This window comes from Achromobacter xylosoxidans (genome assembly GCF_014490035.1).
Taxonomy (GTDB): domain Bacteria; phylum Pseudomonadota; class Gammaproteobacteria; order Burkholderiales; family Burkholderiaceae_B; genus Achromobacter; species Achromobacter bronchisepticus_A.
In genome coordinates this window covers 3,719,607-3,775,761 of sequence record NZ_CP061008.1, presented here as the reverse complement: position 1 = coordinate 3,775,761, position 56,155 = coordinate 3,719,607, and the positions used below count along the sequence as shown (strand labels likewise).

At 67.3% G+C, this 56,155-nt stretch carries 49 protein-coding genes and 2 pseudogenes (2 of these 51 only partly in view); 16 read left to right on the top strand and 35 right to left on the bottom strand.

Annotated elements, in window-relative coordinates:
* On the bottom strand, window positions 1-262 hold the beginning of the coding sequence (locus IAG39_RS17545; RefSeq protein ID WP_118935062.1) for a response regulator. Its footprint begins 395 nt before the window's first position; the window shows 262 of its 657 coding nt (coding positions 1-262); its start codon is at window positions 260-262; its stop codon lies off the left edge, out of view.
* A complete protein-coding gene (locus IAG39_RS17540) occupies window positions 259-1,677 on the bottom strand; it encodes a cache domain-containing protein (protein ID WP_059379615.1) in 1,419 nt (472 codons plus the stop codon). The genes IAG39_RS17545 and IAG39_RS17540 overlap by 4 nt, the downstream gene beginning before the upstream one ends.
* A gap of 315 nt (window positions 1,678-1,992) precedes the next feature.
* Between IAG39_RS17540 and IAG39_RS17535 the strand changes: the two genes are divergently transcribed.
* Window positions 1,993-4,074, top strand: coding sequence for a carbon starvation CstA family protein (locus IAG39_RS17535; protein WP_118935064.1), 2,082 nt, complete (start codon window positions 1,993-1,995; stop codon window positions 4,072-4,074).
* A 20-nt stretch (window positions 4,075-4,094) separates the two neighbouring features.
* Window positions 4,095-4,307, top strand: a complete 213-nt coding sequence (locus tag IAG39_RS17530; RefSeq protein ID WP_118935066.1) for a YbdD/YjiX family protein — start codon at window positions 4,095-4,097, stop codon at window positions 4,305-4,307.
* A gap of 43 nt (window positions 4,308-4,350) precedes the next feature.
* Here IAG39_RS17530 and IAG39_RS17525 read toward each other — a convergent pair whose 3' ends face one another.
* Entirely contained in the window at window positions 4,351-5,526 is a 1,176-nt protein-coding gene (locus tag IAG39_RS17525; protein WP_059379617.1) for an MFS transporter, read from the bottom strand.
* 193 nt (window positions 5,527-5,719) lie between these two features.
* Here IAG39_RS17525 and IAG39_RS17520 point away from each other — a divergent pair, with 193 nt between their 5' ends.
* A complete protein-coding gene (locus tag IAG39_RS17520; RefSeq protein ID WP_013393536.1) occupies window positions 5,720-6,271 on the top strand; it encodes a Dps family protein in 552 nt (183 codons plus the stop codon).
* 116 nt (window positions 6,272-6,387) lie between these two features.
* Here IAG39_RS17520 and IAG39_RS17515 read toward each other — a convergent pair whose 3' ends face one another.
* Window positions 6,388-6,888, bottom strand: coding sequence for a hypothetical protein (locus IAG39_RS17515; RefSeq protein WP_059379620.1), 501 nt, complete (start codon window positions 6,886-6,888; stop codon window positions 6,388-6,390).
* A gap of 261 nt (window positions 6,889-7,149) precedes the next feature.
* Between IAG39_RS17515 and IAG39_RS17510 the strand changes: the two genes are divergently transcribed.
* A complete protein-coding gene (locus tag IAG39_RS17510) occupies window positions 7,150-7,884 on the top strand; it encodes an SDR family oxidoreductase (RefSeq protein WP_118935068.1) in 735 nt (244 codons plus the stop codon).
* Here the strand turns inward: IAG39_RS17510 and IAG39_RS17505 are convergent.
* The 3 genes from IAG39_RS17505 to msrB form a co-directional block, all read right to left on the bottom strand.
* The gene (locus IAG39_RS17505; protein WP_223283504.1) at window positions 7,765-8,916 is read right to left on the bottom strand and encodes a LysR family transcriptional regulator; all 1,152 of its coding nucleotides are present in this window, start codon (window positions 8,914-8,916) and stop codon (window positions 7,765-7,767) included. The two genes, IAG39_RS17510 and IAG39_RS17505, sit on opposite strands and share 120 nt — an antisense overlap.
* A gap of 319 nt (window positions 8,917-9,235) precedes the next feature.
* On the bottom strand, window positions 9,236-9,928 hold the full coding sequence (gene msrA / locus IAG39_RS17500) for a peptide-methionine (S)-S-oxide reductase MsrA (RefSeq protein WP_118935070.1): 693 nt from the start codon (window positions 9,926-9,928) through the stop codon (window positions 9,236-9,238).
* A gap of 31 nt (window positions 9,929-9,959) precedes the next feature.
* Window positions 9,960-10,460 (bottom strand): peptide-methionine (R)-S-oxide reductase MsrB, encoded by a 501-nt coding sequence (gene msrB, locus IAG39_RS17495; protein WP_059379625.1) that lies wholly within the window; start codon window positions 10,458-10,460, stop codon window positions 9,960-9,962.
* Between msrB and IAG39_RS31775 the strand changes: the two are divergent.
* Window positions 10,411-10,611 (top strand): annotated as a pseudogene (locus tag IAG39_RS31775) (hypothetical protein); the annotation flags it as partial. The gene msrB and the pseudogene IAG39_RS31775 overlap by 50 nt on opposite strands.
* Here IAG39_RS31775 and IAG39_RS17490 read toward each other — a convergent pair.
* From IAG39_RS17490 to IAG39_RS17480, 3 genes and pseudogenes are all read right to left on the bottom strand, one after another.
* Window positions 10,513-10,854 (bottom strand): annotated as a pseudogene (locus IAG39_RS17490) (pentapeptide MXKDX repeat protein); the annotation flags it as partial. The pseudogenes IAG39_RS31775 and IAG39_RS17490 sit on opposite strands and share 99 nt — an antisense overlap.
* A gap of 42 nt (window positions 10,855-10,896) precedes the next feature.
* Window positions 10,897-11,688, bottom strand: a complete 792-nt coding sequence (locus tag IAG39_RS17485) for a molybdopterin-dependent oxidoreductase (protein ID WP_118935141.1) — start codon at window positions 11,686-11,688, stop codon at window positions 10,897-10,899.
* Between the two features lie 10 nt (window positions 11,689-11,698).
* Complete coding sequence (locus IAG39_RS17480; protein ID WP_118935139.1) at window positions 11,699-12,331, bottom strand: cytochrome b/b6 domain-containing protein; 633 nt, start codon at window positions 12,329-12,331, stop codon at window positions 11,699-11,701.
* A gap of 147 nt (window positions 12,332-12,478) precedes the next feature.
* Here IAG39_RS17480 and IAG39_RS17475 point away from each other — a divergent pair, with 147 nt between their 5' ends.
* Together IAG39_RS17475 and IAG39_RS17470 are read left to right on the top strand one after the other, a co-directional pair.
* Window positions 12,479-13,207 (top strand): response regulator transcription factor, encoded by a 729-nt coding sequence (locus IAG39_RS17475; RefSeq protein WP_059379629.1) that lies wholly within the window; start codon window positions 12,479-12,481, stop codon window positions 13,205-13,207.
* The gene (locus tag IAG39_RS17470; protein ID WP_118935137.1) at window positions 13,204-14,676 is read left to right on the top strand and encodes a sensor histidine kinase; all 1,473 of its coding nucleotides are present in this window, start codon (window positions 13,204-13,206) and stop codon (window positions 14,674-14,676) included. The genes IAG39_RS17475 and IAG39_RS17470 overlap by 4 nt, the downstream gene beginning before the upstream one ends.
* A 7-nt stretch (window positions 14,677-14,683) precedes the next feature.
* Here the strand turns inward: IAG39_RS17470 and IAG39_RS17465 are convergent, their stop codons facing one another.
* The 8 genes from IAG39_RS17465 to IAG39_RS17430 form a co-directional block, all read right to left on the bottom strand.
* Window positions 14,684-17,257 (bottom strand): PEP/pyruvate-binding domain-containing protein, encoded by a 2,574-nt coding sequence (locus tag IAG39_RS17465; RefSeq protein WP_118935135.1) that lies wholly within the window; start codon window positions 17,255-17,257, stop codon window positions 14,684-14,686.
* On the bottom strand, window positions 17,254-17,904 hold the full coding sequence (locus tag IAG39_RS17460; RefSeq protein ID WP_118935133.1) for a TetR/AcrR family transcriptional regulator: 651 nt from the start codon (window positions 17,902-17,904) through the stop codon (window positions 17,254-17,256). Before IAG39_RS17460 ends, IAG39_RS17465 begins: the two co-directional genes overlap by 4 nt.
* An 83-nt stretch (window positions 17,905-17,987) precedes the next feature.
* The gene (locus tag IAG39_RS17455; RefSeq protein ID WP_059379633.1) at window positions 17,988-19,145 is read right to left on the bottom strand and encodes an NAD(P)H-dependent flavin oxidoreductase; all 1,158 of its coding nucleotides are present in this window, start codon (window positions 19,143-19,145) and stop codon (window positions 17,988-17,990) included.
* Window positions 19,146-19,234: 89 nt separating this feature from the next.
* The gene (locus tag IAG39_RS17450) at window positions 19,235-20,047 is read right to left on the bottom strand and encodes an anaerobic ribonucleoside-triphosphate reductase activating protein (RefSeq protein WP_187774043.1); all 813 of its coding nucleotides are present in this window, start codon (window positions 20,045-20,047) and stop codon (window positions 19,235-19,237) included.
* Entirely contained in the window at window positions 20,013-20,195 is a 183-nt protein-coding gene (gene nrdD, locus IAG39_RS17445) for an anaerobic ribonucleoside-triphosphate reductase (RefSeq protein WP_059379637.1), read from the bottom strand. The genes IAG39_RS17450 and nrdD overlap by 35 nt, the downstream gene beginning before the upstream one ends.
* Window positions 20,196-20,266: 71 nt before the next feature.
* Window positions 20,267-22,261 (bottom strand): ribonucleoside triphosphate reductase, encoded by a 1,995-nt coding sequence (locus IAG39_RS17440; protein WP_059379788.1) that lies wholly within the window; start codon window positions 22,259-22,261, stop codon window positions 20,267-20,269.
* Window positions 22,262-22,372: 111 nt separating this feature from the next.
* The gene (locus tag IAG39_RS17435) at window positions 22,373-22,723 is read right to left on the bottom strand and encodes a DUF3325 domain-containing protein (protein ID WP_042793406.1); all 351 of its coding nucleotides are present in this window, start codon (window positions 22,721-22,723) and stop codon (window positions 22,373-22,375) included.
* Window positions 22,720-24,327: a PepSY-associated TM helix domain-containing protein gene (locus tag IAG39_RS17430; RefSeq protein WP_118931908.1), complete on the bottom strand. Its 1,608-nt coding sequence runs from the start codon at window positions 24,325-24,327 to the stop codon at window positions 22,720-22,722. The genes IAG39_RS17435 and IAG39_RS17430 overlap by 4 nt, the downstream gene beginning before the upstream one ends.
* Before the next feature lie 284 nt (window positions 24,328-24,611).
* Between IAG39_RS17430 and IAG39_RS17425 the strand changes: the two genes are divergently transcribed.
* The 3 genes from IAG39_RS17425 (at window position 24,612) to IAG39_RS17415 (ending at window position 28,335) form a co-directional block, all read left to right on the top strand.
* Complete coding sequence (locus IAG39_RS17425; protein WP_059379639.1) at window positions 24,612-25,226, top strand: ferritin-like domain-containing protein; 615 nt, start codon at window positions 24,612-24,614, stop codon at window positions 25,224-25,226.
* A gap of 9 nt (window positions 25,227-25,235) precedes the next feature.
* Window positions 25,236-27,629, top strand: coding sequence for a catalase (locus tag IAG39_RS17420; protein ID WP_118931909.1), 2,394 nt, complete (start codon window positions 25,236-25,238; stop codon window positions 27,627-27,629).
* A 187-nt stretch (window positions 27,630-27,816) separates the two neighbouring features.
* Entirely contained in the window at window positions 27,817-28,335 is a 519-nt protein-coding gene (locus IAG39_RS17415; RefSeq protein WP_276310539.1) for a YSC84-related protein, read from the top strand.
* Window positions 28,336-28,358: 23 nt separating this feature from the next.
* Here IAG39_RS17415 and IAG39_RS17410 read toward each other — a convergent pair whose 3' ends face one another.
* Both IAG39_RS17410 and IAG39_RS17405 read right to left on the bottom strand, forming a co-directional pair.
* On the bottom strand, window positions 28,359-29,339 hold the full coding sequence (locus IAG39_RS17410) for a Bug family tripartite tricarboxylate transporter substrate binding protein (RefSeq protein WP_118932015.1): 981 nt from the start codon (window positions 29,337-29,339) through the stop codon (window positions 28,359-28,361).
* Window positions 29,340-29,353: 14 nt separating this feature from the next.
* Window positions 29,354-30,775: a M20 family metallopeptidase gene (locus tag IAG39_RS17405; protein ID WP_118931911.1), complete on the bottom strand. Its 1,422-nt coding sequence runs from the start codon at window positions 30,773-30,775 to the stop codon at window positions 29,354-29,356.
* 113 nt (window positions 30,776-30,888) lie between these two features.
* On the opposite strand from IAG39_RS17405, the gene IAG39_RS17400 reads away from it, so the two are divergent.
* On the top strand, window positions 30,889-31,800 hold the full coding sequence (locus IAG39_RS17400; protein ID WP_059379643.1) for a LysR family transcriptional regulator: 912 nt from the start codon (window positions 30,889-30,891) through the stop codon (window positions 31,798-31,800).
* A 33-nt stretch (window positions 31,801-31,833) separates the two neighbouring features.
* Here IAG39_RS17400 and IAG39_RS17395 read toward each other — a convergent pair whose 3' ends face one another.
* The 6 genes from IAG39_RS17395 to IAG39_RS17370 all read right to left on the bottom strand — a co-directional run bounded on the left by IAG39_RS17395 (window position 31,834) and on the right by IAG39_RS17370 (window position 38,426).
* Entirely contained in the window at window positions 31,834-32,808 is a 975-nt protein-coding gene (locus IAG39_RS17395) for a Bug family tripartite tricarboxylate transporter substrate binding protein (protein ID WP_059379644.1), read from the bottom strand.
* Window positions 32,809-32,922: 114 nt separating this feature from the next.
* A complete protein-coding gene (locus IAG39_RS17390) occupies window positions 32,923-34,071 on the bottom strand; it encodes an FAD-dependent monooxygenase (protein ID WP_118931912.1) in 1,149 nt (382 codons plus the stop codon).
* On the bottom strand, window positions 34,068-34,544 hold the full coding sequence (locus IAG39_RS17385) for an acyl-CoA thioesterase (RefSeq protein ID WP_059379646.1): 477 nt from the start codon (window positions 34,542-34,544) through the stop codon (window positions 34,068-34,070). Before IAG39_RS17385 ends, IAG39_RS17390 begins: the two co-directional genes overlap by 4 nt.
* Complete coding sequence (locus IAG39_RS17380) at window positions 34,531-36,219, bottom strand: AMP-binding protein (protein WP_118931913.1); 1,689 nt, start codon at window positions 36,217-36,219, stop codon at window positions 34,531-34,533. The genes IAG39_RS17385 and IAG39_RS17380 overlap by 14 nt, the downstream gene beginning before the upstream one ends.
* 24 nt (window positions 36,220-36,243) lie before the next feature.
* Window positions 36,244-37,143 (bottom strand): VOC family protein, encoded by a 900-nt coding sequence (locus tag IAG39_RS17375; protein WP_118931914.1) that lies wholly within the window; start codon window positions 37,141-37,143, stop codon window positions 36,244-36,246.
* Window positions 37,144-37,166: 23 nt separating this feature from the next.
* Entirely contained in the window at window positions 37,167-38,426 is a 1,260-nt protein-coding gene (locus IAG39_RS17370; RefSeq protein ID WP_118931915.1) for an alpha/beta hydrolase, read from the bottom strand.
* 219 nt (window positions 38,427-38,645) lie between these two features.
* Here IAG39_RS17370 and IAG39_RS17365 point away from each other — a divergent pair, with 219 nt between their 5' ends.
* On the top strand, window positions 38,646-39,356 hold the full coding sequence (locus IAG39_RS17365) for a TetR/AcrR family transcriptional regulator (protein ID WP_059379650.1): 711 nt from the start codon (window positions 38,646-38,648) through the stop codon (window positions 39,354-39,356).
* Window positions 39,357-39,375: 19 nt separating this feature from the next.
* On the opposite strand, the gene IAG39_RS17360 is transcribed toward IAG39_RS17365, so the two are convergent.
* The 3 genes from IAG39_RS17360 to IAG39_RS17350 form a co-directional block, all read right to left on the bottom strand.
* On the bottom strand, window positions 39,376-41,142 hold the full coding sequence (locus IAG39_RS17360) for a hypothetical protein (protein ID WP_118931916.1): 1,767 nt from the start codon (window positions 41,140-41,142) through the stop codon (window positions 39,376-39,378).
* Window positions 41,143-41,532 carry a hypothetical protein gene (locus IAG39_RS17355; protein ID WP_118931917.1) on the bottom strand — a complete coding sequence of 130 codons (390 nt, stop codon included), beginning with the start codon at window positions 41,530-41,532 and terminating at the stop codon, window positions 41,143-41,145.
* A gap of 118 nt (window positions 41,533-41,650) precedes the next feature.
* On the bottom strand, window positions 41,651-42,379 hold the full coding sequence (locus IAG39_RS17350) for an IclR family transcriptional regulator (RefSeq protein WP_118931918.1): 729 nt from the start codon (window positions 42,377-42,379) through the stop codon (window positions 41,651-41,653).
* A 200-nt stretch (window positions 42,380-42,579) separates the two neighbouring features.
* Between IAG39_RS17350 and IAG39_RS31610 the strand changes: the two genes are divergently transcribed.
* The 4 genes from IAG39_RS31610 (at window position 42,580) to IAG39_RS17335 (ending at window position 46,787) form a co-directional block, all read left to right on the top strand.
* Window positions 42,580-43,515, top strand: coding sequence for a hydroxymethylglutaryl-CoA lyase (locus IAG39_RS31610; RefSeq protein WP_118931919.1), 936 nt, complete (start codon window positions 42,580-42,582; stop codon window positions 43,513-43,515).
* Between the two features lie 81 nt (window positions 43,516-43,596).
* Window positions 43,597-44,784: a CaiB/BaiF CoA transferase family protein gene (locus IAG39_RS31605; RefSeq protein WP_118931920.1), complete on the top strand. Its 1,188-nt coding sequence runs from the start codon at window positions 43,597-43,599 to the stop codon at window positions 44,782-44,784.
* Between the two features lie 2 nt (window positions 44,785-44,786).
* Complete coding sequence (locus IAG39_RS17340) at window positions 44,787-45,773, top strand: Bug family tripartite tricarboxylate transporter substrate binding protein (RefSeq protein ID WP_118931921.1); 987 nt, start codon at window positions 44,787-44,789, stop codon at window positions 45,771-45,773.
* A gap of 33 nt (window positions 45,774-45,806) precedes the next feature.
* The gene (locus IAG39_RS17335) at window positions 45,807-46,787 is read left to right on the top strand and encodes a Bug family tripartite tricarboxylate transporter substrate binding protein (protein WP_165867792.1); all 981 of its coding nucleotides are present in this window, start codon (window positions 45,807-45,809) and stop codon (window positions 46,785-46,787) included.
* A 21-nt stretch (window positions 46,788-46,808) separates the two neighbouring features.
* On the opposite strand, the gene IAG39_RS17330 is transcribed toward IAG39_RS17335, so the two are convergent.
* From IAG39_RS17330 to IAG39_RS17305, 6 genes are all read right to left on the bottom strand, one after another.
* Window positions 46,809-49,898 carry an efflux RND transporter permease subunit gene (locus IAG39_RS17330; protein WP_118931923.1) on the bottom strand — a complete coding sequence of 1,030 codons (3,090 nt, stop codon included), beginning with the start codon at window positions 49,896-49,898 and terminating at the stop codon, window positions 46,809-46,811.
* Window positions 49,895-52,975 carry a multidrug efflux RND transporter permease subunit gene (locus tag IAG39_RS17325; protein WP_118931924.1) on the bottom strand — a complete coding sequence of 1,027 codons (3,081 nt, stop codon included), beginning with the start codon at window positions 52,973-52,975 and terminating at the stop codon, window positions 49,895-49,897. Before IAG39_RS17325 ends, IAG39_RS17330 begins: the two co-directional genes overlap by 4 nt.
* Window positions 52,972-54,141, bottom strand: coding sequence for an efflux RND transporter periplasmic adaptor subunit (locus tag IAG39_RS17320; RefSeq protein WP_118931925.1), 1,170 nt, complete (start codon window positions 54,139-54,141; stop codon window positions 52,972-52,974). The genes IAG39_RS17325 and IAG39_RS17320 overlap by 4 nt, the downstream gene beginning before the upstream one ends.
* A gap of 105 nt (window positions 54,142-54,246) precedes the next feature.
* On the bottom strand, window positions 54,247-54,924 hold the full coding sequence (locus IAG39_RS17315; protein ID WP_118931926.1) for an N-acetylmuramoyl-L-alanine amidase: 678 nt from the start codon (window positions 54,922-54,924) through the stop codon (window positions 54,247-54,249).
* A 225-nt stretch (window positions 54,925-55,149) separates the two neighbouring features.
* The gene (locus tag IAG39_RS17310; protein ID WP_118931927.1) at window positions 55,150-55,923 is read right to left on the bottom strand and encodes a hypothetical protein; all 774 of its coding nucleotides are present in this window, start codon (window positions 55,921-55,923) and stop codon (window positions 55,150-55,152) included.
* A gap of 14 nt (window positions 55,924-55,937) precedes the next feature.
* A protein-coding gene (locus tag IAG39_RS17305) for a hypothetical protein (RefSeq protein ID WP_118931928.1) crosses the window boundary here: on the bottom strand, window positions 55,938-56,155 show its final stretch. 346 nt of this gene lie beyond the right edge of the window; only the last 218 of its 564 coding nucleotides appear in the window; its start codon lies beyond the right edge, outside the window; it ends in the stop codon at window positions 55,938-55,940.

Here is a 56,155-nt window from a genome sequence, read left to right as displayed (position 1 = left end):
AGCGCTCGTGCAGCAGGGCGGTCAGCTCCAGCCCGCCCACGCCCGGCATGTTGAGGTCCATCAGCGCCAGGTGCGGCAAAGTGCCGCCCTGCGGATCCTCGGCCAGGCAGGCGGCCAGAAAGGCCTGGGCGGCGGCGGCGTTGCCGGCCTCGCCCACTACCTGCAACTGCGGCACGGTTTCCAGGCGCAGCCGCAGCCCGTCCCGCACCAGCGGGTGGTCGTCGATCAGCAGCAGCCGGATGGGGTCGGGCTTGTGGGTCATGCGTCGGAGCTCGCGGGTAGAGGGGCGGCGGGCAGCGGCAGCCAGGCCTGCAGGACCGTGCCGTGGGAGGTGGAGCGGAATGTCAGCGTGCCGGACAGCGCGTTCATGCGTTCGCGCATATTGCGCAGGCCGATGCCGCGGCGCGGATCCTGCTGCACCTCGGCATAGTCGAAGCCGCGGCCGTCGTCGGCGATGGTCAGGCGCAGGTCGCGCTGGGAATAAGCCAGCGTCATGTCGGCGCGGGTGGCGCCGGCATGGCGGATGACGTTGGTCAGGGCTTCCTGGGTGACGCGGAACAGGGCGGTGGCATAGGCTTCGGGCAGCTTCACCGGCTGCCCGGCGGTGTGCAGGCGCACGGCCAGCGGCGGGGCGCCATCCTGGCTGGGGATGGCGAACTCGCGGCCCAGATGTTCGAGTGCGGCCGGCAGGCCCAGGTCGTCCAGCAGCGTCGGCCGCAGGTTGTGCGAAATACGCCGGACCTCGCCCACGGCGGTATTCAACCGGTCCAGTGCGCCGCCCAGGGGGGTGTCGATATGAGCGAGGGCGCGCGGCTCGGCCGGCAAGGTCTGCCGCAGCCGCTCCCGCGCCGCTTCCAGGGACAGCTTGATCGACACCAGCACCTGGCTGATGCCGTCGTGCAGCTCGCGCGAGAGCCGCGCGCGCTCGTCCTCCTGCGAACGCACCAGCTGCCGCGCCATCAGCCGCAGCTTGGCGTCGGACTGGCGATGGTCGCTGATGTTCAGGGCCAGGCCGCAGGCCGCCACGCCCAGGATGGACACGGCGGCGATGCCGGCCACCCAGGCAAACATATCGCGGATATTGGCTTGCGCGGCGGCGTCGATGCGCTCCAGCGCCTGCTGCACGTCGTCCAGGTAGATGCCGGTGCCCAGCATCCAGCCCCAGCGCTCCAGCACCACCACGTAGCCCAGCTTTTCCTCGGTCTGGTGGGTGGAGGGCTTTTCCCATAGATAGTGAACCGCTTCACCGTCCTGGCCGCCGCGCCGGGCGGCGGTCAGCAGGTTCTGGATCACGGGCTGGCCCTTGGTGTCGCGCAGCTCCCAGAGGTCCTGGCCGACCAGCTCCGGCTGGCGCGGGTGCATCAGGTTCCGGCCCTTCAGGTCATAGACGAAAAAATAGCCGTCGTGGCCGAATTCCATCTGCGCCAGCAGGTCGAGCGCGCGCTGGCGGGTGGCGTCGTCGTCGGCCGCCGCCTGCAGGGGCGCGATGGCGCTGTAGGCCAGGTTGACGTAGTGGCGCAGTTCGCCTTCCTTGCTGGCCAGCCAGGCGTTTTCCACGACCTGCTTTTCGCGCTGCGCCAGCTGCAGGCCCTGCACGTAGACGGCCACCGTGATGGCGGCGACGGCCACCAGCAGGGGGACCGCGGCGAGCAGCAGGATTTTCAGGCGCAGCTTCATGAAGGATTTGTATCAGCGCGAACGCGAATTTTGCGACGCAGCATTTTGCCTGCCGCAGTCAGGATCGGGAAATTTCAGCCGTGATTTTACGGTTTCCGCCAAATCATGTTGCGGCGCATTGCGTAGTAACACGTAGCGGAATTGCGTAGTTTCGCGCTTGTTGCTGCGTAGTCAAAACGAAATACTAGCGTCCGCGTCGACACGGCGCTGCGTGGACGCGCGCGCGTCCGCCACCCCACAACAATGAGTCTGCCTTCCGCGGGACGATAAAAGCGTTTCACGCCAAAAGCATGGCGGGAGGCTAGAGGAGCACTTATGCAAACCAGCAGTAAGGGACTGGGTCAGCACCTGGTCTGGCTGGCGGTTGCGGTACTGGGCGCGTTCGCGCTGGGCACCGTGGCGCTGGCCAGAGGGGAGACCATCAATGCGCTATGGGTGGTGATCGCCGCCGTATGCGTGTACTTGATCGCATACCGTTATTACAGCCGCTTCATCGCCAAGAACGTCTTCCAGCTGGATCCGACGCGCATGACGCCGGCATGGAAGCACAACGACGGCCTGGACTACGTGCCCACCAACAAGCACGTGCTGTTCGGCCACCACTTCGCCGCCATCGCCGGCGCCGGCCCGCTGGTGGGCCCGGTGCTGGCCGCGCAGATGGGCTATCTGCCGGGCATGCTGTGGATCCTGGCCGGCGTGGTGTTCGCCGGCGCCGTGCAGGACTTCACCATCCTCTTCATCTCGACCCGCCGCGACGGCCGTTCGCTGGGTGACCTGGTCAAGTCCGAACTGGGCAAGATCCCGGGCGTGATCGCGCTGTTCGGCGCCTTCATGATCATGGTCATCATCCTGGCCGTGCTGGCGCTGATCGTGGTCAAGGCGCTGACGCACTCGCCCTGGGGCACCTTCACGGTGGCCGCGACCATCCCCATCGCGCTGTTCATGGGCGTGTACCTGCGCTATATCCGTCCAGGCAAGATCGGCGAAGTGTCCATCATCGGCTTCGTCGGCCTGATGGCCGCCATCACCTTCGGCCAGGACGTGGCCGCGCACCCGGTGATCGGCCCCATGTTCGACTTCGACGGCAAGGGCCTGACCTGGATACTGATCGTCTACGGTTTCATCGCGTCGGTGCTGCCGGTGTGGCTGCTGCTGGCTCCGCGCGACTACCTGTCGACCTTCCTGAAGATCGGCACCATCGTCGGCCTGGCCATCGGCATTGTCGTGGTCGCGCCCGAGCTGAAGATGCCGGCGTTGACCCAGTTCGTCGACGGCAGCGGTCCGGTGTGGTCGGGCAACCTGTTCCCGTTCCTCTTCATCACCATCGCCTGCGGCGCGGTGTCGGGCTTCCATGCCCTGATCTCCTCGGGCACCACGCCCAAGCTGATCGAGAACGAAACCCAGGCCCGCTACATCGGTTACGGCGGCATGCTGATGGAATCCTTCGTCGCCATCATGGCGCTGGTGGCGGCTTGCGTGATCGAGCCGGGCATCTACTACGCCATGAACAGCCCGGCGGCCGTGATCGGCACCACGCCCGACCAGGTGGCCCAGGTGGTCTCCAGCTGGGGCTTCGTGGTGACGCCCGCGGATCTGATCCAGACCGCCAAGGACGTGGGCGAAAGCACGATCATCTCGCGCGCCGGCGGCGCGCCTACGCTGGCCGTGGGCATGGCGCACATCCTGCACCAGGCCATCGGCGGCCCGAGCATGATGGCCTTCTGGTACCACTTCGCCATCCTGTTCGAAGCGCTCTTCATCCTGACCGCTGTCGACGCCGGCACCCGCGCGGGCCGCTTCATGCTGCAAGACCTGCTGGGCACCTTCGCCCCGTCGCTCAAGCGCACCGACTCGCTGCCCGCCAACCTGATCGCCACCGGCCTGTGCGTGGCGGCCTGGGGCTACTTCCTGTACCAGGGCGTGGTCGATCCGCTGGGCGGCATCAACACGCTGTGGCCGTTGTTCGGCATCGCCAACCAGATGCTGGCCGCGATCGCGCTGACGCTGGGTACCGTGGTGCTGTTCAAGATGAAGCGCGACCGCTACGCCTGGGTCACGGTGCTGCCGACCCTGTGGCTGCTGGCATGCACGCTGACCGCCGGCTGGCAGAAGCTGTTCCACGCCGACCCGCGCGTCAGCTTCCTGGCGCACGCCGACAAGTACAACGCGGCCATCGCCGAAGGCAAGGTCCTGGCCCCGGCCAAGTCCCTGGGCGAGATGTCGCGCGTGGTGTTGAACGACTACATCAACGCCGGCCTGTGCGCGATCTTCATCTTCGTGGTGGTGAGCATCGTGGTGTTCGGCCTGCGTTCGGTGCAGCGCGCGCGCAACGAGAACAAGCCCACCGCCCGCGAAATGCCTTACGAAATGCTGCCGGTTGCCGCCGGCGCGGACTGAGCGCAGCAGGGAGACGACGCATGCTGTTTACGAACATGAGTTCCGCGGCCGGCGCCGCCGGCCGCTACCTGGGGCAGACGCTCCGGCTGATGGTCGGCGTGCCGGACTACGAAACGTATGTGGCCCACATGCGGCGCACGCACCCGGACCAGGAACCGATGAGCTACGAAGCATTTTTCCGCGAGCGGCAGGACGCGCGCTATGGCGGGAAGAAGCGGATCGGCTGCTGCTGACGAAGAGGCCTCGCTTGCGAGGCCTTTTTTTTCCGGCTTCTGGTCAGGCGGCCTTCCTGCGCAGCTTCTCCGCATAAATCACCAGCGGCACCGCGCCGACAGCGCACAACGCCATCACCAGGAACCCTCCCGGCGCATAGCTGCGATACAGCGCGCCGCCCAGCTGGATGCTGGCGAACATGAAGACTCCGCCCGACAGCAAGGCGTAAAGCGCGATCGCCGAGGTCTTGATCGCCGCGGGCACGTGCCGGGTGATGTACCACATGATGGCGGCGTTGTTGCCGGCCAATGTGAAGCACTGCAGCAGCTGCAGCGCCGCGATCAGCGTGGGATCGGTAGTGGCGGAGAGCCCGGTCCAGCGGATCGCGGTCATGACGGCGGACGCCAGGATCAGCCATTGCGCGCCCGTGCGCGCCAGGATGCGGGGCGCCAGGAAGAAGAACAGGACCTCGCTGGCCACGCCCACCACCCACAGCATGGAAATCAGCGAAGTCGACAGGCCGCTGGCGGTCCAGTACAGCGTGGAATAGGAATAGAGAAAGCCGTTGCTGGCCTGGACCAGCGAGGCCGCCGCGATGCACATGAGCAGCGGGCGGTCGCGCAGGACCTCGAGCATGGGCAGGCGCGCCGCTGGCGCGGGCGCCTCGTCGGGAGTGGGGCGTGCCGCCCGGGGCAGCAGCCGCACGCAAGCCAGGCAGGCGATGATGAGGAGGATGGACAGCCACATCACCCAGTTGGCGTCAAAGGTCTTGATCAGGTAGCCGCCGATCACGGTGACCACGGCAAAGCCCAGCGAGCCGCAGGCGCGCATGACCGTGTAGGAACTGCCTTGGCCCCGGCCGCTGGCGATGGCCATGCGGTCCATCAGCGGCAATACCGCCGGGAAGACGGCATTGAGCAGCAGGGTGATGGCCAGCAGCCAGCCGGGCGTGCTGCTGAACGGATAGCAGACGAACAGCGCCAGCGACGCCGCCAGCGCCGCGGCGATCAGGGCGTGCGCGCGGCCGGTCTGGTCGGCGACGTGGGCGACCACGGGCGTGGACAGGATCTTGGGCAGGAAGGACGTGGCGACGATCAGGCCGATGACGGCGGGATCCAGGCCGCGGCTGGCGAACCATAGGGGCAGGAAGGGAATGCTGACTCCCTGCAGGCCGTAGTACAGGAAGTAAAACCCGTGCAGGGCGATGGCGCCTTGCCTGGTGTCGGGATTGCCGCGCATGGCGATGAAGGGATCCGGCTGAATTGACGCGCCGTAGCATACTCCTAGCCGGACCGGATTTCAGAAAGGGGGAGCGCCTTGATCCAGGACATTGGCAAAAAAGCGCGGGCGGATTTACGCTAGCGAAGTCGCGGCGCAAGCAAGCCTGGCGCCGCGCGTGCGTTTTCACCATCATTCCTAGGAGTTGCGACCCATGGCCAAGAAACTGGATGAGAAGACCACCAAAGCCCTGAAAGAGCGCCGCAAGCGCCCGCTGGCGACGCCGACCGACCTGGCGTCGGCGGCCACCAGGGATATTTCCGCCGCGCTGAACCAGATACTCGCCGACGTGTTCGCGCTGTATCTCAAGACCAAGAACTTTCATTGGCACGTCAGCGGCCCCCATTTCCGGGATTACCACCTGCTGCTGGACGAGCAGGGCGACCAGCTGTTCGCCATGACGGATCCCATCGCCGAGCGCATCCGCAAGATCGGCGGCACGACGCTGCGGTCCATCGGACACATCGCGCGCTCGCAGCGTATCTCGGACAACGATGCGGATTACGTGCAGCCGCTGGACATGCTGGCCGAGCTGCGCGAGGACAACAAGGTCCTGGCGGCGGCGTTGCGCGAAGCGCACAACATCACCGATGAACACCGCGACATCGCCAGCTCCAGCCTGATCGAGAACTGGATCGACGAGACCGAACGGCGCACCTGGTTCCTGTTCGAAGCCAGCCGGGAAGGGGATTCGACCGGGCATTGAGCCGGCCGCGATGGTTTGATTCAGTGGGACAAAGCTGGCCGCGTTGACGTGGCCAGCTTTGCTTTTGCGCGCGGGCGCCGCAGCGGCCAGCAGCCGGTGCTTGTCAGCGCCGCGTATCAGCCGTGCTTGCCGAAGCCGCCGCTGGCCCACTCCGAGGCGCGCTGCACGCTCAGCTTGTACGTCGGCGCGACCTGGGTCCGCGCCAATTGTTCGCCGGACTCGTCGTAGGCGCTCAACACGGCGTAGGGCTCGTCTTCGTCGGGAACGATATCCAGCTTGATGGTCAGGCGGCCCGCGGCGGCGTCGATCTTCACGCTCTTGTGCAGCGTCGCGTGCAATTGCTGCTCGTGACGGCGCAGGACTTCCCGGGCGGTCTTGACCAGGGTGATGAAGGCCGGGGAGTCGAGCGGCTTGGGGTTTTTCTTGTCGCGGCCCATGGTCCATGGGCCGACCAGCGCGGGCTCGGCTTCTCCGTCCATGGTCATCTCCACGGCCCAGCCGTCGTCTTCCTCGTTCTTGATGATCCGGGCGGTCCAGCCGTCATCGCGCCACAGCGTGGGCAGCTGTTCTTTGCGGTCGTCGGGGGCTTCCGTTTCCGGAATGTGGGTATCGTTCACTGCTGTACTTCTCCTGGACTCGTTTGCCGGCAACGCCGGTCTTGGCCAGCATGATACCGCCCAGCGTCGCGCCGCCGCCGACGGCGCCGTTGAGCACTGCGGTATGTCCGGCTGCGGCCGATGTCACCGCACAGGTTGGCCAACGGCACGCCCGCGCGAGCATCGGGCTAGCCGATGCCTCAATCAAACATTCCTGCTGGCGCCCGGCAGCGCGTAACGCCACCATCGCTTACTCCAAACACGTATTTCAAGGAAATGAGCATGGGCAACGGTCTTGCGGGGCAACGGGTTGTGGTGGTCGGCGGTAGTTCCGGCATGGGGCTGGCCGTCAGCGAGCGATTGCTGGGCATGCACTGCGAGGTGCTGATCGTGGGCAGATCCCGCGGCAAGCTCGAGGCGGCGCGGGAGCAGTTGCGAGCGTTTGGCGCGCCGCGCCTGCACCAGGCGGATGTGACGAGTGAAGCGCAAGTGCAACGGCTGTTTGAAGAATCAGGCCGGGTGGATCATCTGGTCTGCACGGCTGCCGACATACGCGGCGCCTATGAGCTGCTAGCGAACCTCTCGCTGGACGCGCTCGACCGGGCCATCCGCTCGAAGGTCGTCGCGCCGATCCTGCTGGCCAAGCATGGCGCCCAGCGCATGGCGGCGCACGGTTCCATCACCCTGACTTCCGGCATTGCCGCCTACCGTCCCCGGCCGAAGGGCATCGCCGTGGCCGCGATCAATGCCGCGTTGGAGGGTGTGGTGCGCGCCATGGCGGTCGAGCTTGCGCCGTTGCGGATCAATGCCGTATCGCCGGGCTGGGTGGATACGCCCATCTGGAATGACGTGGCCGGCGCCGACAGCGGACCGCTTTTGGCGTCGATGGCCGAGCGGCTACCCGTGGGCCGAGTCGGTGCTGGCAGCGATATCGCGGATGCCATCGGCTTCCTGATCGGCAATGGCTACACGACCGGTACCGTGCTGCATGTCGATGGCGGCCATCGGCTCGTCTGAGGCGGCCGCCGCGAGGCGGATCATCTCGATAAAGGCGGCCACCTGGCGCGTAGGCGTTCGGTGCAAGATGAGCAGGCAGATGGGAAGACCGGCTCCCGCAGTGGACAATGGCCGCCACTGGACGCCTGCCGTTGTTAATGCGGGATCCATGGCCATCCGCGGCAGGATCGATACCCCGAGGCCTGCGGACACCATCTGTATCAAGGCCGGTACGCTCTCGGCGACACCGCGGATACGCGGCTGCGCCGGGGCTTCCTGCAGCACGGCCTCCAGGTATGCCCGATACCGGCAGCCTTCCATCGTGACAACCAGCGGAAACGCGGCAAGCGCGTCGGCCTTGATGTCAGCAGCCTGGCATAGCGGATGCCCTGGGGGCATCACGACCACCGGCATGTCCCGCGCAATGGCTTCCACCCGAAGGTCGGCGTCGTTTTCCGGCCATCCGTGCACCAGACCAAGGTCGGCCGTCCCATCGAGCACCGCCTGGGCGGTTGCCATGGAGTTTTTTTCCTGGACCGCAACCTGCGTTCCGGGCTGCATGCCGGCAAAGCGCAGCAGTTGCGGAACCAACACACTGGTGCACAAAGTCTGCGGCGCGGCGACCCGGATCGTGCCGCCCGAATCGCCGACGTTTTCGCGGACTTCCCGGAAGGCGTCATCGGCCCGCGCAAGCAATTCGCGCGCTCGAATGGCCAATCTCTCTGCGGCCGGGGTGGGCTGCAGGCGATTGTTCTGGCGGACGAACAGCGCCTGGCCGACGCTCTCTTCCAGCGCCCGTATCTGTTCCGTAACGCTGGGTTGGGACAGATGCACCTGTTTGGCGGCTTTCGTGAAGCTCAGCGTTTCCATCGCCGCGACGAAGATCTTTAGCTGTCGTAGTTGGAACATGTGGGTACGGGGTTGTGCCGAGCGGTTCAAGTCCAATGCGTACAAATCGAACAGTTCAACAAATTGTATGGTGTTCGACGGCAAAATTTGACGGCTTGTGGGAGTTTGGCGCTCACTCTGCCCATTTTCAACCTCTTTCAGCATTGCCATTTTTCAGGCAACCATTAGGTGTAGGCATGGGAAGCGTCTACGGTTTCCGTCTACGGTACCTGCTGCTTGTCTTTGCCTGGCCCACGAGCGGCAAATGAAGCTGCTGAAGCAGTATTTTGAGGAAATGATGAATCTTCGGGTCCTGTAGTCTTCGGTGCGTTCAAACTCCCGGCGTTGGGTACGGGCACGTTTCTCGCCATCAAGTCGCATTACGGTGGAGAAAAACGGAGACGCAGGAAAAGAAGGAGATGAGAGCTTCGTAGCCTGGCGCGCGGCCGACTTCATTCCGCGCGGCCGGCTCCATCTATCGTTTTCAGTTCACCAGTACGGGCTTGTCCCGATAGCGCTGCGGAAACGTCTTCGCCAGGTTCTCGACCTTGGGCACGTCGTTCACCATGATGTACATGCTGTACGGATGGCGCACGAGATAGTCCTGGTGGTAGTCCTCGGCGGGGTAGAAGGCCTTCAGCGGTTCTATCGTCGTGGCAAGCGCCTTGGGATAGACGCCGGTCTTGTTCAGTTGCGCGATGTAGGCCTCGGCCACCTTGCGCTGGTCGTCGTTCGCGGGGAAGACCGCGGAGCGGTACTGGGTGCCGGTGTCCGGACCCTGGCGGTTGAGCTGGGTGGGGTCGTGGGCCACCGAGAAATAGATCTGCAGCAGCTGGCCGTAGCTGACCTGGGCGGGGTCGTAGGTGATCTCGACCGCTTCGGCGTGACCGCTGCGTCCTCCGCTGACGGTGTCGTAATTGGCGGTGGACGCCTGGCCGCCGGCGTAGCCGGAGACGGCCGAGCTCACCCCCTTGACGTGCTGGAACACGGCTTGCACGCCCCAGAAGCAACCGCCGGCGATGACGGCCTTTTGCGGAGCGGCGGCCGCGGGCTGGTCCAGGGCCGGGGGCGGAATGACGAAGGCGGTTTCGGCGGCGCTGGCCGAGGCGGCGCCCAAGAGGCCGCAGGCGGCGGCCAGCGCGGCGCAGAATTTGCGGGGCAGGCGGGTGGCGGACATGGTCTCTCCTGATGGATGGGGCGGCCCGAGTTCAGGCCTGCGGGGTGAATGCGAGGGCCACGCCATTCATGCAATAGCGTAGTCCGGTCGGGCGGGGGCCGTCGTCGAAGACATGGCCCAGATGGCCACCGCAGTTGGCGCAATGCACGGCGATGCGCGTCATGCCGAAGCTGCGATCCTTGGTCTCGCCGACGGCGCCGTCCAGCGGCTGCCAGAAGCTGGGCCAGCCGGTGCCGCTGTCGAACTTGGTGGACGACGAGAACAGCGGATGGGCGCAGCCGGCGCAGGCGTAGGCGCCCTTGCGATGCTCCTTGTCCAGCGGGCTGGAGTAGGGACGCTCGGTGCCTTCGCGGCGCAGTACCTCATATTGTTCGCGCGTGAGCCGTTCGCGCCATTGCGCGTCGCTCAGCGTGTAGGGGAAGGCCTGGGCGGCGGCGGCCGGGCCGCCGCGCGCCGCAAGGACCGGGGCCAGGCCGGCGGCGATGGCCGCCGCGCTGCCCAGGCCCAGGAAATGCCTGCGGTCTAGTCTCATGACATGCTCCGGAACAGGGCTGGTGGGTTGGGAGTCACTGCTTCATGCCGTCTTTGGACATGCTGTCCTTGGACATTCCGCCTTTGGACATTCCGCCTTTGGACATTCCGTCCTTCGACATGCCGTCCTTCGACATGCTGTCCTTCGACATGCTGTCCTTCGACATGCCATCCTTCGACATGCTGTCTTTCGACATGGAGTCCTTCGACATCCCATCTTTCGACATGCCGTCCTTGGACATGCCGCTCTTCGACATCCCATCCTTCGACATGCCATCCTTGGACATCGAGCCGCCGCCCATGGCGTCCTTGCTCATGTTGTCGGCGGCGTGGACTGCCGCGGCGCCGAAAGCCAGGCACAGGGACAGCGCGGCGGTGGTAGCGATTTTCTTCATGATGCGTTCCTTTATGGAGAGTGAAAGCGTGAAAGATTCCACCTAGCTGCCGCCGAACCAGTTGTAGCCCTGGTCCTCCCAGTAACCGCCCGGGTAGGTGTTGGTGACGAAAATTGCCTGTATGTGCTTGGGGTTCTTGTAGCCAAGCTTGGTAGGCATGCGCAGCTTCATGGGGAAGCCGTACTCTGGTGGCAGCGTCTGGCCGTCATAGGTCAGCGCCAGGATGGTCTGGGGGTGCAGTGCGGTGGGCATGTCGATGCTGGTGTAGTAGTCGTCGGCGCATTTGAAGCCCACGTACTTGGCGCTCAGGTCCGCGCCCACGCGCTTGAGGAAGGCGGAGAACGGCACGCCGCCCCATTTGCCGATGGCGCTCCAGCCTTCGACGCAGATGTGCCGCGTCACCTGGTCGATCTGCGCCATGGCGCGCAGTTCCTCCAGCCGCCAGCGGCGCGTGTCGGCGACCAGTCCGCTGACTTCCAGGCGGAACGATTCCTCGTCCACGTGGCGGACCTCGTCAATGCCGTAGTAGGCATTGAAGGGGAAGGGCCGCGTGATCATCGATTCGGGATAGGTCGGCGCCAGCTTGTTGGGGTCGAAGAGCCAGCCCTGCACCCGGTCGTTGAAGCGAGAAACTGCGGTCAGCGCTTGTTCCACGCTGTCATCGTCCGACAGCGAGCATCCCGACAGCATGGCCAGCCCGCCCAGGGTCAGGCTGTTGCGCAGGAAGGCGCGGCGCGAGGGCTGTTCGACCCGTTTTTGCAGGATCCTTCCGGCTTCCTTGAGAATGGCCGGGCCGTCCAGGCCGGGGAGGGAGGGGCGCTTGTGCTTGTTCACGGAGGGCTCCTTATTTGCCGCGGATCATGGCGATCAGGCTGCGCGGCACCAGTGCCACCATCACCAGATGGATCGCCACGAAAGCCGTCAGCAAGGCCATGGCAATGAAGTGCACGCGGCGCGCGGTCTCGTATCCGCCCAGCAGCTCGCGCAGCAGTTCGAACTGCACCGACTTCCACAGCACCAGCCCGGACAGCACCAGCACGGCGATGTCGGCCATCACGAACAGGTAGGCCAGCCGCTGCACCTGGTTGTAGCGGCGCGGATCGGCGTGGGCGAGCTTGCCGCGCAGCGCCGCGCCCAGGTCTGCGGCAATGCCGCGGATGCTCAAGGGGAAGAACTTGCGCCAGAGGCGGCCGGTGGCCAGATTCATGGCCAGGTACAGGATGCCGTTGAAGAACAGCAGCCACATGCCGGCGAAGTGCCATTGCAGGGCGCCGCCGAGCCAGCCGCCCAGCGTGATCTCCCGGGGGAAGACGAAGTCGAACAAGGGCGAGGCGTTGTAGATGCGCCAGCCGCTCATTGCCATGACCACCACGGCCAGGGCGTTGAGCCAGTGCATGGCGCGCAGCCAGCCGGGATGGACGGGGGCATTGGCGGGCGGGACGGGCGGCGCGTCGTGGCTTGCGGGGGTGGCCAGCATGGCGGGCTCCGGGGGGCTGGTTGTCGTTGGAGCCATTCTTCCCCGTGGCCGATACCGAAGTCCTCACGCAAACTTAAATTAATTGTGATAACTCGGCGGCGCGGATTGGCGACAATAGGCGCATAACCCTTTTTGAGTTTCCCGCCCATGGACACGCCCCGACGCGTACTCATCGTCGAAGACGACGCCCACATCGCCGAACTGCTGCGCCTGCATCTGCGGGACGAAGGCTACGCGGTCGAGCATGCCGCCGACGGCAACGAAGGCATGCGCAGGCTGGAGGAAGGCGGCTGGGACGCCCTGGTGCTGGACCTGATGCTGCCCGGCATCGACGGCCTGGAAATCTGCAAGCGCGCCCGCGCCATGGCGCGCTACACGCCCATCATCATCACCAGCGCGCGCTCCAGCGAGGTGCACCGCATCCTGGGCCTGGAGCTGGGCGCGGACGACTACCTGGCCAAGCCGTTCTCGATGCTGGAACTGGTGGCGCGGGTGCGGGCGCTCCTGCGCCGCAGCGAAGCCCTGGAGCGCAACGCGCGCATCGACGCCGGCAGCCTGGCCCTGCACGGCGTGGCCATCGACCCGGTGGCGCGCACGGCCGAGGTCGACGGCCGCCGGCTGGACCTGACGCCGCGCGAGTTCGACCTGCTGCATTTCTTCGCGCGGCACCCGGACAAGGTTTTTTCGCGCATGGATCTGCTGAACCAGGTATGGGGCTACCAGCACGAAGGCTATGAACACACGGTCAACACCCACATCAACCGGCTGCGGGTGAAGATCGAGGCGGACCCGTCGGATCCGCAGCGCATTCTGACGGTGTGGGGCAAGGGCTATAAATTCGCCGCGGGGCCGGCCGGCGCGGGAGGCGCATCATGAAGCGGTTCACGCTTACCCAACGGCTGTCCGCCGTGTTCGCGCTGTTGTTGCTTGCCAGCTGCGGCGCCTCGGCCTGGCTGCAGATCGCGGCCAATTCCCGCTATGAGCAGGAGGTGGTCCAACGCCTGTCCAGCGGACTGGCGCAGCACATCGCCGGCGCCAACGAATTGATGGACACCAACGGCTGGAAGCCCGCCGCGGTGCGCTCGCTGTTCGACATGCTGATGGCGGTGAATCCGGCGGTCGAGGTTTACCTGCTGTCCAATGACGGCCGCATCGTGGGCGATGCCGCGCCCGCCGGCCAGATCAAGCGCGACCATGTCGACCTGGGACCGGTCAAGCGCCTGTTGGCCGGCGACATGCTGCCCATCACCGGCGACGACCCGCGCAGCCTGGACGCGCAGAAAGTCTTCAGCGCCGCGCCAGTGCGCGTGGGCGGGCAGGAAAAGGGCTACGTCTACGTGGTCTTGCAGGGCCAGGCGCACGACGCCCTGGCGATGGCCGTGTCGCGCAGCTCGGTGCTGCGCACGACCTTGTGGTCGATCGCGCTGGTCGCGCTGCTGGGCCTGGTGGCGGGCCTGGCGGCGTTTGCCTTGATCACGCGCCCGCTGCGCGGCCTGACGCGCGCGGTGCGCGCCTTCGACGGCGACGACGGGCAGGCCCTGGCCGCGCTGGAGCGTCCGGGCGACGCAGCGGCGCGCAATGGCGACGAGATCGCGGTGTTGCGGCGCAGCTTCGTGCAGATGGGCAAGCGCATATCCGACCAGTGGCGCGAACTGACGCGGCAAGACCAGCAGCGGCGCGACCTGGTCGCCAATATCTCGCACGATCTGCGCACGCCGCTGACCTCGCTGCACGGCTATCTGGAAACCCTGAGGCTGAAGGACCAGACGCTGGACGCGGACGAGCGTCGCCGCTACCTGGACATTGCGCTGGCCCAGAGCCGCAAGGTCGGCCGCCTGGCGCAGGAACTCTTCGAATTGGCGCGGCTGGAGTCCGGGCTGGTGCGGCTGGAGCCCGAGACCTTTTCGCTGCCGGAACTGGTGCAGGACGTGATCCAGAAGTTCGAGCTGGCGGCCGAGGCGCGGCAGCAGCGCCTGACCACCGATATCCCGCGCGAGTTGCCGCCGGTGCGCGCGGACCTGGGGCTGATCGAACGCGTGCTGACCAACCTGCTGGACAACGCCATCCGCCACAGCCCGCCCGGCGGCCTCATCGAACTGCGGCTGGGCAGCGCGCATGACCTGGTGCAGGTGCAAGTCAGCGATACAGGCGAGGGCATACCGCAGGCGCTGCGCGCGGGACTTTTCACGCGGGCCAGCGCCTTGAATCGCGGCCCTGGCGACGGCGGCGGCCTGGGGCTGGTGATCGTGCAGCGCATCCTGCAGTTGCATCACAGCGAGATCCGGCTGGTGGACCGCGCCGGAGCGGGCGCGGTGTTCCAGTTCGATCTGGCCGCGGCGCGCTAGCAGGCTTCTACGGGCCGGATGGACCCGGGCTGGAAGCGGATGCCAGCCGCCGCACCGTGCCGCGCGACGCGTCCACGTCCAGCATGTCGCCGGTGGCGACGTGCCGCATGATGCCCTGCACATTGACGATTGCCGGTATGCCGAACTCGCGCGCCACGATGGCGCCATGCGACAGGTAGCCGCCTGCCTCCATGACCAGGGCGCCCGCCCGCAGGAACAGCGGCGTCCAGGCCGGGTCGGTGGACGCCGCCACCAGGACGCCGCCTGCGGGCATGGCCAGGCCCTCGGATGGCGTGCGGGCCACGAACGCGCTTGCCTGCGCGCGGCCTCCGGCTGCGGGCGTGCCGCGCCAGGTACCGGTGGCGCCGGTATTGTCAGACGCAAGGGGCGATAGCGTTGTGGAAGCGCCCTTGGCGTATTCAGCGATGACGTCCTGATCCGGCGTAGCCGCCCAGGATTCCAGCTGAGTCCGGCGCAGGGCGGCGCGGCGGCCTGCCGCGGCGGGCGCGAGCCTGGCTTCGGCCAAGGCGACGAGTTCGGCGGCGGTCAGATGGAAGATGTCGTCCGCGGCGGCCAGGCCGTCGGGACGGACGTAGCGCCGGCCCAGCGCCAGCGCGTTCCTGCGAGCGGCCGCAAGATAGGCTACCAGGACGCTGCGCGCGGCCTCGCGTTGCCTGCCCTCGATGCGTGCCGCGGCCAGCAGCCGGGCGATCAGCGGCCGCTGCCAGAAAGGCAATGCCGCGCGCAGGCGCTGCCGGGCCTGGCTTGCCGCGCTGTCCTGCCGGGCGCGCAGCGCGGCAGCGTCGGCGTCGGTCAGCTGCAGCACGCTGTCCAGCAGATAGGCGGGATCTTCGCGCCAGCGCGGGTTGCGCAGATAGGTTTCATAAACGGCGCGGTGGCCATATTGGCGCAGGAAATCCGCGAAGGCCGGCTTGAAGGGAGCCCCATCCGGCAAGGCGTTCTGCCAGCCGGCGCTGTCGCGCCGGGGATCGCGCAGCCAGTCCATCACCCGTGCGTCGTCAGCGGCCAGCTTGGCCAGCGCCATCAGGGCGTAGCTTTGCGCGGCGGTCACGCTGGGTTCGCCGCCAGCCATCAACGCGGCCGTGAGCGCATGGCCTTCGCCCGGGCAGGCCTTTTCCACCAGTTCCAGCAGCTTGTGCAGCGCGCCGCCGCCCGATCCTTGCAGGAAGAACAGTTGGTCCGCCGCCAGCACGGTGAGGAACTGGTCCCACAAGCGGGCGCCCAACGCGGCGTTGGATGCGGGCGCGGGCTCGTCCAGCCAGGCTTGGGCGCGGGCGAACAGGCGCGGCAGGTCCAGTTCCGCCTGCTTGCGCAAGGGCGCTGCGCGGCGCAGGTAGCGCAGGATGCGCGCGCCATGCCGCAAGCGTTGGCCCAGCGTCAGAGGCGCTACCTCGATCTCGGGCTGGGGGCCGCCCAAGAGGGCGTTCATGGCTTTAGGCTGCACGCCCAGCGCGTCATAACCCACCCACTGGATAAGCGAGGCGTCCAGATAGACCCGGCCCTGGAACAGCGCCGCCAGCCGCAAGCCCGGCAGGGGGGTATAGCCGCTCAATTCAAAGCCCGTGATCAGCATGCGTTGCGCCATGACGCGCCCCGTATCCCATTCCAGCGCCGACATGGCCAGCGGCAGCACTTCGCGGGTGTTGCCGCGCGACCAATAGGCGGGCTGTGCGCGCAGCGCCGGATAGGTGTGGCGCGCCGCCACGGTGACGGGGCGGGCCTGCACGATCCAGAAGCGCCGCCCGTCCCAGACCCATTCGATGTCGTAGCCGCCGCCGGCATAGTCCAGCGCGCGCGCCGCGTCGCGCACGATGTCGCCCAGGGCTACGGCCTGCGCGTCGCTCAGCACGGCCTGGGCCGCGAGCGCGGCGGGCGTGGAAGCAAGCAAGGTGCCGGAGCCTTCCGCGGCCTGGCTGGCGTGGCGTTTGGCGCCGATGCGCCGGTCGTCCAGCGGCCAAGCCTGGCGCAGATAGTCTTCGCGCAGGCGGTATTCGTCGCCTTGCGCCGCGCCGTCGACCAGCGACTCGCCCAAGCCCCAGTTGGCGTGGATGACCATCTCATCGTGCCGCCCCGACACGGGATCGATGGTGAAGGCGATGCCCGAGGCGACCGCGTCGATCAGCGGCATGACGACCACGGCCATGCCGGCAGGGTCCAGCCCCAGCTTCTGCCGGTAGGCGCGCGCCTGCGGCGTCCATTGCGAATCCCAAACCTGCCGGACCGCGTCGCTCGCCGCATCCGCACCGCGCACGTTCAGGCAGGAAAGATGGATCCCCGCGAATGAGGCGCCCGCGGAATCTTCCTGTGGTGCAGACGAGCGCAAGGCCAGCGGCCGCTCGAGCCAGCCGCGCGCGGCCAGTTCATCGCGCAGCGCCTGGGCGACGGCGGGCGGCAGCGCCTGGCCCGGTTCGTGGTCGAGGCTCAGCGCGGCCGGCAGCACGAAGCCGTCGGGCACCGGCACACCCAGTTGCGCCATGCGGCCCAGCTGCCAGCCCTTGCCGCCGACGGCGTGCGGGCCGGCCAGGGCGGCGGCAGCCCAGTCCAGCGCGGCGGCAGTCATGCTCCGGCCTCGGGGTGTACGCCGCGCACGAACAGACTGATGGCGGCATCGAATTCTGCCTTCAGGCTGCTGCGAGGTTGATCCAACCAGCGCAGCATCGCGCCCAGATACAGGAATTGCAGCTGATGGGCCAGTTGCCCGGCGGCAAGATCGGTACGCGCCTGGCCGGCGGCCTGCGCTTCTTCGATCAGCGCGGTGTACAGCGCCTGCATGCCGCTGCGCGGGTAGCGGCCGTCGTCGTGCGCGCCGGGCTGCAGCGTGGACAGCCGGTAGCGCAGGTACGGCCCCAGATAGGCGCGATGCGATTCGGACCAATGGGCCGACGCATGCAGTAGCCGCGTCAGGCGCTGCGCGAGGGTGGGCAGGGCGCGCAGCGCGGGCTGGAGGCCACGGACGCTGGCCGCCAGCTCGCCATGGAAGCGGTGCGCGAGCAGGGCTTCCTTGACGGGGAAATGGTTGTACAGCGTGCCCTTGGATACGTCCGCCTGCGCGGCGATCTGTTCCATGGTGACCGCGTCATAGCCCAGGGTCTCGAACAGGCGCCAGGCGGTTTGCGCCAGGTGGTCCAGGGTCTGCAGGCGCTTGCGTTCGCGACGCCCGGCTTCGGGCGCGGCGGATTCGGATGAAGGGAGGGCAGAGGAATCCATGGTGCGAAATAATTGAACGACGAATAATATTGTACGTCGTTCAATTATTTTTGGAAATCCCGCCCAAGACGGTCTTGCGCGACTCAGGCCGCGGCGGGCATCTCGCCGTGCAGCAGATAGTCCATCAATTCACGCACTGAACGCACGGCGTTGCCGAAGGGCAGCTTGGACGCGCCGCGGAAGAACAGGCCGCGGCTGACTTCGCCGCGCATCGCGGCCGCCAGCTTCAGGTCGATGCAGAATTGCCCGAAGCGCGCCAGGCCGTCGCGCAATCCGCATTGCGTCAGGCAGTCCATGCGCTGGCTGCAGCGGCGCGCATCGCAGCGGGTGTTGGCCTGCAGCGTCTTTTCCTGGCGCAGGTAGCGCGTCAGCCAGGGCGTTTCCACGGCGCGGGCGGGCAGGCCCGCGACGCTGGTGAATTCGGCCAGCTTGTCCGGATCGGCGTCGATCAGCACGCGCTTGAAGTTCTCGTGCGCGTCGCCTTCGCTGGTGACGGCAAACGCCGTGCCGACCTGCACGCCGTCCGCGCCGTTGGCCAGCCAATGGCGCACTTGCTCATGGCTGCCCACGCCGCCCGCCACGATCAAGCGGGGGGCGTCGGAACCCAGCGCCAGTTCCTGGAACAGCTTGTGGCAATCGGCCAGCACATGCTGGAAGTCGAAGCGCTCGCTGTGCACGTCATCCAGCCGGGCCGCGCCCAGATGGCCGCCGGCGTACCCAGGGTGTTCGATCACCACGGCGTCGGCCATGCGGCCCTTTTTCATCCATTTCTTCAGCACCACGGCCACGCCGCGCGCCTCGGACAGGATGGGCACCAGCGCTACCTTGGGGTAGTCGGCCGTCATCTCGGGCAGGTCCAGCGGCAGGCCGGCGCCCATCACGATGGCGTGGGCGCCGCTTTCGCAGGCCTGGCGCACCAGGGCGGGGTGGTCGCGCACCGCCTTCATGACGTTCACCGCCACCAGGCCGCGGCCCTGAGCGGTGTCCAGCGCGGCGCGCACCTCGCGGTCGAGCGCTTCCTGGTTGGCACTGTCGATGATGTCGCGGTCATGGCAACGCTCGGTTTTCTCCAGCAGATCGGGGTGGTGGTGGCGCAAATCCACACTGGCGATGGTGCCCATGGCGTTCTGGCTGGCGACCGCGCCGGCCAGGCGATGGGCGGATACGCCGACGCCCATGCCGCCCTGGACGATGGGCAGCAATTCGCGTCCGGCTAGGGTGAGTGATTTGAACCACGTCATGATGAGTCTTTCCTCTTTTCAAGTGGACAGAGGCTAGAGCAAGGGGAGTTGGGTCGCCTTGCGCAGAATCAAGTGCGGCAGCACCTGGCTCAGCGATAGGCGAACTCCTCGAACCATTGCATCAGCAGCGCCAGGGCCGGGGCGCTTAGCGCGCGCACCGGGGGCGCGTCGGGCGAGCGGCGCACGCCCTGCACCGCGAAGCGGCGCACGCCGCGGCGCGCCAGCTCGCGCGCCAGGGTCAGCAGCCGCGTCTCGTCCAGCCAATCCGGATGCCAGGTGATGCGGCACTCGAAATCGATGCCGGCAGCCAGCAGTTGCGTCAGGCAGGCCAGCGCGGGGCGCTGCGAATCGCGGCGGCCAGTGACGTCGTCATAGCCCTGGGCGTCGGCCTTGATGTCCAGGCCGACCCAATCCAGATGGCGCAGCACGTCGGCCAGGCGCAGGGGATAGATGCCGGCGGTATGCAGGCCGACGCGGTAGCCCATGCGCCGGACGTCGCGGATCATCTGCGGCAGGCGCGGTTCGCTCAAGGGCTCGCCGCCGGAGAACACGATGGCGTCCAGCAGGCCTTTGCGCGTTTCCAGGAAGGCGCGGATCTCGCGCCAGTCGTAGCGGGCGGCGCGGGTCTGGAGTTCGACGTTGTGGCAGTAGTGGCAGCGCCAGGGGCAGCCCGCGATGAATACGACCGCCGCCAGTTGTCCGGGCCAGTCCACGGTGGAAAACGGCACCAGCCCGCCGACGGCGTGCGAATGCCGCGGCAAGGGCTGGGCCACCGGTTGCGGCGCAGCCGGGTAGGCCGGGCGCGCCGTCAGCCGCCGCGTGCCCGGGCCGCAGCCCGGGGTCGACGCGGCGGCTCGCGTGGCGCCCTCAGGCGCGGCGTTCGACGAAGAAGCGGCGTTCATTGAATTCGCCCTGTTTGCCGGTGTTGAAGGAAGTGACGGGGCGGTGGTAGCCCATGACGCGGGTCCAGATCTCGCAGCGCACGCGCTGGCTGTCGTCCAATTGCGCGGCGGGAGCGGTGGCGACTTCGGGAGCGATCAAGGTTTGCATGGCGGTTCCTTATGGAGTGGATGCCGGGCGGGCTGCCCGGCGGTCCGGCCTGGGGGCTGGCCTTTACAGCCCTAGGCCGGGGTGCAGCATGCCGCTTGCTTGGCCAGCAGTTCGGCATCGCATTTCGGGCAGAACTCGTGGTGCCCCGCCAGATAGCCATGGTTGGGGCAGATGGAGAAGGTCGGCGTGACCGTGATGTAGGGCAGCCGGAAATTCGACAGCGCGCGGCGCACCAGCTGCTTGCATGCGGCGGAAGAAGAAACGGCTTCGTTCATGTACAGATGCAGCACGGTGCCGCCGGTGTACTTGCCCTGCAGCGTTTCCTGCAGCTCCAGCGCATGGAAAGGATCGTCGGTGTGGCCCACCGGCAGCTGGCTGGAGTTGGTGTAGTAGGGCTGCGTCTCGCTGCCCGCTTGCAGGATGGCGGGATAGCGCTTCCTGTCTTCGCGCGCGAAGCGGTAGGTGGTGCCTTCGGCGGGCGTGGCTTCCAGGTTGTACAGGTGGCCGGTCTGTTCCTGGAACTCGGTCATGCGGTCGCGCACGCGGTCCAGGAGGCGCACGGCCAGGGCGTGGCCCGCGGCGGTGGTGATGTCCTCGGCGTCGGCCGTGAAGTTGCGGACCATCTCGTTGATGCCGTTCACGCCCAGCGTGCTGAAGTGATTGCGCAGGGTGCCCAGATAGCGGCGGGTATAGGGGTAGAGGCCCTGATCGATGTAGCGCTGCACCACCTTGCGCTTGGTTTCCAGCACGTCGCGGCCCAGTTCCAGCAGGTGGTCCAGTTGCTGCATCAGCCGCGCTTCGTCGCCGCGGCAGGTGTAGCCCAGGCGCGCGCAGTTGACCGTCACCACGCCGACCGACCCCGTCTGCTCGGCCGAGCCGAACAGGCCGTTGCCGCGCTTGAGCAGTTCGCGCAGGTCCAACTGCAGGCGGCAGCACATGGAGCGCACCATGTGCGGCTCCAGGTCCGAATTCAGGAAGTTCTGGAAATAGGGCAGGCCATAGCGCGCCGTCATTTCAAACAGGCGCTCGGTGTTGGGGTGGTCCCAGTCGAAGTCGGGGGTGATGTTGTAGGTGGGGATGGGGAAGGTGAACACGCGGCCCTTGGCGTCGCCAGCCATCATGACTTCGATGTAGGCGCGGTTGATCATGTCCATCTCGGTCTGCAGGTCGCCGTAGGAAAAAGGCATTTCCTCGCCGCCGATGTACGGGATCTGGTCCTTCAGGTCCGGCGGGCAGGTCCAGTCGAACGTGAGGTTGGTGAAGGGCGTCTGCGTGCCCCAGCGGCTGGGCACGTTCAGGTTGTAGATGAGTTCCTGCATGGACTGCTTCACGTCGGCGTACGTCATGGCGTCGCGGCGGATGAAGGGCGCCATGTAGGTATCGAAGGAGCTGAACGCCTGCGCGCCGGCCCACTCATTCTGCAGCGTGCCCAGGAAGTTGACGATCTGGCCGATGGCCGCGGACATGTGGCGCGGCGGCGTGGCTTCGACCTTGCCGGGGATGCCGTTGAAGCCTTCGGTCAGCAGCTGGCGCAGCGACCAGCCGGCGCAATAGCCGCTCAGCATGTCCAGGTCGTGGATATGGATGTCGCCTTCGCGGTGGGCGCGGCCCGCCTCGGGCGCGAACACGTTGGACAGCCAGTAATTGGCGGTGACTTTGCCCGCCACGTTCAGGATCAGGCCGCCCAGGCTGTAGCCCTGGTTGGCGTTGGCGTTGACGCGCCAGTCGCGCTGGTCCAGGTATTCCTCCATCGCGCTTTCCACGTCCACCAGCGTGTGGCGCAGCGCGCGCAGCCGGGCGTGCTGTTCGCGGTGCACGATGTAGGCCCGCGCGGTGCGCCAATGGCCTGCCTGGACCAGGGCTTCCTCGACGCGGTTCTGGATGGTCTCGACGCCAGGGCAGGGGTTGCCTTCCAGTGCGGCGATGACGGTGTCGGTCAGGACTTGCGCGCCCGCCAGATCCAGTTCTCCCGTGCTGCTGCCGGCGGCCGCCATGGCTTGGGCGATCTTGTCGCGGTCGAACGCCGCGACCCGGCCGTCGCGCTTGAGGATGTGCTGGATATGCATGACTGACACCATATGTAGTAGGGTGTGGAAACTCTACCACCACATATGGTGCAGGAATTGCCCCGCACCGCCGGGATATCAGGCTTGCTTGATGCGCGTCAAACCTGCGCTTCAGAAGCCGATGCCGACCCCGGCCAGGGATATTGCCACCGCCAGCGCCGCGGTACGGGCTGCCGGACGCGGCGCCCATGACAGCATGCCGACCCAGAGCAGCGCGCCCGCCGACAGCCAGCCCAGCCATGCCACCACGCCCACGGTATTGCCCCACAGGCCCACGCAGGGCAGCAGGGCCAACGCCAGCAGCAGCACGCCGGCGCCGCGCAGCACGCGGGTATGGCCGGCGGAGGGATCGCGTCCCCAGACCTGGTCGTAGTGGCGCGGCATGGCCAGGCTCAGGCAGGCCATGCCCGAATAGGTCAGCAGCAGCGCCATGGAAATTGCGTACAGGTCGTTGGTGTTCATGCGGCCGCCTCTGCATCACTGCGGGGATTGCGCCGGACGGGCGCGGATGCGGGCCGTCGCCACAACAGCAGGGCCGCCCAGCCCGATAGTACGCCGAATGCGACGGACGTCAGTTCGACGCCGGCGCTCTCCCAATCGCCGCGCGCGATCTGCGCTGCAGGATGGTCGCCCAATGTGATGAACGACAGCGCCGGCAGCAGCAGGCACAGCGCCGACAGCAGCACCAATTGCGAGATCCAGGCGCGGCGCGGGCTGCACAGCCAGGCATGCGCCAGGGTCAGCGCCCACGCCAGGAAGAAGCAGCGCAGTTCCCAAAGCGCGCGGTTCTCCAGCGCCACGGGCAGCAGGCGGTTGGCCCAGAGGTAGCTGATGCAGGCGATCGCCAATCCGGCCAGCGCGGCCACGTTCAATCCTTCTATCAGCCGGTACATGCGCGCCGTGGCGCTGCCGAACTCGCCGCCATGCTTGGCGCGGCGCTTGACCATGAACAGCAAGGCGCCCGTGCCCATCATGGCCGCGCCCGCCAGGCCGCAGACGAAGTACAGCCAGCTGATGCCCAGCCCGCCGAACTTGGACATGTGCAGGTCGCTCATCACCTGGAACGTCAGCGCCGGCGCGCCGCCGTGCACGCCGCCCGCGGGCCGCAGGCGCAGCAGCTCGCCGCTGGCGGAGAACTCCGCCATGCCCGTGGTGGCGCTCAGATTGCGGAAGGTGTCGGCGTCTTCGTTCCAGCCATAGACGCCGATGCGCATGGAGCTGTCTTCGGGATTGTTGATGACGATGGCGCGCGCGGTCTGCCCGATCAGTCGTTCGCCGCGGGCCACGATGGGCTCGAGCGCCGGCATGGCCAGCGCCACGCCGCTGCGGGCGGGCCGTTCTTCGCCCGTCAGCTCGGCCAGGTACAGGCGGCTGGCCTGCGGGCCGGCGCCATAGGTCGCCGTGACCGGGGCCGGCATGAGCTGGGCGCTGGAAATCACGATTCCCGTGTAGGCAATCATGAACTGGAAGGGCAGGGTCAGCACCGCCACCGCGTTGTGCGCGTCCAGCCAGGACCGTTGGCCCTTCTTGGCGCGGAAGGTGAAGAAGTCCTTGAAGATGCGCTTGTGCGTGACCACGCCGGAAATCAGCGCGACCAGCATGGCCATGCTGGCGAAGGCGACGATCCACAGCCCCAGGCCGGCGTCGTGCAGCGTGTAGTGGAAGTCCACGAAATGCGTGCCGCCCATCGTCGCGCGGCCTTCGGCATCGTGGTGGTCATCCAGTTCGGCGCCTGTCTCGGGGTCGAGCTCGGCATCCGCATATAGGCCGTTCTGGTCGAACCAATAGGCCGTCAGGCCGTTTTCGTGAAAGCGGTCCACCGGCCAGATTTCCCACATGCCGGCGCCGGCATGGTTGCGCGCCATGTAGTCCACCGCCAGTTCCAGCCGGCGGGCGCGGTCCACCGGCACGCTTTCCTTTTGCGCGGCCAGGGCTTCCGCCTCGCGGTGCTCGGGCGTCATCCAGTGGGTAATGGGCTCGGAGAAGACGGCCAGCGATCCCGTCAAGAAGACGGCGAACAGCAGCCAGGAAAACCACAGGCCGACCCAGGTATGGAGCCAGGCCATGGATAGGCGGAAACCGGATTTCAGGACGAGCCTCTTTCTTGTTGGCGCCGCCGCGAGCCTGGCGGTCTGATTTTATTGAGAATGGTTCCAATTCTAGTCTAAATGGGGACGAGGTTGTCCTTGCCCACAGTCTTGTATTTTTTGCCGCGGAGGCGGCATCCGCTCCGAGCTGCCGCAGGGCAATTGCCATCGCGCGGACCGGGCATGGCGATTGCTGGGTAGGCGCTCCATCCGCATATCCGCCGCAGGCATGCGCGGATGCCCATCCAGAAGAGGAGCGCCCAATGAAACGCAAAGCCGGAAATGCCTCGCAAATCGAGGAACTGCTGTACCAGGCCCTGGAAACCGAAATTGGTGGCCTGGCCGTGTACGAAACCGCCGTGTCCTGCGCGGTGAACGAGGATCTGAAAAAGGAATGGCTCGGCTATCTGGAAGAAACCCGCACCCACCGCCGGGTGCTGTTGACGGTGTTCGAGCAGCTGGGCCTGGACCCGCAGGCGCAGCCGCCGGGCCGCCAGGTCGTGCGCCACATCGGCGAGGCGCTGGTCAAGGCCATGAAGATGGCGATCAGCGCGGGCGATCCGGACGCCGCCCAATTGGTCGCCACCGAATGCGTGGTGCTGGCCGAAACCAAGGATCACGCGAACTGGTCCCTGATCGGCGTGATTGCCGAACAGCACAGCGGCGACGAGGCCAAGGTGTTGAAGCAGGCTCACGACGCCGTGGCAACGGACGAGGACCATCATCTCTATCACACGCAGGGCTGGTCGCGCGAGCTGTGGATCGAATCGCTCGGATTCCCCGCCGTGCTGCCGCCTCCCGAAGAGGTCAAGCAGGTCGAGACCGCCATCGGCGCCTCGCGGGCCGAGCAGGCGCGCGGCAAGATGCTGAGCCACTAGGAGATTGCGATGCCAGCCAAGAAAGCAGCAGGCAAGGGCGGCGCGGGCGCGGCCGTGGACACTGCCTATCTGAACACGGACAGCGGCCCGGCGTCCGGACCCGCGGGCAAGCCCAGCCACCCGGCGCTCAAGCGCGCCGCGGCCGTGGGCGAAACGGCCGCCGCGATTCCCCACAATGCCGGCAAGGCGGCGGAGTACGGCGAAGAAGGGGCGCGCTGCCCCTATGCCGGCGCGCACGTCGCGGCAGCGGATCCTTCCGCGACGGCCAGTTCGCTGTCCGAAACCGAGACCTCGGCCAAGACCGGGGGCGCGGCCGCGGCCGGCGTCAATGCGGCCGACGGACGGCTGGAGCGCGTGCGCGCCGATGCTGGCGGGCAGATGCTGACCACCAACCAGGGCGTGCGCGTCAGCGATAACCAGCACTCGCTCAAGGCGGGCCTGCGCGGGCCGGCTTTGCTCAAGGACTTCATCCTGCGCGAGAAGATCACGCATTTCGACCACGAGCGGATTCCCGAACGCATCGTGCATGCGCGCGGTTCGGCGGCGCACGGCTATTTCGAATGCTATAAGCCGCTGACTGGCCTGACCGCCGCGTCCCTGTTCGCCGAAGCCGGCAAGCGCACGCCGGTGTTCGTGCGCTTTTCGACGGTGGCGGGCGAACGCGGCTCCAAGGACACGGCGCGGGACGTCCGCGGTTTCGCCGTGAAGTTCTATACCGACGAGGGCAACTGGGATCTGGTCGGGAACAACATGCCGGTCTTCTTCATCCAGGACGCGATGAAATTCCCGGACCTGGTGCACGCCGTCAAACCCGAGCCGCATCATGGCATGCCCCAGGCCGCGTCCGCGCACGATACCTTCTGGGACTTCGTGTCGCTGATGCCGGAATCCACTCACATGCTGATGTGGCTGATGTCGGACCGCGCCATCCCGCGCAGCTACCGGATGATGCAGGGCTTTGGCGTGCATACGTTCCGCTTCGTCAACGCCGCGGGCGAGTCGCGGCTGGTGAAGTTCCATTGGAATCCCATTCTCGGCACGCATTCGCAGGTGTGGAATGAAGCCGTCAAGGTGTCTGGCGCGGATCCCGACTTCCACCGCCGCGATCTTTGGGAGGCGATCGACGCCGGCAATGGCCCGCAGTGGGAGCTGGGCGTGCAGGTGTTCACCGAGGAGCAGGCCGAAGGCTTCAGCTTCGACGTGCTGGACGCGACCAAGATCGTGCCCGAGGAACTGGTGCCCGTGGTGCCGGTGGGGCGGATGGTGCTGGACCGCAACCCCGACAACTTCTTCGCCGAGACGGAGCAGGTCGCCTTTTGCGCCGCCCACATCGTGCCGGGCCTGGACTTCACCAATGACCCGCTATTGGCAGGGCGCATCCACTCCTACGTGGACACGCAGATTTCGCGGCTGGGCGGCCCCAACTTCCATGAAATCCCGATCAATGCGCCGCTTGCGCCCGTGCACAACAACCAGCGCGACGGCATGCATCGCCAGGCCATCCACCGCGGCCGCGTGGCCTACGAGCCCAACTCGCTTGCAGGCGGCTGTCCCTTCCAGGCCGGCATGGAAGGCTTCGTGTCGTTTCCGGAGCCGGAGACGGGCGACGAATTGCGAGGGCATCCTGAAAAATTCGCCGAGCATTACAACCAGGCGACGCTGTTCTATGAAAGCCAGGCGGACTGGGAAAAGCGCCACATCGTCGACGCCTATGCCTTTGAATTGAGCAAGGTCACGGTGCCGGCGGTGCGCCAGCGCATGGTCGCGTCGCTGCGCAATGTGTCCGAAGAACTGGCGCGGGGCGTAGCCGACCAACTGGGCATGGGCTTGCCTGCGCCCTTGCCGCGGGCGATCGAGCTTCCGCCCAAGCCGGAGGTCGAGGTGTCGCCGGCATTGTCGTTGGCCGCGCGCCCTGGCGACGGCGGCATCGCCACGCGCAAGGTCGCAATCCTGGTGGCGGAGGGCGCGGATGGCAAGAGCGTGTCGGCCGTGGCCCAGGGCCTGATCGCGGCGGGCGCCATTGTGCGGCTGGTCGGGCAGCGCATCGGACCCGTCCCGGCGGCCGGGGGCGGCACGCTGGATGCCGACGCCTCCCTGGACAACCATCCTTCGGCGCTGTTCGATGGCGTGGTGGCGGCGGGCGGCGAGGCCGCCGTGGCCCGCCTGGAATCGGACGGACGCGTGCTGGAGTTCCTGCGCGACGCCTACCGCCATGGCAAGACCTTGATGGGCATGGGCGAGGGCGTGCAGTTGCTTGCCGCGGCGGGCCTGTCCGCCGATCCGGCGGATGGCGGACTGCTGACGATGGACGCGACGGCCCCCGCCAAGAGCGTGTCGTTCTTCATCGAAGCCCTGGGCCGGCATCGCCACCCGCAACGGGAGACTTCGCCGCCCAGGGTTTGACGTGGCCTCGGTGGCCGGGTGCGCATGCATCTTGACAAGGCATCGGCGCCTGCCAATACTCATCCAGCAAGTCGGGGCGAGCGCGTCGGCGCTTGCCGTCCTTTTCCTTTCGAGATCAGGGGGCTGTATGCGTCGCGCATCCGTTTTGCCTATGAGTATCCGCGGCTGGCTTTGGGTCAGCCTTTTTTTGTGGGTTGCCTGTTTCTTCCTCGCGCCGCAGGCCAGGGCGGAGTCCGCGGCAGAGCTCAGCCGGGAAGCGCAGGGTGCGCTGGATCGCCTCTACCAGCAGGAACCCAAGACGCGTTTACTGGGCGACAAGGCGGTGGGCGTGCTGGTGTTCCCCCGCATCCTGAAGGGGGGGCTGCTGGTCGGCGCGGAAACCGGCGACGGCGCGCTCATGCGCGGCGGCAAGGTCCAGGCCTACTACAACATATCGGCGGTGTCGTTCGGTCTTCAGGCCGGCGCGCAGGAGTTCAGCTATGCGCTGTTCTTCATGAATGAGCCGGCGCTGCGGTACCTGGACCAGAGCGACGGCTGGTCGCTCGGCGCCGGCCCCAGCCTGGTCGTGGTGGACGACAGCTATGCCGTCAGCATTACCACCACCACCCTTAGCCAGGACGTATATGCCGTGCCATTCGGCGGACAGGGACTGATGGCGGGCATGGGCCTGGAAGGGTCCAAGATCACCCGCACCCAACCGGACTGAGGCCAGGCGTCAGCCCGCCGCGGCTAGTCCAGGGTGATGCCGGCGCGGGCCGCCACTTCAGAAAAGGTGCGCAGTTCCTTCGTGATCTGCGCCTTGAAGGCCGGGGCGGGCAGATACACGGGATCGAGCGCCAGGTCGGCCACCGATTTGCGCACCTGCGGGTCTTCCATGATTTCCGCCACGGCGCGGCTCAGGGTGTCCACCACGGGGGCCGGCGTGCGCGCCGGCGCCACCAGCGCGTACCAGCCCACGAAGGAAACATCCGCCATGCCGGCCTCCGCGAAAGTCGGCACATCGGGCAGTTGCGGCATGCGGCGTTCGCCCGTCACGGCCAGCGCGCGGATCTTGCCGGCGCGGACCTGAGGCGCGGCGGAGGACACGGTGTCCACGCCCAGGTCGACCTCGCCGCCTATCATGGCCGTGACCAACTGCGCGCTGCCCTTGTAGGGCACCGGCAACATCTTGGCGCCCGCGGCCTCGGCGTACATCTCGCCGGCCAGGTGCGGCGCGGACCCGGGACCGAAGGTGCCGTACATCAGGCCGCCCTTGGCGCTTTGCTGCCGGGCCAGCGCCGCCGCTTCCTGCACGGTGCCGGCCGCCAGGCCGTTCTTGGCCAGCAGCACCACGGGCGCCATGGCGACGATGGCGATGTGTTCGTAGCTCTTTTGCGGATCGTAGGGCAGGCCGGGCTTGAGCGCCGGCAGCACGGTATAGGTGGTGCTGCCCGACAGCATCAGGGTGTAGCCGTCAGGCTGCGCGCGCGCCGCCGCTTCCGCGCCGATCACGGTGGATGCGCCCGGGCGGTTTTCCACGATGACCGGCTGGCCGAACTTGCCGGACAGCTTGTTGGCCAGCAGCCGCGCCACGGCGTCGGTCGCGCCGCCCGGCGTGAAGGGCACGACGATCTTGATCGCCTGTTCGGGATAGGCGGCATGGGCGCCGCCCGCATGCGCGGCGGCGGCAAGGCTTGCGGCCACGAGGGCGGCGCGGAGTTTGACGTTCATGTCGGAGATCCCGGTCACTTGGTGTTGGAAGACGGAGTTGCGGCCGCCAGGCGCAGGGCGCTGCCCTGGTCGCCCAGGTCCCAGAACAGGCCGGCCATGATGGCCAACCCCTCGCGGGCGACGCTGCCCAGCAGGTGTTCGTTGGGTGCGTGCTGGGCGCAGGCGGGATAGGAATGCGGCACCCACAAGGTGGGCAGGCCCAGCTGGTCGGCGAAGATGTCGTTGGGCAGGGAACCGCCCAGGTTCGGCAACAGCGCCGGCCGCTTGCCGGTGCTGCGTTCCAGCGAGGCCGCGGCCCAACGCACCCAGGGATTGTCGGGCGACAGACGGGTGGCGCCGGCCTGCATGCCGATGCGCACTTGCACGTCCTCGAAGCCCGCCGCGCGCAGATGCTCCTTTACATGCGTTTCCAGCGCCCGCCAGTCCGTGCCCACCACGAATCGCAGCTGGCACCAGGCCACGGCTTCGGGCGGGATGGCGTTGACCGGCTTGGCCGGATCGCCGGCGCCAAAGGTCAGGACGTCCAGGCTGTTCCAGCCGAACACTTTTTCGGGCGCGCTCAGCCCGGGTTCGCCCCACCAGGCGTTGATGTCGGGGTCGTCCTCGCCGCCGCCGACTTCCAGGTCGGCCAGCGCCTCGGCCACCGCGTCCGGGATGGGGGGCGGACGCAGGCCGGGCACCGTGATGCGGCCGCGCGCGTCCACCAGCGTGGCGATGGCATGCGCCAGCACGATGGCGGGGTTGGCCAGCAGGCCGCCCCAGTTGCCCGAGTGATAGCCGCGTTCGCGCGCACGCAGCTTCAATTCGAAGTTCACCGCGCCGCGCGAGCCCATGAACAGGGTGGGACGCCGGGCGCTCAGGCGCGGGCCGTCGCTGGCGATGAACACGTCCGCCGCCAGGGCCTCGCGCTGCGCCTCGCAGAAGGCGGCCAGTCCGGGCGAACCCGCTTCCTCGCCGGTTTCGATCAGCCAGATCGCGTTGAAGCCCAGCGCGCCAACGCGCGCGGCGATGACCTGGCGCAAGGCTTCCAGGTTGATGCTGTGCTGGCCCTTGTTGTCGGCGGTGCCGCGCCCGTACCAGCGGTCACCCTCGACCTGCAGGCGCCAGGGATCGCGGCCGGCCTCCCAACGGGCGGCACTGCCGCGCACCACGTCGCCATGGCCGTACATCAGCACCGTGGGCAGGCCGGCCTGCTCGATGCGCCGCGCCACCAGGATGGGCAGGTCGGCGCCCGAGGGATTGGGATGCACCTCGCAGGCGAAGCCCAGCTCCTTGAGCAAGGGCAGCAGTTCTTCATTGAGGTAGGCATGCTGGGCCGGCGCCTGGTCGGGCACTTCGCTTTCCGTCGCGTAGGCGACGCGACGGGCCAGCGCGGCATGCAGGTCGCCATTGTCGTAGGCTTGAACGGCTTGGAGCAGGGCTTGTTCGCGTGTCACTTGGGCGGCTGGGATGCTGAGGGAGGCACAAAGTTATTACGCTTCATAACATGCCACAATTAGATAATTAGCATTCTTTCGTTGCCATTAAGGCATGGGTAAGAGGGGCCGCCATGATTTCGCTGGGCTTGAGGTACTTCCTGGAGGTCGCGCGCTGCGGCTCCATCGCGGGCGCCGCGGCGGCGCAGCACGTGGCGGCCTCGGCCGTCAGCCGGCAGATCGCCAAGCTGGAGGACGGGCTGGGCATCGCGCTGTTCGAGCGGCAGGCGCGCGGCATGGAACTGAGCGAGGCCGGCCGCCAACTGGCGGCGTACGCCAATGCCGCCGCGCTGGAAGCCGAGCGCGTCACCACCGAGATCCGCCAGCGCAGCCACCTGGGCGACGTGACCATACGCCTGGCCTGCACCGAAGGTTTCGCCCACCGATTCCTGCCCATGTGCATGGCCGAGTTCAAGCGGGTGCGGCCCGAGGCCCGCTTCCATCTGCATGTGGAGCGCCCCGAGGAGGTCAGCCGGCAGATCCTGGAAGGCCTGTCGCAGCTGGCGCTGCGCTACACCACCGCGCAGGACGACCGGCTCAAGACCGAATTGCTGGTGCGCGCGCCGGTCTATGCGGTCATGTGCCGCAACCACCCGCTGGCCAGCCGCCGCAGCCTGAGCGTGCGCGACCTGACCAAGGTGCCGCTGTCGCTGGGCGACCATGGCACCACCGTGCGGCAGCTGTTCGACGCGGCCTGCGCCAATGCCGGGCTGCATATCGAGCCGGCCTATGTGTCCAATCATTCCGCGGCCTTCCTGCCCATGCTGCCGGGCAGCGACATCGTGGCGCTGTCGGGCTACCTGACGATGCTGGGACAGCGCGACGGCGAGGGCTTGGCGGCGGTGCCGTTCAGCAATCCGGAAATGCGGCAGCGGAGCATCCAGGTCCTGACCTTGCAGGGCCGGACCTTGCCGGCGCTGGCGCGCGAATTCCTGGAGTTCATGGCGCAGCGGCTGACGGCGACGCCCAAGGCGCCGGAAGGGTAGCGGGGCCGCCGCGGGCAGCCCCGGGACGGTGCCTCAGTCCAGCGAGATATTGGCCTCTTTGACCACGGCCGCAAAGCGCGCCGAATCGGCGTCGCGGGCCTGGGCCAGCGCGGCGGCGTCCTGCGGCCAGGCGTCGAAGCCATAGGTTTCGAAGCGTTTGCGCACGGCGGGCGTGACCACGGCCTGGGCGATGGCGGCGTTGATGCGCTTGACCACGGCATCCGGCGTGCCCTTGGGCGCGAAGGCCGCGACCCAGGTTTTCAACTCGAAGTCCTTGGGGCCGCCGGCCTCGCTGACCGTGGGCACGTCCGCGTAGGAACCCAGGCGGGACGGCGCCGCCAGCGCCAGCAGCTTGACGCGCTTGGCCTGGTACAGGTTCTGCACCGTGGCCGCCGTGCCGAAAGCCCAATCGACTTCGCCATTGGCCACCGCCGTGTAGAGCTGGGCCAGGTCCTTGAAGGGCACGTGCGTCATGCTGGTCTGCGTGGCGGTCTGGAACATGGAGGTGCCCACGTGCGCCACGCTGCCCATGCCCCAGGTGCCGTAGGTCAGCTTGCCGGGCTGGGCCTTGGCCGCCGCGATCAGGTCGGTGACGTTGTTCCAGGGGGACGAGGCCGACACCACCATGAAGAAATGCGTGGTGTAGATCGGCGCCACCGGGACGAAATCCTTGACCGGATCGAAGGGCAGGCTGCGGTAGAGCTGTGGTTGCAGCGTCATGTGGGTGTTGTCCACCACCGCCAGCGAGTAGCCGTCGGGCGTGGCGCGCTTGACCTCGCCGATCGCCAGCCAGCCGTTGGCGCCAGGCTTGTTCTCGACGATGAGCGGCTGCTTCCAGGCCGCCGTGAGCTGTTCGCCCAGCATGCGGGCGACGGCGTCGGGGCCGCTGCCCACCGAATAGGGCAGCACGATGCGCACCGGCCGTTCGGGGTACTTGTCGGATTGGGCCTGTGCCGAGGCGCAGGCCAGGGCGCCAGTCAGCGCCAGGCACCAAAGAGTATTTTTCATGTCTCCTCCACTTTCCATGGATGGTTTTTGCGGCGCTTCCCCGCGCCGCTTATCGTTGAGGCCGCAAGTGCGGGTGCGCCGCGGCCGGGTACTCACAACAAAACAGTGCGCCGCTCAGGACACGGCCGCCGCCTCCGGGTGCAGCGCCTCGTAGGCCGCGGCGAAGCCCGGATCGCGCTGGCGCAGGTCGTCGTGGCTGACCTGGCCCGTGCGGCGCATGTAGTCGTAGGCGAAGGACACCGGGTCCAGGTGCATCTTGTCGGCCACGTTCTCGTACCAGTCCAGGCTGCGCGCGGCGGCGCTCTGGAAGTTGGACGAAGCCGGGCGGCGCTGCGCCTCGAAGTGCGCGAACGCGGCCTGCGTGTCGTCGGGATGCCGCGTGAGGCCTTGATGCAGCGCGATCGCGTCCTGCATCGCCATGCGGGTGCCGGAGCCGAGCGAGAAATGCACGGTGCGCAACGCGTCGCCAAGCAGGACGATGTTGCGGTGCGACCAGCGCTCATTGCGCACGATGTTGGCCTCGAACCAGAGCGAACGGTTGCCCAGCAGTTCGTTGGCGCCCAGGTCGGCGCGGAAAACTTCTGCGCAATAGCGGCGGCTTGCGTCCTCGCTGGCCGCGTCCAGGCCGGCGCGTTGCCAGGTGTCCGGGTCCACTTCCACCAGGAAGGTGCTGAGGTCCTTGCTGTACTGGTAGCTGTGCGCGATGAAGATGCCGTGGTCCGTTTCGCGGAAGATCAGCGACACCGGATGAAAGCGCTGGCGCGTGCCGTACCAGGCGAACTTGTTGCGACGGCGTTCGAAGCTCGGCCGGAAGTGTTCGGCGTACTGCTTGCGCACGGCGCTGTTGCTGCCGTCGGCAGCCACCACCATGTCCACTTCCGCGGCCAGCCGCTCCACGTCGTCGATCCGCTGTTCATGCAGGATCTTGACGCCCGCTTCCAGGCAGGCGCGCTCCAGGACTTCCAGCATGTCGATGCGGGCCGTGCGCGAGAAATGGTTGCCCTGGACCTGGACGCGGGCGCCCTGATGGATGATTTCCATGTAGTCGCAGCGTTCGTGGTGCGCGACAAAGGCCTTGAAGAATTCCGGGTCGGCTTCGCGCAGGAAGGACAGGCCGATGTCCGAGAACACCACGCCCCAGCCGTAGGTGGCGCCGCGCGGGTTCCGTTCGTACACGGTGATATCGTGCTGCGGCGCATGCTTCTTGGCGAGCAGCGAAAAGTACAGGCCGGCGGGGCCGGCTCCGATGACGGCGATCTTCATTTGGCTTCACTCCTGTTTGCTTCGGCCTGCGCGCAGGCTTGCTGATATGACTGCAGCGCGCCGCGCAGCGCGGCGGGCACTTCGATGGCGCGCCGTTCGCCGCGCGCCACGCAGATCGGGGTCAGCCTGGCGTCGAACGCCGGCTGGCCGCGCACGCTGCCGGCCACGTGCAGGGTGTAGGTGCGGGTGCGGATTTCCTCGACCCTGACGCACATGTCGAATTCCTCGTCGGGCCACAGCGAGGCCTGGAAGTCGAAGGACAGCGCGCGCGTCGGCGTGCCGAAGCCGTGCTCATCCTTGATGCGCTGCGGCGTGCCGTTGAACAGGTGGCCGTAGAACAGTTCGGCCGCTGACAGCACGTATTCGCCAAAAGTGACGGTGTAGACCACGCCGGCGGGATCGCAGTCGCCCCATTTGACGCGGCGGCGCACGATGAAAGGCGTTTCGCTCAAGACGTATTCAGTGCTGGTCATTGCCGTTCTCCCGGGCCTTTGCGGCTTCCTGATTGAGCATTTCCGCGACGCTATGGCGCAGGGCGGCCTTGTCGAGCTTGCCGACCTTGGTGACGGGGAAGGCTTCGATCTGCTCGATGCGTTCGGGGCATTTGTATTTGGCGAGCCCCTGGCCCGTGAGGAAGTCCGCCAGTTCCGTCAGGCTGGGCGCCGCGTGGCCAGGCCGGACGATGATGAAGATGCAGCCTTTCTCGCCGTAGAAGGGGTCGGGCATGGCCACCAGGCGCGCTTCGGAAATCGCGGGATGCGCGCCGACCAGCGCCTCGACTTCCTCGCAGCCGATCTTCTCGCCGCCGCGGTTGATGTTGTCGCGCAGGCGGCCTTCGAAGGCGTAGCAGGTTGCGCCATCGACCAGGCGCGCCGTCATCATGTCGCCGGTGCGGTAATAGCCGTCCGAGGTATAGGCCGAGGCGTTCGCCGCCGGGGCATCGAAGAATCCGGGCAGCGTGGCGGGGCCGCGGAAGCAGAGTTCGCCCATCTGGCCTTCGGCCACCGGTTCCTCGGTGCCGGGCGCCAGCAGGCGGATGTCGTCCTCGGGACAGCCCGAGCGGCCTTGCGTATGGTGCCGCTCGTACTCGGACGCGTCGGCGGGCGAGCCCAGCAGCAATCCTTCCGTGATGCCGAAGAGGTTGGAGCAGGGCACGTTCAGATGCGCTTCGAGGCGGTCCGCGGCGCTCATGGTGATGAACAGGCGCAAGGAGGACAGGTCGTAGTTCGCCAGGTCGGGAAAGGCCATGATCTGCGGCGCTATCGGCCCGATGGACATGGCGCGGGTGACGCGGTGGCGTTCGATCAGCTCCAGCATGCGCGGCACGTCGACCCGCGGCATCAGCACCGCGGACACGCCCATGGCGATGACGGGGATCAGCACATAGACCTGGGCCGCGTTGTGCAGCAGGGGCAGCGCCCAGATGATGCGGTCGTCGTCCTGCATCTTGTAGCGCCGGGCGCAGGCCAGCGAATGGCCCAGATACTCGGCGTGGAAGCGCGGGATGATCTTGGGCATGCCGGTCGTGCCGCCCGACAGCTGGAAGCTCAGCACGTCCTCGCAGCCGGGTCCCTGGTCCGCCAGGATGAGGCGGGCCTCGGCCAGCGGCATCGCATCGAGCAGCGCATGCAGGGACTCGCCATGCGGCGAGTCGCCGCGCGCCACGACCAGGTGTTCCAGCGTGTCGCTGGCGGCCAGCATGCCGGCGGCAAAGGCCGGCAGATCGAACTTGCCGAAGTCGGCCTGCACGAAATAGCCGCGGGCGCGGGTCTGGCGCGAGAGCTGGCCGATCTCCAGCTCGCGGTGCTGCGGCAACGAACAGACCGGGACGATCCCCGCCTTGTAGCAGGCCAGCAAGGCCAGCGCGGTTTCAAGCGTGGTGCCCATCTGGAAGATGGCGCGGTCCGCGGGCGCCAGGCCCAGCTTCAGCAAGGCGGCGGCCAGCCGGTCGGTCTGTTCGTCCAGTTCGCGAAAGCTCAGGCTGCCTTCGTCGATGATCAGCGCGGTGCGTTCGGGGCAGCGCCGGGCCGTGGCGTGCAGCGCCGCGCCCACGGTCGAATGCTCCCAGGCGCCGCTGGCGAAATACTGGCGGGCGCGCTCGGGGTGGTGGTAGATCACGCCCTCTATGGGGTGGCGTATATCTCGCATGATGGTCTCCTCCTGGCCCGTGTCTCAGTGGCGCGCGGCCGAGATCCGGACGCGGTCCCGATCCAATACGTCGATCGTGCCGCTGACGCCGCCGGTGAACAAGCCATACCAGACGGCGGGCTTGAGCCCCAGGGCCTTGCGCTGGAACTCCACCGGGCCGTCGGAAACGATGCAGTCGAAATGCTCGCCCGGTACCACGGTGCAGTTTTCGCGTCCCGAGGCGTCCTCGACCAGGGACGAAAACTCCTCGACGCGCGGCACGAAGATCCGCACCGGCGGCTCGGCGCCGACATCGGCCAGCTCCAGCCTGTCTTGCAGCAGCGCCGCCTTGCGCGCCCAGACGTCGTCGATGTGCTGGATGCGTCCGCCAGCCGATTCCGCTTCGGCTTCGGCCTGCATGGCCGCCTGCAGCGTCAAGGCGGCGTCGATCGCGTCGACTTCGCCCAGGGGCCGCAGCTTGCGTGTGAATTCGATGAAATAGCCGTTGGGATCGCGTACGTAGATGGATTCGATCACTTCATGGCGGGTTTCGACCGAGACTTCCAGCCCGGCATCCTGCAGCTTCTGCTTCCAGGCCTTGAGCTCGTCCTCGCTTTCCACCAGCCAGGCGGTATGCGTGGCGTCGAACACATGGTCTTCGGGCAGCGGCCGCATGCGGCTGCGTCCGCGCAGCGCTTCGGGTTCGTCCGAGCCCAGGTAATAGAAGAACGCGATGGTGCTGCCCTGGCCGCTGTCGAAGAAGAAATGCAGGAAGTCCGGGTGCGTGGCGGGACCCCAGCCGCGCGCCGAGATCACATGCACCAGCGGCAGGCCGAGGATGTCGCGGTAGAAGGCGACCGTTTCGCGCAGGCGCCAGGTGGGCCGCGCCGTATGGTCCACGCCGTGCAGGCGCAGGGGGGCGGGGGTCTTGGGAGTTGCAGTCATGACTTGCTCCGTCGGCATTCGGATTACAGGAAACGTTGGCGCAGCCAGGCGGCCAGTTCGCGGCCGGCCGCATAGCGCCCGGGTTCTTCGCCTTCGACCAGCGCGCGGCCGTGGTGGTCGCCGCGGATGCGCAGGTGGGTCTTGTCCGGCGCGGGGATGGCGTCGTGGATGGCGCGCACGTCGGAAGGGAAACAGGCCTGGTCGCCGGTGTATTCGACGATCAGGGTGGGCTGATTGATGCCGCCGGCGGTGCGCGCCATGCTGGCGTTGGAAGACAGGCCGGACCAGGTCGACAGCCAGCTCTCGGGCGTGCAGAAGCGGGCGAAGCCGACGGCGCCATAGTTCGACGCGTAGGGATCCTTGCCCCACAGCGAGCCCGGGTGGCGGTCGGAAGGATCCAGGCTGAGGTCCAGGCAGCGCAGGTCGGCGTCGGTGCGCCAGACCACCAGCACCGGCGTGTGCGCGGCCTGGCGGCGGCGTGCGGCGGATGTGTCGGCGCCGCTCTTGAGGTCGGCGCGGGCCGCCAGGCGGTCGGCGATCATCTGCCGCGCCTGCGCGTCCAGGCGCGCCACGCGGTCGCGCTGCGCCTGGCGGTAGCGGGCGACGAACTCCGGCGCATAGCGCGCCTGGCCCTTGGGCCGGTAGCCGTTCTCGGGCGCCAGCGGATCCAGGTCCGGCGCCGCCGACAGTGCGTCCTTCTCGTCGGCGACAGAGGGGTCGATGCAATTCAGCAGCAGCGAACCCTGGCCCGGATGCGGACCCACCAGCACCAGGCCATGCACCTCGGGCATGTCCAGTGCATCCAGCCCGCTGGGCTTGCCGCCCGGGGTGCGGGCGACGCGCTCGCCGGCGGGCAGGCCGGCCTGCTGCGCATAGAACGCGTACAGGCCGGCGCCGCCGGAATTGCCCAGCAGCACGATCTTCTTGAAACCCTGCTCGCGCAGGAAGCGCAGGCCGGCGGCCACGTCCTGCAGCGCCTGTTCGTGTTCCAGCCTGAGATCGTTGCCGACCGAGCGCGCGCCTTGCGACCACGCCGCAAGACCGGCGCCGACGATGTCGGGGATCAGGTAGTGGCAGGCCATGAACTCGCGCGGATGCATCACGCAGACCACGGTGTCGGGACGGGGGCCGGCCGGCTGGTACAGCGATCCGGAGGTGGCGGCGCCGTCCGCGGTGCGCAGCACGACGTTGCGGGTCGAGGCGCCGGCGGGCAGGTCGCGCGGATTCCAATCGGTGTTGAGAAAGCCGGCGGTGATCTGGCTGGAGGGGGCGGCGGTAGTCACATTCGTCTCCTGTGGCGATGGTCCTGAGACCTCGGTTTGACGTATTAGACGAATATTTGACTTTAGTGTCAATTAAATTTAAAAAACTGACAGTAGCGTCAAAAATTGGGGACTCAGCCGCGGGAGAACGCCGGCCGGCGCGGGTTGGAGACGTAAACGCGCATGCCATAATTTCGGGACGGGGCCGTCCCGGACGGTCCATTCGAGGAACATCGCAACGTGAACGACGCAAGCACCAAGGGAGCGCTGAAGGGCGAAGCGCTGCGCACCGCCATACTCGACGCCGCTGCCACGCTATTCATCAAGCGCGGCAGCGGCGGCACCAGCATCCAGGACATCGCCGAATCCCTGGGCCTGAGCCGCACCGCGGTCTATTACTACTTCAAGAGCAAGGACGAGATCCTGCGTTCGCTGACCGAGGACGTGCTGAGCGCGGCCAAGAAAATGGCCGGCGAGACCGCCACCCGCGAGGACCTGGATCCAGTCGAGGCGCTGCGCGCGCTGGTCACGCGGCATGCCGACCTGATCCTGTCGCGCACCGCCGAGTTCCGCGTGGCCGACCGGACCGAGGCCGACATGACGCCCAAGCAGCGCGCCGCGGTGCAGGCGTCGCGCCGGAACGTGCTGGAGAACTTCAGCCGCGTCATCGAAAACGGCATCCGCGACGGCCAATTCCGCATGGTCGATCCGCACGTCGCCGCCTTCAGCCTCATCGGCATGTGCAACTGGTCGGCGTGGTGGTACAAGCCCGACGGCCGCCTGAGCCGCGCCGAAGTCGCGGCCATCATGGCCGACATGGCGGTGCAGTCATTGCTGCGCGACGCCTCCCGGCGTCCCAGGTCGCCGGACGTAAGCGAGTCCTTGCGGCTGGTGCGCGAGGATCTGGATTATCTGGAGAAGCTGGTGCTGCCGGGCGGGCAGTTGCCCTGATTGCCGTGGGCGGCTTGCGTCAGAGAAAGACCCTGCGCTTGCCCTCATGGATCAAGGGCAGGCCGTGGGCGGCCTGGGCCTGGGAGAGTCGCGCGGTGACTTCATCGAAGTCCATTTCCCGATGCTGCAGCAAGGCCCGAATGCAGGTCTCGTCCGAGGTCCAGGACTGGATCAGTCCCAAGGCCGCCATTGCGTTCACATGGCTTCCTTCTTCGTCCAGGATCTGCCAGAGTCCGTCGGTGCGCAACGTTTTCAGGCAGGCGTCCAGATGGGCGTCGACCACGAAGCGCATCGCATGGTTGAAGTAGAAGTGTTCGGCCAGGCGCGCGACCGCGCCCGGCCGCAGCAGCGGTTCGTCGCGCAAGCCGGCGTGCATGCGCAGATAGGAGCCCAGGATTTCCCGCCGGTCGTGGTCGCCGAGGACGATGCGGATCGCCTGCGTGAGCGTTTCCTGTTGCGTGGCGGAAACGCGGTCCCCGAAGAGCGCGAACAGGGCGCCCTTGTCGTCCACGCACACCAGCGCGATCTCGTACTCGTCGGGCAGGTAGTAGAGCGCCAGCGAGGCCGGGTTGCGGCCGTCGGGTTTGCGCTTGGGCCGGGCGGTTGCGGAGAAGACGGGATCGCCGTTCGCATAGACCGTGCATCTGCCGTCCGCGCCTGTTTCGCATTCCACCTGATCTACCCGCAAGCACACGATGGCGCGGTGCAACAGGTGCGCCCAGATCCTGAGCAGGCGCTGCAGGTCAGCCGGATCCACCTTGTCGATACCCGTTGCCGCCCGGTCCAGCGCCGCGCCGAACTCGCGGATCGCATGTAGTTTTTCCGCCCGCGTCATGCCTTTGAGGTCGGGCCCCTTCAGATCCTTCAAGCCGGGTGCGATGGCGCGCAAACGCTGGTAAAGGCGCCAGTTGACGTCCTCGACCAACTGATCGTCCAGGTAGATGCAGCGGCCGTGGCCCTCCAGGTCGGAGTACTTCTCCAGCGCTTTCTCCATTTCCGCGACGCGCTGCTCCAGATCCGGCGCCGACAACAGCTTGAGGCGCTCGTTCAGATGGCTGGCAAGGCCGTCGAACGCTTGCGTGCCGTGCAGCGCCTGCGCGCCGGCGTCGAGCAGCTTGTCCACGAATCCCGCGTCGTCGAAGACCAGATTGCGCAAGTACAGCAGAAACAGGTCGGCGTCGGCCAGGCGGGGGGAGGCCTTGCGCGCTTGCATCCACAGGTTCTTCACGCTGAGATAGCCCAGCAGATAGCCGCCGTTGCGGCTGCTCATGGCCTGCACCAGCAATCCGCTCTTGCTGCGCAGGGCTTGGTCGGACAGGCGGTATTCGATCAGCCGGTGGCGCAGCGCGTCGATGACGTCCGCCGCCGTCTCGTCATCTTCAGGGGGAAACAGACGTCCCAGCATGGCCAGCGTGCCGGACAGGACCGGAGAGGGCCCGGGATAGACGTCGAACTGCGCGAACATGGCCATGCCTTCCAGCAGCGGCTCCAGCAGCGCGCGCGCGAACTCCACCGTGTCCCACTGCGCCAGCACGATGTCATCGGCATAGAGCGGAAACAGGGGGGAGGCCGCCAGATGTTCTTGCGACTCCAGGCTGAGTTCGGCCAGCGCGCGGCCGACGCAACCAGACAGGCACCAGTGGTGCGTCAGTTCATGCAGGACCGTGGGCAGGAGCGCGCGCGGCAGCTTGCCATGCATGGCCCATTTCACGTACTCGCGCACCGGGCTGTCGCAGACGAACACCGTGTTGGTGTCCGGGTCCATCTGGCCGGCGGCCGGCCGCATTCATTGCTCCTTGGCGGGCGTAGACACGTTGGAAAATGCGGCCTGGAGTTCCTTGAGGACCTCTGCCTTGATTTCGTCCTCGGATCGGCCGGTCAGTTCCAGCTTGCGTACCAGGCGGTTGCCTTCGGCAGTCTCGATCACAAGGTGGTCGCGCAGCGTCACCTTCCTTCCGCCCTTGGCCAGCCAGATGGCCAGCACGACGCCGGCGGCGTTGATGGTGGCCAGCGAAATGCTGACGATGGCGGTGAGCGTATCGAGTTCGCCCAGGCGTCCATCCGCCGGCCGCGTCTCCACGAAACGCACGGCATCGGCCCCCATCAATTTGACAAGTTCACGCCGGTCCAGCTCCGTCAAGTGGTCGATCCGCAGTTGCAGGGCTTCGGGTGCCATGGAGGGACTCCGGCCGTGGAGGGAAATGCATTGTTTATCCGCCGGTTCGGGCTTGTCCATCGTGCGGAAGGACCGGTTTTTTTACACTGCCCGGCGGTATTCGCGGCCTTCGCGTCCGCTAGCCCACTTTTCCGGTCAGGCGCCGCGCCGCCTCCCGCACCGCTGCCAGATGGGCGGCAACATAACGATGGACGGGGGCGGTCAGCGTCACCGCCGCTGCGATCTCGCCATTGAGCAGAAAGACTGGAGCGGAAATGCCCGCCACTTCCGCCAGGCGGTCGCCCATGGCCGCGAAATAGCCGTCGGCGCGGATGCGCGCATGCAGTTCCTGATCCGGTCCCGGCGCCCGCCCCAACACGGGGTCGTAGGCCGTCAGGACGCGCCCGCCGCTGCCGCGGTCCAGCGGCAGCAAATCGCCCGCACGGATGTGGTCGCGCACCGGATGCGGCGAATCCACGCGGTAAAGGCACAGGCGCGCATCGCCCTGGCGCACGTGATAGGCCGCGCTTTCGCCGGTCGCGGCGACCAGGTCGCGCAACACCGGCATGACCACCTCTTCCAACGAAAACGAGGCGGCGTAGAGACCGTGGAGACGGGCGATTTCTCCACCCAGGGCATAGCGGCCGTCGTCCAGGCGCTGGATCCATCCGGCGTGCTCCAGCGACGCCAGCAGTCGCAGGACCGTGCTCTTGTACAGGCGCGTACGCTCGGCCAGTTCTCCCAGTGACAGGGCCTTGTCACCCGGCGCGTAAACCGACATCAGGCTGAGCGCGCGGTCCACCGCGGCCACGCCGCCCTGGGCGGCATCGCTATCGGCCAGGGATTCCGTGGCGGCTTTACGGGGCATGCGCGGCTCCGCAGGGTTGATTCCAGGGCTGGGCCATATTCCATCCTTTAGAACGAGTGACGGCATTGTAGGCGCTGCCTGGCGCGTGGCTCGTGGTTTTCCCGGGCGAGCCGGCGCTTGACAGTTGCGGCGGGTGAATTCCATAATTCTATCTAAAGAAACAGCGTTCTATAAGATAGAATTTTCGGAGACATCAAGCCATGGCCCATCCCAGCGACCGGAACCCCGACGTCTTGATCAGCGAAGTGGGCCCGCGCGATGGCTTGCAGTCGGTCAAGGCGACCATGCCCACCGCCGACAAGCTGCGCTGGATCGATGCGCTGGTCGCGGCCGGCGTGCGTGAAATCGAAGTGGCTTCCTTCGTGCCGGCGCGCCTGCTGCCGCAGATGGCGGACGCTGCCGAGGTGGTGCGGCATGCGGCGCGCCATCCGGCGCTTACCGTCATGGCGCTGGTGCCCAACCTGCGTGGCGCAGAGGCGGCGCTGAAGGCAGGCGTCCACAAGCTGACGATGCCGGTCTCCGCCAGCCGCGAGCATTCGCTGGCCAATGTGCGCAAGACGCCAGAAGAAATGGTGGAGGAGGTTCGGGCGATCGCGAGGCTGCGCGACGAGCTGGCTCCCGCGGTCAAGCTGGAGGCCGGCATTTCAACGGCCTTCGGCTGCACCTTGCAGGGCGCGGTGCCCGAAGACGAGGTCATCCGCCTGGCGGCGCTGTGCGTGGCCGCGGGCGCTGACGAATCGGGGCTGTCGGACACCGTGGGCTATGCCAATCCCGCGCAAGTGCGCCGGCTGTTCCGCCGCCTGCGCGCAGAAATCGGCGATAAGGCGGGCGCCGCCCACATGCACAACACGCGCGGCCTGGGCCTGGCCAACTGCCTGGCTGCCTGGGAGGAAGGCGTGCGCACCTTCGACAGTTCGCTGGGCGGCCTGGGCGGCTGCCCCTATGCGCCGGGCGCGTCCGGCAACGTCGTGACCGAAGACCTGGTCTTCATGTTCGAGGCCATGGGCGTGCGCACCGGCATCGACCTGGAAGGCATCGTTGCCGCGCGCGCGCCGCTTGCCGCCGGACTTCCGGGCGAGCCCCTCTACGGCATGACGCCGGACGCGGGATTGCCCAAGGGATTCGGCCAGGCTTGAGCGCCGGGGACCCCGACATCAGAAACATGCGGCCGCGCCGGTCCTGCGGCAGCCGCCCACACTTGCAGAAGATCCACGCACATGTCCAGTCCGCGCCTTCCTTACGAGCACATCCGCGTCGTCGAATTCACCCACATGGTCATGGGCCCCACCTGCGGCATGCTGCTGGCCGACCTGGGCGCCGAGGTCATCAAGGTTGAACCGGTGGGCGGCGACAGCACGCGCCGCTTGCTGGGGTCGGGGGCGGGCTTCTTCCCGATGTTCAACCGCAACAAGAAGAGCATCGCCCTGGACCTGAAGCAGCCCGAGGGCATAGAGGCCGCGTTGCGCCTGATCGACTCGGCCGACATCGTGAGCGAGAACTTCAAGGCCGGCGTCATGCAAAAGCTGGGCCTGGACTACGCCACCCTCAAGCAACGCAATCCCCGCCTCATCTATGTCAGCCACAAGGGCTTCCTGCCCGGACCCTACGAACACCGCACCGCGCTGGACGAAGTCGTGCAGATGATGGGCGGCCTGGCCTACATGACCGGGCGTCCTGGCGACCCCCTGCGCGCGGGCGCCAGCGTCAACGACATCATGGGCGGCATGTTCGGCGCCATTGGCGCCATGGCGGCCCTGGCGCAGCGCGAGCAGACGGGAGAGGGCACGGAAGTGCAGGCCTCGCTGTTCGAGAACAACGTCTTCCTGGTCGGCCAGCACATGATGCAGTACGCCGTCACCGGGCGCGCGGCCGCGCCCATGCCCAGCCGCATCTCGGCCTGGGCCATCTACGACGTGTTCACCGTCAAGGGCGGCGAACAGATCTTCCTGGCCGTGGTCAGCGACAAGCAATGGGGCATCTTCTGCCGCGCCTTCGGCCTGGCGGAGCTGCTGGCCGATCCGCGCCTGGCCAGCAACAACGACCGCGTGCAGGCGCGCGACTGGCTGATGCCGCAGCTGCGTTCGCACCTGGCGGACCGCAGCGCGGCCGAGTTGGCGGCGGTATTCGAGCGCGAAGGTTTGCCCTTCGCGCCGATCACGCGGCCTGAGCAACTGTTCGACGATCCGCATTTGGCGGCTACCGGCGGCCTCGCGCCCATCACCCTGGAGGACGGGCGCGAGTCCCTGGCGCCGCTGGCGCCCTTCACGCTGGGCGGCGCCCAGCCCGGAATACGCCTGCAGCCGCCTGCGGTGGGCGAACACACCGACGCGCTGCTGCGCGGCGTCGGCTATCGCGACGACGAAATCGCGGCCTTGAAAGCAAGGCAAATCACACAAGGAGACTAACCATGATCACGCTATCCCGCCGCGCTTTCCTGGGCGCCGCGATGTGCGCCGCGGCCTTGCCGCTGCGCGCCCAGACTGCGGCCGCCTACCCGAACGGGCGGCCGGTGCGCCTCATCGTTCCCTATACGCCGGGCGGAGGCACGGACTCCGTGGCGCGCGCCATCGCGGCCAAGGTCACTGCCATGGCAGGCTGGTCGGTGGTGGTGGAAAACCGTCCCGGCGCGGGCGGCAACATCGGCATGGACTTCGTCGCCAAGGCCAAGCCGGATGGCTACATGCTGGGCCTGGGCCAGACCGCCAACCTGGCCATCAATCCCGCCCTGATGCCGCAGATTCCCTTCGACGCGGAAAAAGACTTCGCGGCGGTCTCCCTGATCGCGTCGCTGCCGGTGGTGCTGGTGGTCAAGGCCAACGCGCGCTGGCAGACCTTGGCCGACCTGATCAAGGATGCGCGGGCCGAGCCTGGCGCCATCAAGCAGGCCCTGGCGGGTTCCGGCACGGTAGGCCATCTGGCGGGCGAACTGCTCGCCTATCAGGGCAAGTTCCAGGTGCTGAACGTGCCATATCGCGGCGCGGCGCCGGCGCTCAACGATTTGCTGGGCGGCAGTACGGACTACATGTTCGCCACGCCGCAGGCCGCCCAGGAAATGCTCAAGGGCAAGGTGCTGCGGTCCTTGGCCGTCAGCTCGCGCGCGCGGCTGGCGATCCTGCCCGATGTGCCCACCGTGGCCGAGTCCGGCTACGAGGGTTTCGAGGCGCTGGACTGGAAGGCCCTGGTGGCGCCGGCGGGCACGCCGCCCGAAGTCGTGCAGGCCGTCAATGCGGTGGTGGAAAAGGTGCTGGCGGATCCGGCCACCGTGGCCATGTTCACCGCCGAGGGCAGCACGGCCATGGGCGGATCTCCAGAGGTGGCGCAGCGCTACATCCAGGAAGAACAGAAGAAGTGGGCGCGCCTGATACGCGAAGCCGGCATCCAGACGGCCGCCTGACGCGCGCCGCAGAACATACCAGGAGACAAATCCGTGAAGCATCTTTTAGGAATCGCCGCGCTTGCCTGCGCTGCCGTGGCGCAGCCCGCCCTGGGCAATACCGGGGCGCAGTGGCCCGAACGTTCCATCCGGCTGGTCGTACCGTTTCCCGCAGGCGGTCCGACCGATATCGCCGCGCGCGTGGTCGGCAAGGCGCTCTCCGACCGCTTGGGCACGCCTTTCGTCATCGAGAACAAGGCTGGCGCGCATGGCTTCATCGGCGCCGGCGATGTCGCCCGCAGCAAGCCGGACGGATACACGCTGATGATGGCCAGCATCGGCACCATGGCGATCAATCCGGGGCTCTATCCCGACATACCCTACGATGCGAACAAGGACTTTACGCCCCTGGCGCTGGTCCTTACGGTGCCCATCGCAGTCGTGATCAACCCGCAACAGATGCCGGTGCAGACCGTGGGCGAACTGGTGGACTACCTGAAAGCCCACCCTGATCGCGTGAACTACGGTTCGGCAGGGAATGGCGGTTCTTCCCACCTGGTGCCGGAGTACTTCAAGTACAAGACCGGCACCTCCATGACCCACATCCCCTACAAGGGCTCAAGCCCGGCCGTGACCGATCTGGTGGCGGGGCAGGTCCAGGTCATGTTCGATACGTTGTTGACCAGCACGCCTTTCGTGAAGGCCGGCAAACTGCGCATGCTGGCTGTCACGACGGCGCAGCGGCTGCCGGACTATCCGCAGGTGCCGACCATGGCCGAGGCCTTGGGCGCGCCGGATTTCGAAGCCTCGTCCTGGTTCGCGATGTATGCGCCGGCAGGCACGCCGCAGGCGGTGCAGCAAAAGTTGTCCCTGGCCATCAACCAGGCCCTGGGCGACGCAGCAGTGAAGCAGCGTCTGGCTGAACTGGGCGCGATTCCGGCGGGCGGCACGCCGGGTGAACTGGCGGATTTCCAGCGGGCTGAGCAGCGCAAATGGGCGCAGGTCATCAAGGCGGCGGGAATACTCCCGGACTGACCCTGCAGGCTGGCCCGTGCTTCAGACCTCGGGGCCAGGCCGCAGCCGGCCAGCCTTCCATTTCAACCGCAGCCGTTCCAGCGCCAGATACACGATGGGCGTGGTGTACAGCGTCAAGAACTGGCTGATGAGCAGGCCGCCGACGATGGCGATGCCCAGCGGCCGGCGCAGCTCCGAGCCTTCGCCCATGCCCAGCACCAGGGGCAGGGCGCCCAACAGCCCCGCCAGGTTGGTCATGACGATGGGCCGCAGCCGCAGCATGGCGGCGCGGTGGATGGCCTGCTCGGGCGTCAGCCCTTCGCGCCGTTCCAGGCTGAGGGCGAAGTCGATCATCAGGATGGCGTTCTTCATGACGATGCCCACCAGCAGGAACAGCCCCAGCAACGCGATCAGCGTGAATTCGATGCCGGCCAGGCGCAGCGCCAGCAGCGCACCCACGCCGGCGGACGGCAAGGTCGACAGGATGGTGAGCGGATGCAGGGGGCTTTCGTACAGGATGCCCAGCACCAGGTAGATCGCCACCAGCACCGCCAGGATCAGCCAGGGCTGGTCCTGCAGGCTTTGCTGGAAGTTGCGCGCGTCGCCGCCCAGGCGGGTCTGGATCGATGAGGGCACCATCAGCTCGGCCATGGTTCTGTCGATGGCGGCCAGGGCCTGTTGCAACGACACGCCTTCGGCCAACGAAAAGCCCACGCCCACGGCGGCGAACAGGCCGTCATGGAACACGCGGTCGTTCACCAGCCCGTAGTCATAGGTGGCGAAGGCCGTCAGCGGCACGCGGGTGCCGTCCGCCGCGACCACTTGCACCTGTTCCAGCACCTCGGGGTCCTCGGTGTAGCGCGGGTCTAGTTCCAGCACCACGCGGTACTGGTTCATGGCGTCGTAGAGCGTCGCGACCTGGCGCTGGCTGAAGGAGTTGCTGAGCACGCTGCTGATGGTGCCCATGTCCACGCCCAGGCGTTGCGCGGCGGCGCGGTCTATGTCGATCACGACCTGCTGGGTGGCGCCGTCGCCTTCCGCATCGACGTCGCGCAGCTCGGGGATCTCCTGCATGGCCTTGGAGATCTTGCGCGACCATTGCCGCAGCGCCGGCACGTCGCTGGCCATGATGGCCAGTTCATGGTCGCCGGAGTTGCCAAAGCCGCCGGGCATGCGCAGGTCCTGGTCCACGTTCAGGAAGAACATGCCGCCCGGCACGGCCGGGGCGTTGGTGCGCAGCCAGTTGATGACCTCGGTCGACGATTCCTTGCGTTCGGCGGCGGGCTTCAGGCGGATCAGGAACAGGGAGTTGCTGATGCCCAGGCTGCCGCCGTTGTAGCCGATGACGTCCTGCACCGCCGGATGCTTGAGCACCAGTTGGCGGTATTGGTCGATCTTGGGTTGCATGACCTGGAACGAGAAGCCATCGTCGCCGCGCACGAAGCCCACCAGTTGGCCGGTATCCTGCACCGGCAGGAAGCCTTTGGGCGCCTGCACGTACAGGTAGACGTTCAGCCCCACCACGGCGGCCAGCAGCAACAGCGTCAGGCGGGCATGGCCCAGCACCCGCCACAGGGTGCTGCCGTACCAGGCATGGAGGCGCTCGAAGATCGCGCGCATGCGCGATGGACGCGCGTTCGCCGTAGGCGCGGCCGGGCCGGCGGGCTTGAGCCAGCGGGCGCACAGGCTGGGGATGATGGCCACCGAGACCACCAGCGAAATGACGGTGGCGGCGACCAGGGTGATGGAGAACTCGCGAAACAGCCGCTCGACCAGGCCGCCCATGAACAGGATGGACACGAAGACCACGCTCAGCGCCACGGTCATGGCCACCAGCGTGAAGCCCACTTCGCGTACGCCTCGCAGCGCGGCCTTGCGCGGCGAGAGGCCGCGCTCGATATGGCGCGAGATGTTCTCCAGCACCACGATGGCGTCGTCGACCACCAGGCCGGCCGCGACGATCAGCGCCATCAGCGACAGATTGTTCAGCGAAAAGCCCCACAGGTACATGACGGCGAAGGTGGCGATCAGGCACACCGGAATCGCCACGCTGGGAATGGCCGCCGCCCGCGCATTGCCCAGGAATGCCCACACCACCAGGATCACCAGCGCGGTGGCCAGCCCCAGCGTGATGTGCGCTTCGCGCAAGGTGGCGTTGATGCCCGGCGAGCGGTCCAGCGCCACGGTCAGGTCCACGTCGGCCGGCATCAGCGCGCGCAGGCCGGGCAGGGCCTGGTTGATGGCGCCTATGGTTTCGATGATGTTCGAACCCGGCTGGCGGCTGATGGTCAGGACCACCGCCGGGTTGCGGTTGTGAAAGCCGCTGCTGTAGCGGTTTTCCACCGAGTCGCTCACGCGCGCGATCTGCGACAGCCGGATCACCGCGCCGTCCTGGTGGCGCACGATCAGGCTTTCGTAGTCGCGCGCGGCGCGGGGCTGCTCGGGCGTGCCGACTTCCCAGCGCTGGCTGGCGGAATCGAGCTGACCTTGCGGGCGCATGGGCGCGGCGTCGGCGATGGCCTGGCGCACTTCGTCCAGCGCCACGCCGTAGTGGGCCAAGGCGTTGGAATTGACTTGCACGCGCACCGCGGGCAGGGAGCTGCCGCCCATGGTCACTTCGCCCACGCCGTTGATCTGCGAGATCTTCTGCGCCAGCACGGTCGAACCCAGGTCGTAGAGTTCGCCCGCGGGGCGCGTGGGCGAACTGAGCGCCAGCGCCATGATGGGGGCCTGGGACGGGTTGACCTTGCGATAGCTGGGATTGCCCGGCATGCCGGCGGGCAGCTCGGCGCGGGCCGCGTTGATGGCTGCCTGCACGTCGCGCGCGGCCTCGTTGATGTCGCGGTCCAGGTCGAACTGCAGTTGCACACGGGTCGCGCCCTGGTTGCTGGACGAAGTCATGGCGCTGACGCCGGCGATGCTGCCCAATGCACGCTCCAGCGGCGCGGCCACCGTGCTGGCCATGCTTTCGGGACTGGCGCCCGGCAGCTCGGCGCGCACCTCGATGGTGGGAAAGTCGACCTGGGGCAGCGGCGCCACGGGCAGCAGCCGCCATGCGACCGCGCCCAGCAAAGTCAGCGCGATCGCCAGGAAGATGCAGGCGGTCGGGCGGTGCAGCAAGGCGCGGATCATGGCGCCGGGCCTTCCATCCCGGGTTTGGCGGCCGCGGCGCCGCGGCGCTGGCCCAGGCGGTGGAAGAACAGGTACACGGCAGGCGTGGTGAACAGGGTCAGCACCTGGCTGACCAGCAGCCCGCCCACCATGACCCAGCCCAGCGGCTGGCGCAGTTCCGCGCCCGAGCCCGTGGCCAGCATCAGCGGCAGCGCGCCGAACAGCGCGGCCAGCGTGGTCATCAGAATCGGACGCAGGCGCAGCAGCGCGGCTTCGCGGATGGCGGCCTGCGGCGTCAGGCCGCGAGAGCGTTCGGCCTCCAGCGCAAAGTCCACCATCATGATGCCGTTCTTCTTCACCAGCCCGATCAACAGGATGATGCCGATGACGGCGATCAGGTCCAGCGGACGCCCGGTGAGCAGCAGCGCCAGCAAGGCGCCCACCGCGGCCGAGGGCAGGGTGGACAGGATGGTCACCGGATGGATGGCGCTTTCATACAGCATGCCCAGCACCAGGTACATGGTGACCACGGCGGCCAGCATCAGCCACAGCGTGTTCGACAGCGAGGCCTGGAAGGCCGCCGCCGCGCCCTGCAAGCGCAGCTCCACGCTGACCGGCATGCCGATCTCCTGCCGCGCCGACTCGATGGCCGCGATGGCCGCGCCCAGCGAGCCGCCCGCGGGCAGGTTGAAGGACAGGTTCACCGCGGGGAATTGCGACAGGTGGTTCACGGCCAGCGGCGCCGCGCGCTCGCTGACGGTGGCCAGCGCCGACAGCGGAATCGCCTGCCCGTCTTCGGATTGCAGATGGATGCGTTCCAGCGCGTCCGGGTTGAGCGCCAGCTTGCGGTCCACTTCCAGCACCACCCGGTACTGGTTGGACTGCGTGAACAGCGTGGCCACCTGGCGCTGGCCGAAGGCGTTGTAGAGGGTCTGCGCCACGTCGTCCATCGTCACCCCCAGGCGGGCCGCGGCGTCGCGCGAGACCTGCAGGTAAGCCTGGCGGCCGTCGCCTTGCAGGTCGGTGGAAACGTCGGCCAGCTCGGGCGCCTGCGCCAGGCGTTCAGCCAGCGCGCGGGTCCAGCGCGCCAGCAGCGCGCTGTCCGGCGAGGTCAGCGTGAACTGGTACTGGCCGCGGCTCACGCGGTCCTCGATATTGAGTTCCTGCACCGGCTGCAGGTAGAGCGAAATGCCCTGGACCTCGCGGGCGCGGCCATCCAGCCGCGCCATGATGTCCGCCAGCGGCGCGCTGCGCTCTGACCAGGGCTTCAGGTTGATCAGCAGCCGGCCGGTGTTCAAGGTGGCGTTCATGCCGTCGATGCCGATGAAGGACGACAGGCTGGCGACGTCCGGGTCTGCCAGCAAGGCCTCGGCCACCGCTTGCTGGCGCCGCGACATGGCATCGAACGAGGTGCTCTGGGACGATTGCGTCACCCCTTGCAGCGTGCCGCCGTCCTGGGTCGGGAAGAAGCCCTTGGGCACGGCCAGGTACAGCAGTCCGGTCAGCGCCACCGTCGCCAGCATTACCGTCAGCGTCACACGTTGATGGCGCAAGGTCAGGTCCAGCCAGCCGGCGTAGCGCGCCTGGATGCGGTCCAGCAGCCCGGGGCGCGTCGCTTCGTGCGCAGGCAGAAGGCGCGCGCACATCATGGGTGTCAGGGTCAACGACACCGCCAGCGATATCAGGATGGCGACGGCCAGCGTCACCGCGAACTCGCGGAACAACCGGCCCACCACGTCCTCCATGAACAGCAGCGGGATCAATACCGCGATCAGCGACAGCGTCAGGGACACCAGCGTGAAGCCGATCTGCCCGGCGCCCTTGAGCGCGGCCGACATGGGGCTGTGGCCCTGCTCGCGGTAGCGGGCGATGTTCTCCAGCATTACGATGGCATCGTCCACCACGAAGCCCGCGCCTATGGTCAACGCCATCAGCGTGAGGTTGTTGGTGGAGAAGCCCGCCAGGTGCATGAAGCCGAAGGTGCCGATCAGGGACAGCGGCACGGCCAGGCTGGGGATCAGCGTGGCGGGCAGGTTGCGCAGGAACAGGAACGTCACCAGCACCACCAGGCCCACGGCGAAGGCCAGCTCCCATTGCACGCCGCGCACCGATGCGCGGATGCTCTCGGTGCGGTCGGTCAGCACGCGGACCTGCGCGGCGGCGGGCAGGCTGGCCGTCAGTTGCGGCAGCAGCGCCTTGACCTGGTCGGCCACGGCGATGACGTTGGCGCCCGGCTGGCGCTGGATGTTGACCAGCACGGCGGGCTGCTTGTCGACCCAGGCGGCCAGATAGCGGTCTTCGGCGCCGTCCTCTACCGTGGCGACCTGACCCAGCCGCACCGGCGCGCCGTTGCGCCAGGCGACGATCAGTTCGCGGTACTCCTCGGCGCTTTGCAACTGGTCGTTGGCGTCCATGATGACCGAACGCACCGGCCCGTCGAAGCTGCCCTTGGGTTGGTTCGAGTTGGCCTTGCCGATGGCCTCCTGCACGTCGGCCAGCTGCAGGCCGCGCGCGGCCAGCGCCATGGGATTGACCTGCACCCGCACCGCCGGCCGCTGGCCGCCCGCCAGGCTGACCATGCCCACGCCGGACAACTGCGACAGGCGTTGCGTCATGCGGGTGTCGACCAGGTCGTAGACCTGCGGCAGCGGCAGGGAATCGGACGTGACCGCCAGTGTCAGGATAGGTACGTCGGCGGGATTGACCTTGCGGTACACGGGCGGCGTCGGCAGGTCGTTGGGCAGCAGCGCGCCGCTGGCGCTGATGGCCGCCTGGACTTCCTGCTCGGCCACCCCCAGCGATACGTCCAGCGAGAATTGCAGCGTGATCACCGAGATGCCGCTGCCGCTGGTGGACGACATCTGTTTCAGGCCCGGGATCTGCCCGAAGCGCCGCTCCAGCGGCGCGGTGACGGTGCGGGCCGTCACGTTCGGACTGGCGCCGGGGTACTGCGTGGTCACCTGGATGATGGGATAGTCCACCTGCGGCAGCGCCGCCACGGGCAGCATGCGCCACGCCAGGATGCCCGACAGCAGCAGGGCGATCATCAGGAAGGACGTGGCGACGGGGCGCAGGATGAAGGGGCGCGACAGGCTCATGATCTCGGCGGTTCGACAATCTGTACGTCACGGCCGTCGTGCAGGCGGTCGACGCCTTCGACCACGACGCGTTCGCCTGCGGCCAGGCCGGCCTGCACCACGATGCGGCCGGCGTTGGCGGGGCCCAGCTCCAGCACGCGGCGGGTGGCGCGCGTGTCCTCGCCGATCACGAACACGAAGGCGCCTTCGGCGCCGTACTGCACCGCGGCCGTGGGTATGGAAATGACGTTGTCCTGCTGCACCACCGCCAGCCGGATGTTGACGAACTGATTCGGGAACAGCGATTCGTCGGCATTGGCAAAGCGCGCACGCAGGCGGACGGTGCCGCTGGCGGCCTGGATGCGGTTGTCCAGCGCCTCCAAAGTGCCTTCGGCCAGCAGGCGGCGGTCGTCCGCGTCCCAGGCCTGGACCCGCAGCGCGGCGTCGCGCGCCTGGGCCTGGCGCAAGATGTCCAGGCGCGTTTCGGAAATGCTGAAGAGCGCCGAGATCGGCCGGGTCTGCACCAGGGTGGTCAGGCCGTCGGCGTCGGCGGCGCGCACGTGGTTGCCGGCGTCGATGCGGCGCAGCCCGATACGGCCGTCGTGGGGCGCGACGATGCGCGTGTGGTCCAGCAGGCGCCGGGCATCGGCCACCTGGGCCTGGTTGCGCAGCCGCTGGGCCGCATAGGCGCGCACCTGGGCTTCGGCGGTATCCAGCTGCTGGCCCGACACCGCTTCCTGGCGCGCCAGCTTGCGGTAGCGCTGCAGATCGGCCTCGGCGTTCTCCAGCAGCGCCTGGGTGCGCGCCAGTTCGCCTTCGGCCGCGGCCAGCGCCGCAAGATAGGGGCGCGCATCGATCTCGGCCAACAGCTGGCCGCGCGCGACGGCCTGGCCTTCGGTGAAATGCAGCTTCAGCAGTTCCCCATCGACCTGGCTGCGCAGGGTGACCTGCGCCAGCGGCGTAATGGTGCCGAGCGCATGCAGGTCGCGCTGCAGCGGACCGGCGCTGGCGGCTGCAACCGCGACGGCTACCGGAATCTGCCCATATTCGGGCGGGCGCGCGGCGGGGGACCCCTTGGATCCGGCATACCAGAACGCCAAAGCGATCAAGGCCGCCAATGCCAGCGCGGCGGTCAGGATCAGGCGTTTGCGTGGGAAATCAGGGCCCGTGGAAGGGGGCAGGGACATCGGGACTGCCAGGCTAGGGGGGTTGCGGACAGTCCGGATTCTATATGAATAATAACTATTCGCGTCTTTGCGTCAGTGAAATGTCAGCTTCGCGCGGATTCGAGATCACGGTCCGCAGCAGTTCCCCGCGTAATCGGCCCGCGGCGCGCCGGCATAGGCGGCAAACACCAGCGGATTCCGTTGTGCCACCGCAGTATGGGACAGCACCAGATTCTCCAGCTTGGACCAGGGAAAATTGGTTCCGGGGTCCGACCGGCGATTCGGGTCCAGCTTGGCATGCGAAATGACATGCTTCAGGTTCGGATACTTGCTCCAGGCATAGGTAATGATCTGTGCCGTCGCTTCAACCTGCCAATCCGAATAGGGGTCCTTGTAATTCTGGACATCCTGGGTGTTGACGATCTCGATTCCCAGGCTGCGGTTATTGACGTTCGGACCCTGGCCCAGATGCGGCGCGTAGTTGACGTCCCCGACATGGAATGCCGCCTTGGCTTCAGCGACCACGGACCAGACGAAGTGGCCGTGCTGGGGCTCGTCTTCATCCGGGACGATCCAGTGGGCGCTTGCCTTTCTATCCTTCCATGTGTCAATCGCGTGCTGGGTGGCATAACCCGCCGTGGCGTGAATCACGATCGTATCGATCACCGCGAAGACGTCGGCGCCGCGCGACCGTGCGCGATTCGCGGTCAGCCAACCGAAGTCGGGGTGTACCTCCTCGTTCAGCGGGCTGAACGAAGGGCGCTTGTCCGCTGGAAGGATGAAATGAAAACTCTTGGGGTCCATGGCGACATCTCCTGATTCCTCGTGCTCATAAGTAGTACTTGGGGGAGGGCGCCTGCGGCAACATGATCGACAACACGGTGGCCCGGGAACCGCTGCCAGCGACTTTTGCAGTTCTGGCGTGGCGGGGCAATACTCCAAATCGAGTATCCGCGATCGTCGGATTTGGACTAGGGCATGGCAGCAAGAGGCGCGCCTGACGCCTCATTGGACGGCCTGCGCCCGGGTTCAAGGACGGCTGGAGGGCGTCCGCGCAGCCGGTTCGCAGGAATCGCGATAGGCAACCGCATACATCGCCGCCACCACAAACACGAGCGGGACGCAGAGCAGGGCGCTTATCGCAGCCCGCGCCAACCCAACATCCGGGTAGCCGTACGCGAGCATGCCCAGGATGTAGCCAGCGTGGCCGGCCGCCGCGATCAACATGAGCAACGCCAGCATCAGCGGCCAGGGCTTGTACGGCATGGCGGTGCGCGCGGCTTGGAAACCGTACTTGCCGGTTACCGCAACGCGCGGCAGGCTCAGGCCGTACATCGCCAGCGCGTACAGCGTTGGCACCCAGATCAGCGCCAGCGCGGCGCACAAGGCGCTCCAGAACACAGCGTCATTCGATCCGGCCAGCACCATGTAGATCACATAGGGCAGGTCTCCGGTGGCGCGAGCCATCGCAGTGGCTGTGATGACGAGCGCGCCGAGCAACGCCAGGTGGCGGGCCTGCGCCGCGTTGCCGCGGTGGGCGCCGACGCCCGTCAGGCCACCCGGCTTGACGACGCGATGCCAGGCGCCGGTCATGCGCGCCAACGCGATCAGGTTGATCAGCGCCAGCGCCATGAACAGCCCATTCCCGTACGGAAACAGGTTGCTGATCAGCAAGGCGAAAGGCAGCGACAGGATGAACAGCGCCAGGGACCAGGGCGCCGCGGCCAGCATGGCCCGGCCCCGCTGGCGTATGGCGTCAGCCGTCGCGGCGACGAAATGGCGGGCTCCGAGTTTGTTCGACAAGATGGGGCGCCGCCTTAATTGCTGCGGTAGTTGTTGGCTTCGCGTTCGCCGGCCCACTTGCGCAGCGCGGCGATGAATTCAGGGCATACGTTGCCGTCCACCTGGCTGTCGATGATGACGCTGTTCTGCATGCGCATCACCACGGTGCATTCGTAAACCCTGGTGCGGTTGTTGTAATAGCCATGGTTGGTGTTCTGGAACACGGGGGTCGCGGCGCTGGTGGAGGTAGCCG

Coding starts and splice junctions, on each gene's coding strand:
- IAG39_RS17540 (WP_059379615.1), bottom strand. CDS start 1,677: ATGAAGCTGCGCCTGAAAATCCTGCTGCTCGCCGCGGTCCCCCTGCTG.
- IAG39_RS17535 (WP_118935064.1), top strand. CDS start 1,993: ATGCAAACCAGCAGTAAGGGACTGGGTCAGCACCTGGTCTGGCTGGCG.
- IAG39_RS17530 (WP_118935066.1), top strand. CDS start 4,095: ATGCTGTTTACGAACATGAGTTCCGCGGCCGGCGCCGCCGGCCGCTAC.
- IAG39_RS17525 (WP_059379617.1), bottom strand. CDS start 5,526: ATGCGCGGCAATCCCGACACCAGGCAAGGCGCCATCGCCCTGCACGGG.
- IAG39_RS17520 (WP_013393536.1), top strand. CDS start 5,720: ATGGCCAAGAAACTGGATGAGAAGACCACCAAAGCCCTGAAAGAGCGC.
- IAG39_RS17510 (WP_118935068.1), top strand. CDS start 7,150: ATGGGCAACGGTCTTGCGGGGCAACGGGTTGTGGTGGTCGGCGGTAGT.
- IAG39_RS17505 (WP_223283504.1), bottom strand. CDS start 8,916: ATGCTGAAAGAGGTTGAAAATGGGCAGAGTGAGCGCCAAACTCCCACA.
- msrA (WP_118935070.1), bottom strand. CDS start 9,928: ATGTCCGCCACCCGCCTGCCCCGCAAATTCTGCGCCGCGCTGGCCGCC.
- msrB (WP_059379625.1), bottom strand. CDS start 10,460: ATGAGACTAGACCGCAGGCATTTCCTGGGCCTGGGCAGCGCGGCGGCC.
- IAG39_RS17480 (WP_118935139.1), bottom strand. CDS start 12,331: ATGCTGGCCACCCCCGCAAGCCACGACGCGCCGCCCGTCCCGCCCGCC.
- IAG39_RS17475 (WP_059379629.1), top strand. CDS start 12,479: ATGGACACGCCCCGACGCGTACTCATCGTCGAAGACGACGCCCACATC.
- IAG39_RS17470 (WP_118935137.1), top strand. CDS start 13,204: ATGAAGCGGTTCACGCTTACCCAACGGCTGTCCGCCGTGTTCGCGCTG.
- IAG39_RS17465 (WP_118935135.1), bottom strand. CDS start 17,257: ATGACTGCCGCCGCGCTGGACTGGGCTGCCGCCGCCCTGGCCGGCCCG.
- IAG39_RS17460 (WP_118935133.1), bottom strand. CDS start 17,904: ATGGATTCCTCTGCCCTCCCTTCATCCGAATCCGCCGCGCCCGAAGCC.
- IAG39_RS17455 (WP_059379633.1), bottom strand. CDS start 19,145: ATGACGTGGTTCAAATCACTCACCCTAGCCGGACGCGAATTGCTGCCC.
- IAG39_RS17450 (WP_187774043.1), bottom strand. CDS start 20,047: ATGAACGCCGCTTCTTCGTCGAACGCCGCGCCTGAGGGCGCCACGCGA.
- nrdD (WP_059379637.1), bottom strand. CDS start 20,195: ATGCAAACCTTGATCGCTCCCGAAGTCGCCACCGCTCCCGCCGCGCAA.
- IAG39_RS17440 (WP_059379788.1), bottom strand. CDS start 22,261: ATGCATATCCAGCACATCCTCAAGCGCGACGGCCGGGTCGCGGCGTTC.
- IAG39_RS17435 (WP_042793406.1), bottom strand. CDS start 22,723: ATGAACACCAACGACCTGTACGCAATTTCCATGGCGCTGCTGCTGACC.
- IAG39_RS17430 (WP_118931908.1), bottom strand. CDS start 24,327: ATGGCCTGGCTCCATACCTGGGTCGGCCTGTGGTTTTCCTGGCTGCTG.
- IAG39_RS17425 (WP_059379639.1), top strand. CDS start 24,612: ATGAAACGCAAAGCCGGAAATGCCTCGCAAATCGAGGAACTGCTGTAC.
- IAG39_RS17420 (WP_118931909.1), top strand. CDS start 25,236: ATGCCAGCCAAGAAAGCAGCAGGCAAGGGCGGCGCGGGCGCGGCCGTG.
- IAG39_RS17410 (WP_118932015.1), bottom strand. CDS start 29,339: ATGAACGTCAAACTCCGCGCCGCCCTCGTGGCCGCAAGCCTTGCCGCC.
- IAG39_RS17400 (WP_059379643.1), top strand. CDS start 30,889: ATGATTTCGCTGGGCTTGAGGTACTTCCTGGAGGTCGCGCGCTGCGGC.
- IAG39_RS17395 (WP_059379644.1), bottom strand. CDS start 32,808: ATGAAAAATACTCTTTGGTGCCTGGCGCTGACTGGCGCCCTGGCCTGC.
- IAG39_RS17390 (WP_118931912.1), bottom strand. CDS start 34,071: ATGAAGATCGCCGTCATCGGAGCCGGCCCCGCCGGCCTGTACTTTTCG.
- IAG39_RS17385 (WP_059379646.1), bottom strand. CDS start 34,544: ATGACCAGCACTGAATACGTCTTGAGCGAAACGCCTTTCATCGTGCGC.
- IAG39_RS17380 (WP_118931913.1), bottom strand. CDS start 36,219: ATGCGAGATATACGCCACCCCATAGAGGGCGTGATCTACCACCACCCC.
- IAG39_RS17375 (WP_118931914.1), bottom strand. CDS start 37,143: ATGACTGCAACTCCCAAGACCCCCGCCCCCCTGCGCCTGCACGGCGTG.
- IAG39_RS17360 (WP_118931916.1), bottom strand. CDS start 41,142: ATGCGGCCGGCCGCCGGCCAGATGGACCCGGACACCAACACGGTGTTC.
- IAG39_RS17355 (WP_118931917.1), bottom strand. CDS start 41,532: ATGGCACCCGAAGCCCTGCAACTGCGGATCGACCACTTGACGGAGCTG.
- IAG39_RS17350 (WP_118931918.1), bottom strand. CDS start 42,379: ATGCCCCGTAAAGCCGCCACGGAATCCCTGGCCGATAGCGATGCCGCC.
- IAG39_RS31610 (WP_118931919.1), top strand. CDS start 42,580: ATGGCCCATCCCAGCGACCGGAACCCCGACGTCTTGATCAGCGAAGTG.
- IAG39_RS31605 (WP_118931920.1), top strand. CDS start 43,597: ATGTCCAGTCCGCGCCTTCCTTACGAGCACATCCGCGTCGTCGAATTC.
- IAG39_RS17340 (WP_118931921.1), top strand. CDS start 44,787: ATGATCACGCTATCCCGCCGCGCTTTCCTGGGCGCCGCGATGTGCGCC.
- IAG39_RS17330 (WP_118931923.1), bottom strand. CDS start 49,898: ATGATCCGCGCCTTGCTGCACCGCCCGACCGCCTGCATCTTCCTGGCG.
- IAG39_RS17325 (WP_118931924.1), bottom strand. CDS start 52,975: ATGAGCCTGTCGCGCCCCTTCATCCTGCGCCCCGTCGCCACGTCCTTC.
- IAG39_RS17320 (WP_118931925.1), bottom strand. CDS start 54,141: ATGTCCCTGCCCCCTTCCACGGGCCCTGATTTCCCACGCAAACGCCTG.
- IAG39_RS17315 (WP_118931926.1), bottom strand. CDS start 54,924: ATGGACCCCAAGAGTTTTCATTTCATCCTTCCAGCGGACAAGCGCCCT.